A 56,853-nucleotide genomic window follows, 5' to 3' on the forward strand; every position below is an offset into this window, starting at 1 on the left:
GCGGCGAGATTCTCCCGCCGGACGAGGCGGGACCCGAGGATGTCGTGCTCTCCTGGGAGGGTGCCGACGTCGTCGCCGTGCGCCTGCCGCAGCTGGCCGACTCGCTGGATCACATCCTGGTCGCCATGGAGCGCAGGAAGGGCAAGCCGCTGGCCGACCTGGACCGCAAGGCCAAGCAGGAGGTCGTACGGATACTCGAGGCGCGCGGCGCCTTCTCCGTGCGGCATGGAGTGGAGACCGTGGCGAGCGCGCTCGGGGTGAGTCGCTTCACCGTCTACAACTACCTGAACCGGGAGAAGAACCCCTGAGCGGCCCGAATCGGGCGAAATACCCCTGACGGGCCCGCTCGGTTTCGTTACCGCGAATTTTCAACAAAGTGTTGACGTCTCGTCGTCGTAGGGCGTTAGCTAACGGCACGCCCGTTCAGTACGAAGGCCCTTCGCGGCCACGGAGGCTCCCGTGACGTCGAATTCCACGCCCCCGGGCCTGGCCCGGTTCAACGCCCTGGAGGAGCACGCGGCCCACGCCGCTCTCCACGAGGCGTGCGCCTCCACGGCCTGGGCGAACCGGCTGCTGGGCGCCCGCCCCTACGCCACCGCCGACGCTCTCTACGCCACCAGTGACGCCGCCATGGCCGAGCTGAGTGCGCAGGACCTGGCCGAGGCGATGGCCGGCCACCCGCCCATCGGCCGCCCCAAGCCCGGCGACCCGACCTCGTCCCGGGAGCAGCGCGGCATGGCCGGCGCCTCCGAGGAACTCAAGGCGGAGATGCTGGAACTGAACCTCGCCTACCAGGAGAAGTTCGGCCACGTCTTCCTGATCTGCGCCACCGGACGGACCGGGGAGCAGATGCGCGACGCGGTCAAGGAACGGATCGGCAACGCGCCCGAGCAGGAGCGGGAGATCGTCCGCACCGAGCTGGGCAAGATCAACCGAATCCGGCTCGCCCGGCTCGTCGACGAAGACTGATCTTCGAGGAAGACCGAAGAGGACGCCTGACCATGAGCACCAGCACCACCGCCTCCGTGTCCACCCACATCCTGGACACCAGCGTCGGCCGCCCCGCCGAAGCCGTCGCCGTCCAGCTCGCAGCCCGCACCGGCCGCGGCGCGGACTGGCAGACGCTCGGCGGCTCCGCGACCGACGCGGACGGGCGGTGCAAGGACCTGCCGGCGCTGCCGGAGGGCACCACACACGTACGGCTCGACTTCGCCGTGGAGCCGTATTTCGAGAAGAAGCAAGCCGATGCGCAGCAGGACGCCCCCGCGAATCGGGACAGCGGTGCCGTGTTCTTCCCCGAGGTGGCGATCACCTTCGCCGTGAACCCCGGGGAGCATTACCACGTGCCGCTGCTGCTCAACCCGTTCGGCTACTCCGTTTACCGAGGGAGCTAGCAGACATGCCCACGATCCTGGGACAGAACCAGTACGGCAAGGCCGAGAACCGAGTCGTAAAGATCACGCGGGACGGCGCCACCCACCACATCAAGGACCTGAACGTATCCGTGGCGCTCTCCGGCGACATGGACGAGGTCCACTACTCCGGCTCGAACGCCCACGTCCTGCCGACCGACACCACCAAGAACACGGTGTTCGCGTTCGCCAAGGAGTACGGCATCGAGTCGGCCGAGCAGTTCGGCATCCACCTGGCCCGGCACTTCGTGACCAGCCAGGAGCCGATCAAGGTCGCCCGGATCCGGATCGAGGAGTACGCCTGGGAGCGGATCGACGCCTCCGACGCCAACTCCCAGTTCATCGGCGCGGACGAGGTCAAGCACTCCTTCGTCCGCAAGGGCCAGGAGACGCGGGTCACGCAGATCACCTACGACGGTGAGAAGTGGGAGGTCGTCTCCGGCCTCAAGGACCTCGTCGTGATGAACTCGACCAACTCCGAGTTCTGGGGCTACGTCAAGGACAAGTACACGACGCTCCAGGAGGCCTACGACCGCATCCTGGCCACCCAGGTCTCCGGCCGCTGGCGGTTCAACTGGACCGACGACGAGCAGCGCATGCCCAACTGGGAGAAGTCCTACGAGCAGACCAAGAAGCACATGCTCCAGGCCTTCGCCGAGACCTACTCGCTGTCGCTGCAGCAGACCCTGTACCAGATGGGTTCGCGGATCATCAACAACCGCAGCGAGATCGACGAGGTCCGCTTCTCCCTCCCGAACAAGCACCACTTCCTGGTGGACCTGGAGCCGTTCGGGCTGAAGAACGACAACGAGGTGTACTTCGCGGCCGACCGCCCCTACGGCCTGATCGAGGCCACCATCCTGCGGGACGGCTGCGAGCCGAAGATCCCGGTGGACCTCACCAACCTGTAAGCCAGCAACTCCATTTCGGCACCCGCGGCCGGAGGAGCGAGCCAGCGAGGCTCCCCGGCCGCGGTACTCAAATCCCCCAGGGTCCTGCCGTGCCCTCTCCGCTCAGCACACCTCGTCGAAAAGGGACGAATCATGGCAGCAGCCCAGCGCATCGTCATCGAGAACTGTTCGATCGCGACGGTCGACGCGAACGACACCGAGTACGCCACGGGCCACCTCGTCATCGCGGACAACCGCATCGAGTCGCTCGGCGCGGGCAAGGCCCCCGAGGGCCTGGAGAACGTCGTACGCCGCATCGACGCCACCGGGCACCTGGTCACTCCCGGCCTGGTCAACACCCACCACCACTTCTACCAGTGGATCACGCGGGGCCTGGCCACGGACCACAACCTCTTCAACTGGCTCGTCGCCCTCTACCCGACGTGGGCGCGCATCGACGAGCAGATGGTGCGCGCCGCCGCGCAGGGCTCGCTGGCGATGATGGCCCGCGGTGGCGTGACCACCGCCATGGACCACCACTACGTCTACCCGCAGGGCTCCGGCGACCTCTCCGGCGCCATCATCGGCGCCGCCCGCGACATGGGTGTCCGCTTCACCCTCGCCCGCGGCTCCATGGACCGCAGCGAGAAGGACGGCGGACTGCCGCCGGACTTCGCCGTCGAGACCCTCGAAGGCGCGCTGGCCGCGACCGAGGAGACCGTCAAGCAGCACCATGACTCCTCCTTCGACGCGATGACCCAGGTCGCCGTCGCCCCCTGCTCCCCGTTCTCCATCTCCACCGAGCTGCTCAGGCAGGGCGGCGAGCTGGCCCGCCGTCTCGGTGTGCGCATGCACACCCACGGCTCGGAGACCGTGGAGGAGGAGAAGTTCTGCCACGAGCTGTTCGGCATGGGCCCGACCGACTACTTCGAGTCCACCGGCTGGCTCGGCGAGGACGTGTGGATGGCGCACTGCGTCCACATGAACGACTCCGACATCGCCGCCTTCGCCCGGACGAAGACCGGTGTCGCCCACTGCCCGTCCTCCAACGCCCGCCTCGCCGCCGGCATCGCCCGCGTCCCCGACATGCTCGCGGCCGGCGTCCCGGTCGGCCTCGGCGTCGACGGCACCGCGTCCAACGAGTCCGGCGAGCTGCACACCGAACTGCGCAACGCCCTGCTCATCAACCGTCTCGGCGCCCACCGCGAGGCCGCCCTGAACGCCCGGCAGGCCCTGCGGCTCGGCACCTACGGCGGTGCCCAGGTACTCGGCCGCGCCGCCGAGATCGGCTCGCTGGAGCCCGGCAAGCTGGCCGACCTGGTGCTGTGGAAGCTGGACACGCTCGCCCACGCCTCCATCGCCGACCCGGTGACCGCGCTGGTCTTCGGCGCGGCGGCGCCGGTCACGGCGTCGTTCGTGAACGGCCGCCAGATCGTGGAGGACGGCCGGCTGAGTACGGCCGACGAGGACGCGATCGCCCGCTCGACCCGCGAAGAGGCACAGCGCCTGGCGAGGATCGCCGCGCAGGCCTGATCAGTTGAAGATCTCCGGTCGGGAGGGACGGCTCCCGACCGGTGGCCGTGGACCCGAGCGGGGTCCATGGCGGCCGTCTCCGGGGCGCGCGCCCATGCGTGCGCCCCGGAACGGTCACCGTTTCCCCCAAAAACGGGCCCGTCCCCGGTCCCGCACGACCGCGCACCACCTCCCTGAAACCCACGTCAGAGCCGCCGTGTAACCGACCGGAGGAGAGCCGCAGTGTCCGCCAAGTCCGTTCATCCAGTCGACGAGAAACTCCCCGCCCTGAAAATGGCGACCACCGGCCTGCAGCATGTGGCCGCCATGTACGCGGGAGTTGTTGCCCCACCCCTGATCGTCGGCGCGGCCATAGGCCTCTCCGCGACCGATCTGACCTTCCTCACCGGCGCCTGCCTGTTCACCGCGGGCCTCGCCACCTTCCTCCAGACCCTCGGGATATGGAAGATCGGCGCCCGGCTGCCGTTCGTCAACGGCGTCACCTTCGCCGGCGTCGCCCCCATGACCGCGATCGTCGCCTCCACCGAGGACAAGTCGGACGCCCTGCCGATCATCTTCGGCGCCGTGATCGTCGCCGGTCTCCTCGGCTTCCTCGCCGCCCCCTTCTTCAGCAAGGCGGTGCGCTTCTTCCCGCCGGTCGTGACGGGCACGGTCATCACCCTGATCGGCATCTCGCTGCTCCCCGTCGCCTTCGGCTGGGCGCAGGGCCCCAACCCGGCCGCCGGTGACTACGGTTCCGCGACGAACCTGGGCCTGGCGGGCGGGACCCTGCTGATCGTCCTGCTCCTGCGCCGGTTCACCACGGGCTTCGTCAAGCAGATCGCGGTCCTGCTCGGCCTGGTGGCGGGCACGCTGATCGCCATCCCGTTCGGCGTCACCGACTTCGGCCCCGTCGCGGACGCGGCTGTCATCGGCTTCCCCACCCCGTTCCACTTCGGCGCACCGCAGTTCCAGCTCGCCGCGATCATCTCGCTGTGCGTGGTGATGGTGGTGTCGATGACCGAATCGACCGCCGACATGCTGGCGTTGGGTGAGATCGTCGACCGCCCGGCCGACGAGAAGACGATCGCGGCGGGCCTGCGCGCCGACACCCTCGGCTCGGCGATCAGCCCCCTCTTCAACGGCTTCATGTGCAGCGCCTTCGCACAGAACATCGGCCTGGTCGCGATGACGAAGATCCGCAGCCGGTACGTCGTCGCCGCGGGCGGCGGCTTCCTGGTCCTGATGGGCCTGTGCCCGATGGCCGCGTCGCTCATCGCGGTCGTACCGCGCCCGGTGCTCGGCGGCGCGGGCGTGGTCCTGTTCGGCTCGGTGGCGGCCAGCGGCATCCAGACCCTGGTCCGGGCCGGTCTGGACAGGGACAACAACGTCCTGATCGTCGCCGTCTCCCTGGCCGTCGGCATCGTCCCGGTCACGGCGCCGGAGTTCTATCACTCCTTCCCGGAGACGGCGCGGATCGTCCTCGACTCCGGCATCTCGACGGGCTGTGTGGCGGCGGTGGTGCTCAACCTCGTCTTCAACCACCTCGGCAGGAGCCGCGACGCGCAGGACGTCACCCACCCCATGGAGGCAGGGGAGGAGATCAGCGGGGCGACCCGGGCCCCGGCCACGCCATGAGATTGGCGAACAACTCGGCCTGTCGACGGCGTCGTCCAGCGCATGGTGCGTATGGCGGCGCCGCGACAGCAGCTCGCGCGGCATGGTGCCCTTGGCCACCGCCCGCAGCGGCAGCCCGGCCTTGGTCGCGTACAGCGTCTTCATGTCCAGGCAGCCCGAGTGCCCGAAGGGGCTCGCTCCGGTGAAGCGGATCAAGTACCAGTACAGGAACGTCCAGTCGTACGACGCCGGGTAGCCGCACATCACCGGCTGCGCGTCACCGCCGACCTCACGCACCCAGCGTGTGAACTGCGCGAGCGCGAGGGCGGGGTCGAGACCCCCCTTGCGCAGGCGCTCCCGATCGAGCCCGCTCACGGCCAGCGCCTCGGGGACGAACTCCTCGCTGATCGGCCGTAGTTCACGGTAGAAGGTGTCCTTCTCCGGGTCGGCGGCCGTGAATCCGCCGGCGTCCTGCACCCCGGCGACGGCGGCGCCGAAGCTCAGCATGGAGTGGGGACCCGGGATGGGGCCGTCGGCCTCGATGTCGACGGAGATGTAGAGGCTGGGTTTGATGCGTCGTGCGGCCATGGAGTGGGAGCTTCCCAGGCGGCCGGGGCCTTCCGCATCCGAATTCCGCTTAGGCTTCTGCCTCGGTCAACTCATGATTGACCAGGGGTTCAGGGGATGAGGGGGAAGCGGGCCGATGAGCAACGCGACTGAGGTGTTCCAGCCACTCCAGGCGGACGATCCGCCCGTTGTGGCCGGATACCGCCTCGCCGCCCGGCTCGGCGCCGGTGGCATGGGCCGGGTCTTTCTGTCGCACACGCAGGGCGGCCGACCGGTGGCGATCAAGGTGGTACGCCCGGAGCTGGCCGACGATCCCGGCTTCCGACGCCGATTCCGCCGGGAGGTGGAGGCGGCCCGGCGGGTCCGTGGCGCGTACACCGCCGAGCTGATCGACGCCGACGCGGACGGCGTACCGCCCTGGCTGGCCACGCTGTATGTGCCCGGGCCCTCCCTGACGGAAGCCGTCGCCCGGCGTGGCCCGCTGCCGGTGCCCGCGGTGCTGTGGCTGATGGCGGGGGTGGCCGAGGCGCTGCAGGCCATCCATGGTGCGGGAATCGTGCACCGGGACCTGAAGCCGTCGAATGTGCTGCTGGCCGCCGACGGGCCCCGGGTGATCGACTTCGGCATCTCGCTGGCCGCCGACCTCAGCTCCCACACAGCCGCGGGCTCCACCGTCGGCACACCCCACTTCATGGCTCCCGAGCAGGCGTCCGGAGGCGAGGTCACGGCGGCGACGGATGTCTTCGCGCTGGGCCAGACGGCGGCGTTCGCGGTGCTGGGCCGGCCGCTCTACGGGGAGGGTTCCGCGCCCGGCGTGCTGTACCGGATCGTGCACGACGAACCCGACCTGTCCGCGCTGCCCGAGCAACTCCGTCCCCTGTTCGCCCGGTGCCTGGCCGCGCCCCCGGAGGAGCGCGCGACCCCGGCGGAGATCATCGAGTGGTGCCGGCGGCGGCTCGGGGCCGACGCCGAAGCGGGCGCGGGACCGACCGTCTGGCAGGACACCATGGGGCTGGAGGTGACGGTTCCGTCCCCGGTGCCCGATCCCACCCGGGTGCTGCACACACGGCCGTTGGTCGTCACGGAGCCACAGCCACAGCCGCAGCCGGCGGAGCCCGACGGGCGGCGGGCACGCAGACGGCGTGCCGCGCTGATCACGACCGCGGCGGTGACGGCCGGGGCTCTGGTGCTGACGGGTTATGCCTGGCTGGTCTCGGACGCGGCGGACAGGTTCGGCAACTGGGTCGCCGGCGCCACTTCGGCGTCCGGCCCCGAGGACCCCGCACGGTCGTCCGGTTCGGAGCGGGGGGCGTCGTCGTCGGCCTCCGCGCCGACGGCGGAGGGCGGCGCCGAGGCGTCGGGAACCGGTGACCGGACACCGGAGGCGTCGAAGGTCTCCCCGACCGCGTCCGCGTCACCGCAAGTCCTCACCCAAGCCCCCGTGCTGCTGACCGCCGAGACGTCACTGAGCTTCAAGAAGCCGCTCTGGCGCGAGGACCTCAAGGGCGACATCCGCCTCGACTGCAAGGACGTCGGCTGCGCGATCGAGAGCGACACCAGCGTGTTCCTCCAGATGTTCGGCGGCACGGGGACGACCCTCGACGAGTGCCGTCTCCTGCTCGGTGGTGCCGATCGCCACCGCTGGACGCTGGCCTCGGTGGCGGCCGGCAGCGAGATCTGCGTCAAGCACTCCTCCGGGGACATCGCGCTGCTCGTGATCCAGACCAAGTCGACGGCGCTGCCGGAGCTCGCCTCGCTGAGCCTGGACATGACGGTCTGGAAGAACGCGGCCTAGCCCCCGCGGCGACACGCGCCCGCCCCGGCAGAACTCCGGGAGTCCTGCCGGGGCGAGCGGTGTCCCTGTGGGGCCGGATCAGCGGGTGAAGGTCACCCGGTTCTCCTTCAGGGAACCGCAGTTGGAGCCGGTCACCTGCACGTACACGTTCTTGATGTGCCCGCCCCAGTCGACGCAGTGGCCCTTGCCGGTGACGTAGGTCGGTCCTGCGTACGACGTGAAGCTGCCGTTGTCCTCGTGGAACTCCTCGGTGTCGGGGACGTAGATCCACGCGGACATGTGCTGGGCGGCGCCCGGGTTCTTGCGGATGGTCACGACGCAGTTCTCGCCGTTGGAGGCGTTGTACGTCAGATAGACGGTGCCCAGCGAGCCGACGGGCGCCGAGTTCACGGTCTTGTAGGCGCTGCCGCAGACCTTCTGCGGGGTGGTGTTGGGCGCCGCGGAGGCGGGCGCGGCCAGGGCGGCCGTGCTCCCCACCATCAGGGCCGCCACCGCGGCGCCGGACAGGACGGAACGGGTGAATCGCATATTTCCCCCTGGTAACCATTGGAGTTGGTTGCTCCTGCATGATGTGACCCGCGGGGTATGCGAATGGTTGTGCTCAGTTCTGTCGCGAGCGCAGCGCCAGTGCCGCGAGCGTCAACGCGCCCACGGCGATCAACGTCCCTACCTGGAAAGCCAGTTGATAACCCGCTGCCGTGGCGGCCACCAGTTCCGTACCGCGCTCGCGCAGGCCGTCGGTGCGGCTCGCGGCCAGGACCGAGAGCACCGCCAGGCCCAGCGAACCACCCACCACCTGCGTGGTGTTGAAGAGCCCGGACGCCAGCCCCGCGTCCTCGTCCCGGGCCCCCGACATCGCGAGCCCGGTCAGCGCCGGCATCGCCGCGGCGAAGCCGGTGGCGAGCAGAAGCAGTGGCGGGAGCACGTCGGTGAGGTACGAGCCGTCGACCGGCGCGCGGCTCAGCAGCGCCATGCCCGCGACGATGAGGACCAGCCCCGCCAGCAGGACCCGGTACTCCCCGTATCGGCCGACGGTGCGTGCCGACAGGCCCAGCATCAGCACGCCGATCGCGACCGGCGCCGGCAGGAATGCCGTGCCGGTGAGCAACTCGCCGTATCCCAGGACGCGTTGGAGATACAGCGCGCCGATGAACTGGAAGCCGTACATCGTCGCGATCATCGCGATCTGCACGGCGTTCGCGCCGCTCAGCAGCCGGGAGCCGAACAGGCGCAGCCGCAGCAGCGGACGCGCCGCTCGCGCCTGGCGGAGCGTGAACGCCACGAACAGGGCGAGGGCCAGCGCGGCCAGGAGCAGAGTGGCGGTGAGGTCGCGCTCCCCGGCGCCGACGATGACGTACACCGTGAGCATCAGCGCGCCGGTGACCAGCGCCGCGCCCGGGTAGTCGGCGCCCTTGCCGAGGCCGGCGCCGCGGTCCGGCTCCAGCACCCGTAGCGCCGCGAGCCACGCCACGATCCCGATCGGCAGGTTGATCAGGAAGATCCAGTGCCAGTTCAGGGTCTCGGTCAGCGCCCCGCCGAGGAACGTGCCGAGCGCCCCGCCCGCCGCGCCGACCGCGCTGAACACCGCGATGGCGCGGGCCTGTTCACGTGGCTCGGGGAACAGCGCCACCAGCATGCCGAGCACCACGGCCGAGGTCATCGCCCCGCCCACGCCCTGCAGGGCGCGCGCCGCGATCAGCACACCCTGCTCGGTCGCCACCCCGCACAGCACGGAGGCTGCGGTGAACACGGCGAGCCCCGCGGTGAACATCCGCTTGCGGCCGACCAGGTCGCCGAGCCGGCCCGCCAGCAGCAGCAACCCGCCGAAGGGGATCAGATAGGCGTTGACGACCCAGGCGAGGCCCGGCCCCGAGAAGCCGAGGTCGCTCTGGATGGCGGGCATGGCGACCGTGACGATGTTGCCGTCCAGGATCGTCATCAGCGTCCCCGCGCACAGGACGACGAGGGACGCCCAGCGGGAGTACGTTCGGTGTGGTGTCCGCGTCGGGGATTCGACGATGGCCGTCATGACGGTCCTGCCTCCGGATTCTCCAATGGTGCACGACTTGTAACGGGGTACATCGTGAGTGACCATTGGAGAGCGGCATAAGGAGGCAGTTCCATGTCCCGGAGGAACACCGGTGTAACCGTCCAGGCAGTGAACGCGCACGCGTGCCCGGTCCGCGAAGTTCTTGACAGGGTCTCCGGGAAGTGGAGCGTCCAGATCCTCGTCGCCGCCGCGCACGGACCCATTCGCTTCACCGAGTTGGAGCGCAGCATCGAGGGCATCAGCCGCCGGATGCTGACCCTCACCCTGCGCAATCTGGAGCGCGACGGTCTCGTCACCCGCACCGTCCATCCGACGGTGCCGCCGAAGGTGGAGTACGCACTGACGCCGGTGGCACGGGAGTTGCACGAGACCCTGCAGCGCCTGACCGACTGGGCCGAGCGGAACAGGGTCTACATCGCCGAGTCGCGTGCCACCTACGACGCCGAGCACGACAAGGAGCAGGTCTGACTACAGCCCGAACAGGCTCGGGTCCGTGGACAGTTCCTTGAAGTAGTCCTGCGGGTTCGCCACCAGCTTGCGTTCCTTCAGGTCCAGCAGCCCGCCGACGCCCCTGAGTTCGGCCGCCACGGTGCCGTCGGCCTTGCTGATGGTCTGCAGGACGCTGAACGTCCGGCCGTCCGACCACTCGAAGGCGCAGGTGATGTCCACCTCGTCACCCGCGAGGAGCTCGCGTTTGTAGCGGATGGTCGTCTCCAGCGCGACGGGACCCACGCCCTTGCCTATCAGTCCCGTCTGGGTGATGCCCGCGGCCTGGAGCAGCGACCAGCGCGCGTGCTCGGCGTAGTTGATGTACACGCTCTGGTTGACGTGCCCCTGAGTGTCGGTCTCGTAGCCGCGGACGGTGACCCGGACGGAAAACTGCTCGCTCACTGCTTCCCCTTCTCGCCTTCGGTGCCCAGTGCACCGATCTTGGCACGCACGTCATGCCCGTCGTGGGGACGCAAGCAGATAGCGCGCCCTCGTGCGCGGCTCGGTGTGCTCGCCGACCTGCCAGCCCGCCTCATCCAGTGTGGCCGCGCAGGCCCGCAGCCGCGCGCCGTCGCTCTCGTGCACCGCGACGGCCTCCGGCTGCGGGGTCGCCCGCACCCGGTACCCGTCCGAGGAGTCCGGCCCGGCCGGAGGGTGGCCGGCCGCCTCCAGCGCGAGCGCGGCGGCCTGCACCAGATGCGTGCGCTCCCAGCCGCACGGCCGGTCCACAGCCCCGTCCGGGCTGGTCATCCGGCGCAGCTCCAGCAGACCCTGCCAGGCCCCGCGCACCTCGCGCAGCCGCGCCGGGCCCGAGCGCGGGGCGTCCTCCTCACCGCCGGTCCGCGCGGCGAACACACCTCTGGCCGCGGTGTCCTCGGTCGGTGCGGGCGGTGCCGGCTCGGCCTCCCGTATCCGATGCCCCGCCGGCGTCAGAAAGTGATCGTGCGGCGGCCGCGGGTGCCGGAAGGCGAGCCCCCGCTTCACCAGCGCCGTGAGCTGGGTCTCCGTACCCCTCAGCCGCCCGGTGGCGGGATCGGCGGCGTCGATGACACGCCGCTGGGCGGCGGTCGGCGGTCTGGTCACGGCGTGCTCCTCCCCGGGCGCTCGGGCCGACTGCCCCGCCCGCCGGCCGGGCAGTCGGCCCATCTGCTGGGAAGGCTACGACCCGGGTCTGACATTCCACCCGGCGATCACGGGCCGACCGTGCTCCGTACCCAGTCGGGACAGCGTCCCCGTCGCCAGCTGGAACAGCGCCCCGTCCGCCGCCGGTAGCCCGAGCCGCCGCGCCGTGAGCACCCGCAGGAAGTGACCGTGCGCCACGAGCACCACGCACCCCTCGGTGTTGGCGAAGGCGGCGTCCACCTTGGCCAGCATCCGGTCGGCGCGCTCCCCGACCTGCTCCGGACTCTCCCCGGGATGGTCGGGAGGCCCCGGTGCGACCCCGTCCGTGAACAGGAACCACCCCGGCCGCTCGCGCTGGATCTCGACGGTCGTGATGCCCTCGTAGCCGCCGTAGTCCCACTCCCTCAGATCGGCGTCGACCCGCACGTCGTGCAGTCCGATCAGCTCGGCGGTCTCCCGCGCCCGTTGCGACGGGCTGACGAACGCCGCCCCGATCCGATGCGAGCGGATCATCGGCACCAGCCGCCGTGCCTCCTCCCGCCCGTGCTCGGTGAGCGGTACGTCCGTCGAGCCCGTGTGCCGCCCGGACAGCGACCAGGCGGTCTCGCCGTGCCGGACGAGAAAGAGATCACTCATGGATCACAGGCTACGAGCCCACCGCTCCAACTCCGCGAAGTCCCCCTCGCGCAGCCCCTTGCGCGCGTCGACCGGCACGAGCAGGGCGGCAGCGCCATGGTGGGCCGCCACATGCCGTACGTCCAGGTCGGTGATCATGTCGTCGACCCAGACGAAGGGCCGCCCCGCCGCCCACGCGACCACGTGCCGGGTCTTCCAGTACAGCCCGTCCGGATCCGTGCCGAACAGCTCGGGCCACTCGATGACCGGCAGATCACCCGGCAGCCCGATCACCGGCCCGACCATCTCGTTGGCCTGGTGCTGCCAGGTGGTGGCCCACACCAGGTCGTACGGCAGCGCCAGCAGCCGCTCTCCGTGCCCCGGATGCAGGCGTACCTTCAAGCCCCGGCGCAGCCGCCGGGACCCCGGCCGCTGCCGGGCGGACCAGTTGGCGGGGTGCAACCGGCACGTCACGTAGCCGCGATGGCGGAGGTACGGGGCGCGGAACGGGTTGAGAGGGCCGTCCACGTCGAGGAGCAGCAGAGGGCGGGTACTCATGCCCGGGTTCTACCCACCCCGGACGCTCAGGTCTGCCGATACCCGCTCAGGAATCGCCCGATCCGTCCGATCGCCGCCTCCAGGTCGTCCGCGTACGGCAGGGTCAGGATCCGGAAGTGATCGGGTGTCGGCCAGTTGAAGCCCGTGCCCTGCACGACCTGGATCTTCTCCCGCAGGAGCAGGTCCAGGACGAACTTCTCGTCGTCATGGATCTTGTAGACCTTGGGGTCGAGGCGCGGGAACGCGTACAGCGAGCCTTTCGGTTTCACGCACGACACACCGGGGATCTCGTTGAGCTTCTCCCAGGCCACGTTGCGCTGTTCGTACAGCCGCCCGCCCGCCCCGGTCAGTTCGCGAATGGACTGGCGGCCACCGAGCGCGGCCTGGATGGCGTACTGGGCGGGTGCGTTGGCGCACAGCCGCATGGAGGCCAGCATCGTCAGGCCCTCCAGATAGTCCTTCGCATGCTGCCTCGGGCCGGTGACGACGAGCCAGCCGGAGCGGAATCCCGCCACCCGGTACGTCTTGGACAGGCCGCAGAAGGTGAGGACCACCAGGTCGGGGGCGAGGGTCGCGACCGAGTGGTGCACGGCGTCGTCGTAGAGGATCTGGTCGTAGATCTCGTCGGCGAAGACCATCAGGCCGTGGCGCCGGGCGAGGTCGAGGATGCCCTCGAGGATCTCCTTGGGGTACACCGCGCCGGTCGGGTTGTTCGGGTTGATGATGACCACGGCGCGTGTGCGGTCCGTGATCTTCGACGCCATGTCGTCCAGGTCCGGGTACCAGTCGGCCTGCTCGTCGCACAGGTAGTGCACGGCCTTGCCGCCGGCGAGGGTCGTCACCGCCGTCCAGAGGGGGAAGTCCGGGGCGGGGATGAGGATCTCGTCGCCGTCCTCGAGCAGTGCCTGTACGGCCATGGAGACCAGCTCGGACACGCCGTTGCCGAGGAAGACGTCGTCGACGCCGACCTCCAGGCCGAGCGTCTGGTAGCGCTGGGCCACGGCCCGGCGGGCGGAGAGGATGCCGCGCGAGTCGGTGTAGCCGTGCGCCTGGGGGAGCATCCGGATCATGTCCTGGAGGATCTCCTCCGGCGCCTCGAAGCCGAAGAGCGCGGGGTTGCCGGTGTTCAGGCGCAGCACGCTGTGGCCCGCCTCCTCCAGCGCGTTCGCATGCTCGATCACCGGGCCGCGGATCTCGTAACAGACCTCGCTCAGCTTGCTCGACTGCCGGAACTCCATGCGCGCTCGCCCCTCCGGTTTCGTGTGTTGCTTGGTTTTACCAAGTTCGAGCTTGGAAAGTCCAACAACATGTCTAGACTGCGTCGCATGTCACCTCGCCGAAGCTACGACCAGTACTGTTCCGCCGCCCGCGCGCTCGACGTCGTCGGCGACCGCTGGACCCTGCTGATCGTCCGGGAGCTGCTGGCCGGCCCGCGGCGCTACACCGACCTGCACGCCGACCTGCCGGGCGTCAGCACGGACGTGCTCGCCTCGCGGCTGAAGGACATGGAACGGGACGGCATCAGCACGCGGCGCAAGCTGCCCCCGCCGGGAGCGGCGTACGTGTACGAACTCACCTCACGAGGGCGGGAGTTGCTGCCCGTACTCCAGGCGCTGGGGGAGTGGGGGCAGCCCGAACTCGGCGAGCGCCGCCCCACCGACGCCGTGCGCGCGCACTGGTTCGCGCTGCCTCTGCTGCGATCCCTGGAGGGCGAAGGGCTCGTCGAAGTCCGCCTGGAGGAGGGGGACTTCCACCTGCACGCCGGCGCCGAGGACGGGCCGGTCTACGGGGACGGGCCCGCCCCCGGTGAACCCGACGCGCGGCTGGTCCTGGACCCCGGGACGTGCGAGGCCCTCGCGCGAGGGGAGCTGAGCGTGGCTGACGCCGTACGGGACGGCCGTATCGAGGTGAGCGGGGACGGAACCCTGGCCAAGACCCTGCTCGACGTCTGACCGGCACAAGGCCCGCCGTACGGGTCGCGTACGGCGGGCCTTGTCGGTCGGCGTGACGAGCTGTCAGGCGCCCGGCGGCACCCGTGACGGTCGTCCCGGCCCGCGCGTCAGCGCGTACCCGGCGACGCCCGCGAGCGCGGCCAGCGCGCCGCCGATCACCGTCCACACCCAGCGATCGGACCACCAGCCGGAGGCCCAGCCGTCCTCGGGCTCGATGCTGGACAGCACGGCCGAGGCGGACGAACCCTCCTCGTCGGCCTGGGACTTGACGGCGACTCCGGGCACCAGCGGCTCCGCCAGCTTCCCGTCGACCGCGGCCGAACCGCCGATGTCCTTGGAGTCGACCCGGACCTCGGCGCCGACCGGCAGACCGAGGTCGGAGGTGGGCACGTCCACGACCGTCAGACGGATGTAGTACGTGCCCGGCAGCGGGTCATTCGCCCAGGGCTCCGACCAGCCGCGGACGGTGCGCAGGACGCAGGTCAGCTCGACCGTGCCCGCGTTCGCCGCCGCGGTGCGCGTCTGTGCTCCGTACTGGCAGGCCTGACGGCGGCGCAGACCGTCGTACACGTCGATCTGCCAGGTCTCGGCGGCGTGCGTGTCGGGCAACTTCACCGTCGCCCGGACGGTGGGGCGCAGGCCAGCGTCCGCGGGGAACGACCAGTACAGGTAGTCGCCCGTGGAAGCGCTCGCGGTGGCCGTCTGCCCCTGCGCGATCTCGGTCGCCGTACGGAAGGAGGTGCCGGCCAGGGTCGGCGCGCCGCCGTCTTCTGAAGCGCTGGGCGAGGGAGAGGTGTCGGCCACCGCAGGGGTGGCCGCCAGCCCGAGTATGAGCAGGGCAGCGCTCAACACGCTTGTGATCCGCATCAGTTGGTCCTCCAGACCGCGACCCGCCAGCGCGACAGCCAGCCCCAGACGAGACCGGCGAGGAAGCCTGCGAGGATCAGCGCGCCGAGCAGCCACCAGCCGCGCCCGAGGCCGAAGGAGGCCACGTCGCTCGACTGCGACGGCCCGTCCACGACGTCGATCGTCAGCTCCAGCGGCAGCCCGGGCGTGGTCTGCACGCCGGAACCGGCCGAGAAGGAGTGGGTGACCTGGAGGCATACCGTCTCGGCGGTCGCGGTGTCCTCGTCGTCGGCCTCGGCCTTCGGGTAGCGCAGGCCGGTCGACATGACATCCGTACGGCCGTTGCCCGCCGACTCGCCGCGTACGACCTCCCGCCCGCGCTCGGTCACCGCCCGCAGCAGCACTCCGTACGAGGGGTTCACCGCCCGGTCGGCCGACACGCTCACCGACGCGCGCAGCTCCTGGCCGGGCTCGACGTCCACCCGGTACCAGCGCTGCTGCCCGAACTCCTCGCGATCGGTGTACAGGCCGGACTTCAGCGTGGGCGCCTTCGCGCACCGGTCCGCGCCCGTCGTCGCGACCGGCGTCACCACGGGATCGGCCGCGCGGTCCACCAACTGATTGACCTTGTCGGTGAGTTCCTCGGTGTGCTCGACCGAGGTGAACGTCCCGCCGGTCGCCTCGGCGATGCAGCTGAGCTGCTGCCGCATCTTGGTGTTCGGGACCAGGCCGAGCGTGTCGATGGTCAGGCCGATGCCCTTGGCGGCGATCTCCCGGGCCACCTCGCACGGGTCGAGCGGGGCGCAGGTGTCCTCGCCGTCGCTGATCAGCACGATCCGCTTGGAGCCCTCGCCGCCGTCGAGGTCGTCGGCGGCCTTGAGCAGCGCGGGACCGATGGGCGTCCAGCCGGTCGGCGTGAGGGTCGCCACCGCCGTCTTGGCCTCGGTGCGGTCCAGCGGGCCGACCGGGTAGAGCCGCGCGGTGTCCTTGCAGCCCGTCTTGCGGTCGTCGCCCGGGTAGTTGGCGCCGAGCGTGCGGATGCCGAGCTGGACCTCTTCGGGCGTCGCGTCCAGCACCTCGTTGAAGGCCTGCTTCGCCGCGGCCATCCGGGACTGGCCGTCGATGTCCCTGGCCCGCATCGAGCCGCTCACGTCGAGGACGAGATCGACCTTGGGCGCCAACGCGCTGGTCTCATCGGCGACCGCCCCGGCCGGGAACGCCATCCCGGCCGCGAGCGCGGCGAGCAGGGCGCAAACCCCGGTCGCCAGCCGTGTTCTTGTGATCATCGGCGGATCTTATTGATCAGAGGTGTCCCGCTTCAAAACGAGGTCAGAACACCTCGGTGACCAGCGGATTGGGCAGCTCCGCCCACTGGTCCCCCGGCGTCCCGGGCGACAGCCGCATCAGCGTCAGCGCCTTCGTCGGCAGCGGCTCCCGGCGCAGCGCTGTGAGGTCCGCGGTGTCCGGCAGATCGCGTACGACCGCCTCCAGCGCCCCGCGCAACGCCGCGCCCGAGCCCGCCGTACCCGCCAGTGCCCCGGCCACCAGCGAGCCGAACAGCTTGCGGCGCAGGGTCGGCACGTCGTCCGTGACGATCCGGCCGGACAACTCGGGCAGCGGGATGCCGTGCCGGGCCAGCCGGGCCGGGCTGACGCGGATGTCGGCGAGGTCGCGGTAGACCAGCCGCACCGGGGAGCCGCTCGCGGACAGCACCACCAGCAGGTTCTGCCCGTGCGCCTCCAGCGCGACCCCCAGCTCCAGCAGCCGCAGCCCCACGGTGAGGGCGAGACGCGTGAACTCGGCCAGCCACGTGGGCGATCGGGGCAGCTCGGTGGTGGCCAGCGCGGCCACCGGTACGACCCGCTCGCCGGACCTCGCGTACTCCTGCGGCGACTCCCGCAACACCGCGGCCAGGTCCGGGGAGTTGGCTGTGACGGCCCCCAGTGTGCGGGTCACGTGGAGCAGCCCGTCCAGGCGTGCCGCCGGCTCCGCCGCGAAGTCCGACAGCGTGGCCGACATGCCGATGGAGTACACCGAGATGTCCCGCACCGAGGACGTGAGGCGTGCGCTGAGCGCGGTCTTCACATGCGGTCCGCCGGGGAGGGCGAGGGTGCGCAGGGACATCAGCGGGTGCGCGGCGATCCCGTCGCCGTAGGGGTCGTAGGGGCGCTTGAGCACATGCTCGGCCTGCCACGGATGCACCGGGATCAGCAGCTTCTCCCCGTCCCGCATCCGCTCCGGCCACCGGCCCGTCGCCAGGCACTCCGACGCCCGCACCGGCACCAGCCCCAGCGTCACCACCGGCCGGTGCTCGGGCCCGTACGCCAGCTGCTCCGAGACCGAGAAGCCGGGCCGGGAACGGCAGTTGGGGTGGAACGGATGCCCGTCGGCCACCCGCTGCTCCCACTCCCAGTCGGCCACCGGCCACTCCTTCCGGCGACCGCCCTGCCCGGCCCGCGCCAGCGCCAACGAGGCAACGCTGTGGCCGAGTTCGGCGGCGAAGGACGTGCCATGCGGTACGGAGAGATCGGTCAGCAGCCGGGCCGGATCGTCGTACGATGCCCCGTCGAGCCGGACGGCGGTGACGTACGCGGTGGTGGCGTACGGGTCGGCACGCGGGCCGTGCAGCCTGCTCCCGTCCGAAAGGCGCAGGGTGAGGCCCTCCCGGCCGGTCTCGCGGCCGGCGACCCAGGGCAGGGGTTCGTGCGCGAGGGCACGCCACAGCCGGGTCAGCACGGCCGCCCGGGCCCCGGGCAGCTCGGCGGCGTACCGCGACGCGAGTTCGGGGCGTACGTCGGCCAGATCGGCGCCGACCTCGGCCTCGGCGCTGGGGAGAGGGTGCACGGGCGGGCTCCTCGGGTACGAGTAGGACGTCGGACCAGGTGCCGACGACAGACATACTGATCGTCTTCCCACCGGAACGGACCGTAGGGACAGACCTGAACGGGCCGTGGATCGCGTCCTGAACGGACCGTGGAGAACGAGTGGAGCGAGTGCACCCCAACCCCCAGTCCGCCGCCGCCGACGCCCACGCGGTCGCGCCCTTGCTGAACTGCTTGCTCCGGGAGGTGGCCGAGCCCGTACCAGGCCCGGGCGAGCGGCGCGTGTACCGGCTGCACGGCACGGGCCGCCTGCTGCGGGTGCTCGGCGAACGGCGGCCCGCCGAGCCCGAGGTGCGTGCGGACGGGGCCTGGCAGCGCATCGGGCACACCGAGCTCGTCAAGCTCGTCGCCGACGAGCTGCGCCGCCACACCGGCCTGTCCAACGACGAACTGCCCGCCGAGATGATCGACAGCCGGGACACGGTGGCCGCGCTGCTCACCGCACGCGCGCGTGCGACGCCGCCGGCGGACCCCTACCTGCGCTCCGAGCAGTGCCTCCTCACCGGCCACCCCTACCACCCCGCCCCCAAGGCGCGGGGCGGCGGACCGGCCGCGGCCTGGCTGCCGTACGCCCCCGAGGCGCACGCCCGCTTCCCGCTGACGCTGCTCGGCCTGCGCGAGGACGCCGTCGTCGAGGAGGGCGACACCTCGGCCCTGGACGCCTTCGGCGAGGCGCCTCCCGGGTACCGGCTGCTGCCCGCGCATCCGTGGCAGCTGGACCTGGTCGGCCGGGACCTCGAGGGCGCCTTCGCCGACGGGCGGCTGATCCGGCTCGGCACGACCGGCTCCGAGGCGTGGCCGACGGCCGCGATCCGCACGCTGTACGTCCCCGGGGGCGCCCCCGGGTCCGTCTCCGCGGGCGACTTCTTCCTCAAGTTCAGCCTCGACGTCCGCATCACCAACGACATCCGTCGGCTGTGGCGCCACGACCTGCTGAATCTCCGCCGGACCGATACGGCGGCGTCCCGTGCGTTCGCGACGAGCCCCGCGGCCTGGCTCTCCGACCGCGGCTACCGCACCGCCGACTTCGCGTACGAGGAACTGGCGGTCCTGGTGCGCGACGGCTTCCACGGCCACCTGCTGCCCGGTGCCACTCCGTTTCTCGCCGCGGGCCTGGTGGAGGGCGTCGAAGGCGGCCCGCTCGGCGACCCGGCCTGGTGGGAGGCGTACCTGTGCGCGGTCGTACCGCCCGCCCTCGAGGCCTTCGCCGACCACGGCGTCGTCCTGGAGGCCCACCTGCAGAACACGCTCGTCGCCGTCGACGGCGACGGCGTTCCGGTGCAGGCCCTGTTCCGGGACGCCGAGGGCGTGAAGCTGCTGCCGGACGTGTCCCGTGCGGCCGGCTGGGAGCGGCTGGTGTACACGCTCGTCGTGAACCACCTCTGCGAGGTCGCCGCGGCCCTCGCCGAGCGTCACCCGGGCCTCGACCCCTGGCCCGCCGTACGCCGCGAACTGGCCCGCCACGACCTTCCCGAGATCGCCGGCCTGCTCACCGCACCCACGCTCCCCGGCAAGACGAACCTGCTGCTGCGCTGGACGGGCGCGGACGGCGCCGACGCCCGCTATCTGCCCCTCCCGAACCCGCTGGCCGGATGAGCGCTGACTTACCCTGGCGGGTGTGCTGCGCGACGTGACTGCTGTTCGATACGTGACCCCGCTGCGGTCCGGCGGCTCCGTGCCCGGAGTCGTCGAGGCCGACGACCTCGGCACGTACGTCGTGAAGTTCACCGGATCCGCGCAGGGGCGCAAGGCGCTGGTCGCCGAGGTGATCGTCGGCGAGCTGGCCCGCGCCCTGGGGCTGCGCTTCCCCGAGCTGGTCCTGGTCCACTTCGACCCCGCCGTCGCGGACGGCGAGCCGCACCAGGAGGTGCGGGACCTGCACGCCGCCAGCGCGGGGGTCAACCTCGGCATGGACTTTCTGCCGGGTGCCCGGGACTTCACCCCGGAGGTCGCGAAGACGTTCCCCGTCGACCCGCTGGAGGCGGGCCGGATCGTCTGGCTGGACGCCCTGACCACGAACGTCGACCGTACGGTGCACAGCTCGAACCTGATGATCTGGCCCACCTTCGGCACCGTCCCGCCGCGCCTGTGGCTGATCGACCACGGAGCGGCCCTGGTCTTCCACCACCGCTGGGACGGCTCGGACCCGGGGAAGTCCTACGACTTCCGCCACCACGCCCTCGGCCACTACGCCCCCGACGTGCGCGCCGCGGACGCGGAGCTGGCGCCCAAGGTGAGCGAGGAACTGCTGCGCGGGATCGTGGCCGAGGTGCCGGACGCCTGGCTCGCGGACGAGCCCGGCTTCGAGACGCCCGACGCGCTCCGCGAGGCCTACGTCGGCCACCTCCACGCGCGCGTGCGGGCGTCCTCCGCCTGGCTCCCCACCGACTTCCCCACCCGGGAGGAACTCGCCGCCGAGCAGGCCCAACGAGCGGCGAAGTCACAGGAAGGCCGGCCGAAGTGGCTGAAGCAGGTGCCCGACCTGCACGGCAAACCGGCCGCGGAACAGGATTGGTCGGTGCACCTCGGATGAGTGGCCGTGTAGAGATCGAGTACTGCACCCAGTGCAGGTGGCTGCCCCGGGCGGCCTGGCTGGCGCAGGAACTGCTCACCACCTTCGAGGCGGAGCTGGACGAACTGGCGCTGAAGCCGGGCATGGGCGGGATCTTCGTCGTCCGCGTCGACGGCGAAGTCGTCTGGGACCGCCGCGAGCAGGGCTTCCCCGAGCCGACGGCGGTCAAGCAGGCCGTACGCGACCGAGTGGCCCCGGGAAAGTCCCTGGGCCACTCGGACAAGGCGTCACAGGAGTAGGTCAGCCCTTGAGCTGCTCGTACGCGGGCAGCGTCAGGAAGTCCGCGTAGTCCTCGTCGAGGGAGACCTCCAGGAGCAGGTCGTGGGCCTGCTGCCAGTGACCGGCCGCGAAGGCCTCCTCGCCGATCTCGGCGCGGATGTTCGCCAGTTCCTCGGCGGCGACCTTGCGGGCCAGCTCGGGGGTGGCGTGCTCGCCGTTCTCGAACTCGACGCCCGCGTTGATCCACTGCCAGATCTGGGAGCGGGAGATCTCGGCGGTGGCCGCGTCCTCCATGAGGTTGAAGATGGCGACCGCGCCGAGGCCGCGCAGCCACGCCTCGATGTAGCGGATGCCGACCTGGACGGCGTTGACCAGGCCCGGGTACGTCGGCTTGGCGTCCAGGGAGTCGATGGCGATCAGGTCGGCCGCCTGCACGGAGACGTCCTCGCGCAGCCGGTCCTTCTGGTTGGGCTTGTCGCCGAGGACCTTGTCGAAGGACTCCATGGCGATCGGGACCAGGTCGGGGTGGGCGACCCAGGAGCCGTCGAAGCCGTCGCCGGCCTCGCGGTCCTTGTCGGCGCGGACCTTCTCGAAGGCCACCTTGTTGACCTCGGCGTCCCGGCGGGACGGGATGAAGGCCGCCATGCCGCCGATCGCGTGCGCACCGCGCTTGTGGCAGGTGCGGACGAGGAGTTCGGTGTACGCGCGCATGAACGGGGCCGTCATCGTGACCGCGTTGCGGTCCGGGAGGACGAACCTGGACCCGCCGTCACGGAAGTTCTTGACGATGGAGAACAGGTAGTCCCAGCGGCCGGCGTTCAACCCGGAGGCGTGGTCGCGCAGTTCGTAGAGGATCTCCTCCATCTCGTACGCCGCCGTGATCGTCTCGATCAGGACGGTCGCGCGGACGGTGCCCTGCGGGATGCCGACGTAGTCCTGCGCGAAGACGAAGACCTCGTTCCAGAGGCGGGCCTCCAGGTGCGACTCCGTCTTCGGGAGGTAGAAGTACGGGCCCTTGCCGAGGTCGAGCAGACGCTGGGCGTTGTGGAAGAAGTACAGGCCGAAGTCGACGAGGGCGCCGGGGACCGGCTCACCGTCGATCTGGAGGTGACGCTCGCTCAGGTGCCAGCCGCGCGGGCGCATGACGACGGTGGCGAGCTCGTCGCCGGCGCGCAGGGCGTACGACTTGCCGGACTTCGGGTCGGTGAAGTCGATGTTCCGGGTGTACGCGTCGATCAGGTTGACCTGGCCGAGGACGACGTTCTCCCAGGTCGGCGCGGAGGCGTCCTCGAAGTCGGCCAGCCAGACACGGGCACCCGAGTTGAGGGCGTTGATGGTCATCTTGCGGTCGGTGGGGCCGGTGATCTCGACCCGGCGGTCCTGCAGCGCGGGCGGGCACGGGCCCACCTTCCAGGAGTCGTCCGCGCGGATGGCGGCGGTCTCCGGGAGGAAGTCGAGTGTGGAGGTGCGGGCGATCTCGGCGCGGCGCTGCGCACGGCGGGCGAGGAGTTCGTCACGCCGGGGCGTGAACCGGCGGTGCAGCTCGGCCACGAAGGCGAGGGCCGGCTCGGTGAGGACCTCCTCCTGCCGGGGCAGGGGCTCGGCGTCGACGATGGCCAGCGGGGACGGCGCTGGTGCGGACATGAGCTGTCACTTCCTTCAGCGAACTACGGACGAGCTTTGGCACCGGGTGCCAGTCTTCCCGGATACGGCTGGGAGCGCCCGTGGAGCAGCCGGGCGCTTCTGAACAGTGGATACTAGTTTCCTCATGGTGGAAGTTCAATGGTTTGTTGACGTCGAGATTCTCTGAGTCGAGGCAAGGTGGCTCTGGGTGCCACCGCCTTCACTCAAGGTGGGTGAGATCGGCCTCCGTGTCGATGTCGTACGGCCGGGCCACGTCCCCGCACTCGACGAGCCCGATCGCGGCCTCGTGCGCCTTCAGATAGGCGCGTGCCCCTCGATCGCCGGTCGCAGTCGCGGCGATGCCCGCCCAATGGGCGGCGCCGAAGAGCACCGGATGCCCGCGCACACCGTCGTAGGCGGCCGAGACGAGCGATGCCTCGTCCTGGAAGGCGGCGAGCACGCGCGCGACCGCCTGCGGGCCGATGCCGGGCTGGTCGACGAGCGACACCAGCGCCGCCCGCGCGCCCGTGCCGGCGAGCGAGTCGAGCCCGGCGCGCAGGGAGGAGCCCATCCCGTCGGCCCAGTCCGGGTTCTCCACCAGGACGCAGTCACCGAGTTCCGCCTGCTCCCGTACGGCGGCGGCCTGTGCGCCCAGGACCACGTGCACGCGGGCGCACCCGGCCGCGCGCAGCACTCCGACCGCGTACTCGACGAGCGGTCGGCCACGGTGCCGGAGCAGGGCCTTGGGGCGTCCGCCGAGCCGCCGTCCGCCCCCGGCGGCGAGCAGCAGACCCGCGACCAGGGGGGCTTCTTTGTCAGTCATGCGTCCTGCATACCTGACGCCTGCGGGCGCGGCCGGTGCCGTTGGGCTGAATTTCGGTCCGTATGGTGGCGTGCCCGGCAGCGGTGGCGTTTACTGACCCGCGTCCCCGGCGCCCGACCACCGTCAGGGGCGCTCGACGGGGGATGCGTGACTACTGGCGCACAACGGCGTGCGAGGGGGAGCTTTGTTGCGGAGCTTGGGGCAGAGGTCGGTGACGGGCAGCGACGAGGACCTGAGGGTGGCGGGACTGCGGACGGCCGTGTCCCGTCTGCGCCGCGAACTCGCCGCGCACCCCGGCGAGTTCCCCGACCGGGGAATCGCCGAGGACGAACTTGCCGCGCTGGCCGCGATGACGATCGAGGGAGCCCCCGAAGTCCCGCGCCTGCGCCGGTCGTTACTGCTGATCGCGGGCGCGATCGGCTCGGTGAGCGCCTTGTCCCGGGGGCTTTCGGCCGTACGGGACGCGGTGGAGTTGTTCGGGGACCCGCCGCGTCGTTGAGGTCTAGGCGGTCGGTGCCGAGCTGGCCAGGGCCTCCGACAACTCGACGGCCACCTGCTGCAGCATCGGCACGATCTTGTCCGTCGCCGCCTCGGTCACCCGTCCTGCCGGGCCGGAGATCGAGATGGCCGCTGCCGTGGGGGAGTCGGGGACGGTGACGGCGAGGCAGCGGACCCCGACTTCCTGCTCGTTGTCGTCGATCGCGTAGCCGTTGCGCCGCACCTCCTCCAGCGCCGCGAGGAAGCCGTCAGGCGTGGTGATCGTCTTCTCCGTGGCGGCCGGCATGCCGGTGCGGGACAGCAGGGCCCGCACCTCCTCCGGCGGGAAGGAGGCGAGCAGCGCCTTGCCGACACCGGTGGAGTGCGGCAGCACGCGCCGGCCGACCTCGGTGAACATGCGCATCGAGTGCTTGGACGGCACCTGGGCGACGTACACGATCTCGTCGCCGTCGAGCAGCGCCATGTTCGCCGTCTCGCCGGTCTCCTCGACCAGCCGGGCCAGGTACGGGCGGGCCCAGGTGCCCAGCAGCCGGGACGCGGACTCGCCGAGGCGGATCAGCCGCGGGCCGAGGGCGTAGCGGCGGTTGGGCTGCTGGCGTACGTAACCGCACACCACGAGCGTCCGCATGAGGCGGTGGATGGTGGGCAGCGGCAGCCCGCTGCTCGCGGACAACTCGCTCAGGCCGACCTCGCCGCCCGCGTCCGCCATCCGTTCCAGCAGGTCGAAGGCGCGCTCGAGGGACTGGACGCCACCATTGGAGCTGGACCTGGCGGAGTCGGTGGTGCTGGCGCTGGACGTCGGCACGGCGTTCCTTTCGGGACCGGTAGGAGCTCAGAAGCCTACCCGTCGGTCGGTTGACTCCCTGCTTGTACGTAGCTACGTTCTGCTTGGCGGAATTGTAATTCCGCTTTGTGGAAACGTCCAGAGAGTGGCGGGCGGGTGCACTGTGGAGAAGTGTGCCCTTGACGGCGCGGGAACGGGAGCGGAGACTCCTTCAACAGAAAGTTGAATTCCGTTACGCGGAAGTGAACGGCGGCAGAGAGGGGTCCGGGTGTCCGACGCTGAACTGGTGCTGCGCTCGACGCGCGTCATCACCCCGGAGGGGACACGGGCCGCCTCGGTCCTGGTCTCCGCCGGCAAGATCACGGCCGTACTCGGGTACGACGCCGAAGTCCCGTCCGGTGCCCGCCTGGAGGACCTCGGCGACGACGTCCTGCTGCCCGGCCTGGTCGACACGCACGTGCACGTCAACGACCCGGGCCGCACCGAGTGGGAGGGCTTCTGGACCGCCACGCGCGCCGCGGCGGCCGGCGGTATCACCACGCTCGTCGACATGCCGCTCAACTCCCTCCCGCCGACGACGACGGTCGACCACCTCCGCGTCAAGCAGAAGGTCGCCGCCGACAAGGCGCACATCGACGTCGGCTTCTGGGGCGGCGCGCTGCCCGACAACGTCAAGGACCTGCGCCCGCTGCACGAGGCAGGCGTCTTCGGCTTCAAGGCCTTCCTGTCGCCGTCCGGCGTGGACGAGTTCCCGCACCTCGAGCGGGACCCGCTGGCCCGTTCCATGGCGGAGATCGCCTCGTTCGACGGTCTGCTCATCGTGCACGCCGAGGACCCGCACCTGCTCGCCTCCGCCCCGCAGCAGCCGGGACCCAAGTACGCCGACTTCCTGGCCTCCCGTCCCCGGGACGCGGAGGACACGGCCATCACCCAGCTCATCCGTGAGGCGAAGGCCCTGCGCGCACGCGTGCACGTCCTGCACCTGTCCTCCAGCGACGCCCTGCCGCTGATCACGGAGGCGAAGGCGGACGGAGTCCGGATCACCGTCGAGACCTGCCCCCACTACCTGACCCTCACCGCCGAGGAAGTCCCGGACGGCGCCAGCGAGTTCAAGTGCTGCCCGCCGATCCGCGAGTCCGCCAACCAGGACCTGCTGTGGCAGGCGCTGGCCGACGGCACGATCGACTGCATCGTGACCGACCACTCCCCGTCCACGGCCGACCTGAAGACCGACGACTTCGCGACGGCCTGGGGCGGCATCTCCGGACTCCAGCTGAGCCTGGCGGCCGTATGGACCGAGGCGCGCGGGCGCGGGCACGGCCTGGAGGACGTGGTCCGCTGGATGTCCTCGCGGACGGCGGAGCTCGTCGGACTCGACGACCGCAAGGGCGCCATCGAGGCGGGCCGTGACGCCGACTTCGCCGTCCTCGCGCCCGACGAGACGTTCACCGTCGACCCGGCCGCCCTCCAGCACCGCAACCGCGTGACGGCGTACGCGGGCAAGACCCTGTACGGCGTCGTGAAGTCCACCTGGCTGCGCGGCGAACGCATCGTCGCGGACGGCGAGTTCACCGACCCGAAGGGGCGACTGCTCACCCGGACCAGCTGAATTCCACCCATCGACCTCGAAAGGCAGAACTGATCACCGTGACGGCGCAGCATCAATCCGGTTTGGCCAGCTTCACCGGCGACGCGAATCCCTACGGCGGCGGCGACCCCTACGCCGACCACCGCACCGCCGACTTCCCGTTCACCCAGTACGCCAACCTCGCCGACCGAGGGCTGGGCGCCGGTGTCATCGCCGCCAACGACGAGTTCTTCGCCCAGCGCGAGAACCTTCTGCTGCCCGAGCGGGCCGAGTTCGACCCCGAGCACTTCGGGCACAAGGGCAAGATCATGGACGGCTGGGAGACCCGGCGGCGGCGCGGTGCCTCCGCCGAGCACCCGTGGCCGACGGCCGAGGACCACGACTGGGCGCTGGTGCGCCTCGGCGCGCCCGGCGTGATCCGCGGGATCGTCGTCGACACGGCCCACTTCCGCGGCAACTATCCGCAGGCGGTGTCCATCGAGGCCACCTCGGTGCCGGGTTCGCCGTCGCCGCAGGAACTGCTGGCGGACGACGTGAAGTGGACGACGCTGGTGCCGCGCACGCCGGTGGGCGGGCATGCGGCGAACGGTTTCGCCATCGACGTCGAGCAGCGCTTCACCCACCTGCGCGTCAACCAGCACCCCGACGGCGGCATCGCGCGCCTGCGCGTGTACGGCGAGGTGGCGCCGGATCCGCAGTGGCTGGAGGTGCTCGGCACCCTCGACGTCGTCGCCCTGGAGAACGGCGGCCAGGTCGAGGACGCCTCCAACCTCTTCTACTCGCCCGCCACGAACACCATCCAGCCGGGCCGCTCCCGCAAGATGGACGACGGCTGGGAGACGCGCCGCCGCCGCGACCAGGGCAACGACTGGATCCGCTACCGCCTCGTCGCCCAGTCCCAGATCCGCGCGATCGAGATAGACACGGCGTACCTGAAGGGCAACAGCGCCGGCTGGGCCTCGGTCTCGGTGAAGGACGGCGAGGACGGTGCGTGGACGGAGATCCTGCCGCGCACCCGCCTCCAGCCCGACACGAACCACCGTTTCGTCCTGCCGAACCCCGCCGTGGGCACGCACGCGCGCGTGGACATATTCCCGGACGGCGGCATCTCCCGACTGCGGCTGCACGGCTCGCTGACGGAGCAGGGCACGGCAGGCCTGGCCGCCCGGCACCAGGAGCTGGGCGGCTGACGCCGCCGGCGCACCGGAACTCCGACACCGGTGCGCCAGAGCCCGAGCGCGGTCGTGGGTCCGGCCCGGGGAGGCCGGGCCCACCGCAGGAGCGCGGCCGTGTCCGCAAAGTCCCGCCTGGCACGCGACGCCTGGCACGCGCTCTCGCCGCACCAGACGCCGCGGGCCCGCCCTCCGGGCGAACGCCGGGACTTTGCGGACACGATTCAGGCCGCGTGGCCGCCGTCCACCGCGAACTCCGTACCCGTCACGTAGTCCGCCCCCGCCAGGTACGCGACCATCGACGCCACCTCGTCGGCCGTGCCGAAGCGGCCCAGGGCGGTCAGCGCCGCCTGGTCGGATGCGTAGGGGCCGTCGGCCGGGTTCATGTCGGTGTCGATGGGACCCGGGTGGATGACGTTCGCCGTGATGCCGCGCGGGCCCAGCTCGCGTGCCAGGGCCTTCGTCAGGCCGATCAGTGCCGACTTGCTGGTCGCGTAGAGCGTCCCGCCGGGGCCCGGCACCCGCTGGACCATGCAGGAGCCGATCGTGATGATCCGGCCCCCGGCACCCATCCGGGCGGCCGCCGCCTGGGAGGTCAGGAAGACGCCCCGGACGTTCACCGCGAGGACCCGGTCCACGTCCGCGAGCGACAGGCCCTCCAGCGGACCCAGGACGCCGACGCCGGCGTTGTTCACCAGCACGTCCAGGCCGCCGAGCTCCTCCACGGTGCGCTCCACGGCGCCCGCCGCCTCGGCCGCGTCCGCGGAGTCCGCCCGCAGGGCCACGGCCCGCCGTCCCAGCGCCTCGACGGCCCGTACGACCTCCTCTGCGGCCTCCTTGCCATTCACGTAGGTCACGGCGACGTCCGCGCCGTCCCGGGCGAGCCGCAGCGCCGTGGCGGCGCCGATGCCCCGGCCGGCGCCGGTGACCAGGGCGACCTTGCCGTGCAGGGTTTCGTAAGTGGTTGTCAGGGGTGCATGCGTGGTTGTCATGAGTCCATCCCAGCGCCGCACGGGCCGAAGTGCTGGCGGCGAACGGACACCGAGGTGCCGGGGGGCAAGGCTCGGCGGAACACGGTCCGGCGATGAGTTGCGGGTGCCGGCGGGGTCTGAGGTGATGACAGCAGATCTCGCCCCGGCAGACCGGAACCAGATCGCGCCCCGGAAAACCGGAAACCGGAAAAGAGGCACTCCTCATGGGCAAGCTCGTTTCCACCCTCTTCGTCACGCTCGACGGCGTCTACCAGGCGCCCGGCGGCCCGGAGGAGGACACCCGCGGCGGCTTCGAGCACGGCGGCTGGAGCTTTCCGTACGCCGACGACGACTTCGGCGAGTTCATGAACGGCGTCTTCGACCGCCCGGCCGCCTTCCTCCTCGGACGCCGCACGTACGACATCTTCGCCGCGTTCTGGCCGAAGGTGACCGACCCGGCCGACCCGGTCTCGTCCAAGCTGAACGCCCTGCCGAAGTACGTCCCGTCCGCCACGCTGACCGACCCCGGGTGGGCCGGCACCACCGTGCTGACCGGAGACCTCGCCAAGGAGGTCACCGCCGTCAAGGAGCGCGTCGACGGCGAGGTGCAGGTCCACGGCAGCGGCGCCCTCGTCAGGTCGCTGCTGGCCCTCGGCCTCGTCGACACCCTCCACCTGCTGACCTTCCCGGTCGTGCTCGGCACGGGCCACCGCCTGTTCACGGAGGGCGCCGTGCCCACCGCGTTCAAGCACAGCGGCGGCAGTGTCACGAGCACCGGTGTCGCCATCAACTCCTACGACCTGGCCGGTCGGCCCGAGTACGGCACGTTCGGACTCCCCGAGGAGGCCTGATCAGCCGCCTGCGGTGTCCTCACCCGACCTCCTCGTGGAGATCGGGTGAGGACACCGGGGCGCACGTTAACTTCCCGAAAACTCATCGGACTTGCCGGGAAAATCTCCGCCTTGACATTGACATGCCACTGTCTACGCGCGTCATCATGAAGCCATGAGATTCCCCCCACGAATCACTCGCATCGGCGCCGCGGCCGCCGTCCTGTCGGCCCTTCTCGTCGGCGGCACCGTCACTGCCACGCCGGCGGCCGCCGCGGTCGGCAGCATCTGCTACAACAACCTGCCGTCGCAGGCGCACGACACGCTCGACCTGATCGAGCAGGGTGGCCCCTTCCCGTACGACCAGGACGGCACCGTCTTCCAGAACCGGGAAGGCATCCTGCCGAGCCAGTCGACCGGCTACTACCACGAGTACACGGTCATCACGCCCGGGTCCTCCAACCGCGGAGCCCGCCGGATCGTCACCGGTGAGGAGAACCAGGAGGACTACTACACGGCCGACCACTACGAGTCGTTCGCCCTGATCAACTACGGCTGCTGACCCCCCACGGTCACAGCCGGCGCCGAGGAACGGTGCCACCGGCCGGAGGTCCGGTCCGCGTTCATCCGGACTTCCGGCTCTCGGCGGCCGCGAACAGCGCGACCGCCAGCACGAGCAGGGCGACGCTCGCGTAGATCTCGAAGCCGTCGAGGAAGTCGAGCCCGTGTACGAGACCCCAGTCCCAGTCGGTGAACTCGTTCAGCAGGCCCATGACGCCCTGCGCCAGGGCGATGACTCCCAGGAACTCCAGCAACTGCTTCATGCCATGACTCTCGCCCCGCGGACCCCCCACGCCAATCGGCCGCGGGGCGAGCCATGGCCGACGGAAGTCCCCGTTCCGGACGGACCGCCGCAACCAAGGTCGTCGATGCCGCGACTTTGGTCGTCGCTCCCGCCCACGGGGGCGCGCCGGGACCCGGCACTGCGTAGATTTGTCGACCGTGAGTGGTGACAAGCAGGTGCCCGCACCCCAGGCATTCGCGGGGCGGCGCTGGCTGCTGCCCTCCGCCCTGATCAAGGAGTTCGACCCCGACCCCGAGCGTCCCGGGCGGCCCCGGCGCACCGCGCGGGACTGGTTGGTCGACTTCTCCTGCTTCCTGCTTGCCGTGATCATCGGTCTGGTGGCCGCGGACACGATGAAGGACGAGAACCTGCCCGCCGGGTACGCCGTCTTCGACCAGCTGGTCGGCGCGCTCTCCTGCGCCGCGGTGTGGCTGCGCCGCCGCTGGCCGGTCGGGTTCGCAGCCGTGATGGTCCCCGCCGCCCTCCTGTCGAGCACCGCGGGCGGCGCCAGCCTGGTCGCCCTGTTCACGCTCGCCGTGCACCGGCCCTTCCGGTATGTGGCCTGGGTGGCCGGGACCTACGTGGTGCTGAACCCGGTGTACTTCCTGTTCCGCCCCGAGCCCGACCTGTCGTACCCCTGGTCCGTCGCTCTGGCGTCGTTGCTGACCGGCGCGGTGGTCGGCTGGGGCATGCTCGCGCGGTCCAAGCGCCAGCTCCTGCTGAGCCTGCGCGACCGGGCCCGGCGCGCCGAGAACGAGGCGCGGCTGCGGGCCGAGCAGGCGCAGCGGCTGGCCCGCGAGGCCATCGCCCGGGAGATGCACGACGTCCTCGCGCACCGGCTGACGCTGCTCAGCGTGCACGCGGGTGCCCTGGAGTTCCGGCCCGACGCGCCCCGCGAGGAGATCGCGCGGGCGGCGGGCGTCATCCGGGAGAGCGCCCACGAGGCCTTGCAGGACCTGCGGGAGATCATCGGCGTGCTGCGGGCCGCCGAGCCCGACGACTCCGGCCGGCCGCAGCCGACCCTCGCGGCGCTGGAGGCGCTGGCCACCGAGTCCCGCGAGGCCGGCATGAAGGTCACCCTCGACCAGCGGGTCACCGATCCCGCAGCCGTTCCCTCCTCCGTCGGCCGCACCGCCTACCGCATCGCCCAGGAAGGCCTGACCAACGCCCGCAAGCACGCCCCCGGCACGGAGGTGACGGTGACGGTGACCGGCGCACCCGGCGAGGGCCTCTCCGTTTCGGTGCGCAACCCGGCGCCCGAAGGTGAGGTGCCGCACGTACCCGGCTCCGGACAGGGCCTGATCGGACTGACGGAACGAGCCACGCTGACGGGTGGCCGGCTGGAGCACGGGCCCACCGCGGACGGCGGGTTCGAGGTGCGGGCCCGGCTGCCGTGGGGGTGAGGGCCGGCGGTATCCGGGCCTGGTGCTCAACGGCCGCCCCGGTGTGCGCCGTTGTGAGCGGGGCAGCAAGGGGTGCACGCGCGCGTGAGGTGCCCGCGCGCCACGCACGTGTGCCGTGTTCCTGGCGGGAACCGCACGCCGTCCGGCCCCTCCACGCCGTACAACCGTGATTACGTAAGGCACATGACTGCGATCAGACTCCTCCTCGTCGACGACGACCCGTTGGTCAGGGCCGGGCTGTCCTTCATGCTGGGCGGCGCCGACGACATCGAGATCGTCGGTGAGGCGGCCGACGGCTCCGAGGTCGAGGCACTGGTCGACCGCTCCCGGCCGGACGTGGTCCTGATGGACATCCGGATGCCGTCGGTCGACGGACTCACCGCCACGGAGCGGCTGCGCAGCAGGAAGGACGCGCCGCAGGTGGTGCTGCTGACCACCTTCCACGCCGACGATCAGGTGCTGCGCGCCCTGCGCGCGGGCGCCGCCGGTTTCGTGCTCAAGGACACGCCGCCCGCCGAGATCGTCGACGCGGTGCGCCGGGTCGCGGCCGGCGATCCGGTCCTGTCGCCCACCGTCACACGCCAGTTGATGGCCCACGCGGCCGGCACCGCCGCCGACACCCGCCGCTCACGCGCGCGTGAGCGGCTCACCGGCCTCAACGACCGCGAGCGCGAGGTCGCCGTCGCGGTGGGCCGGGGGCTGTCCAACGCCGACATCGCCGCGGAGCTCTTCATGAGCGTCGCCACCGTCAAGACCCATGTCTCCCGCGTCCTGGCCAAACTGGACCTCAACAACCGTGTGCAGATCGCCCTGTTGGCGTACGACGCGGGACTTCTGGAGGAAGTCGAGGACGACGGGCACTAGGGCGGGCTCCCACGCGTTGGCGAAGTGTGGGAGGGGGATTGTCATGACGGAAGTGATCGATCTGGGGGAGTTCGGACCGCGGTTTCGCGAGAACCCGCATCCGGTGTACGCCCGCCTGCGTGAGCGGGGCCCGGTCCACCGGGTCCGGCTGCCCGACTGGCAGTCAGAGGTGTGGCTCGTCGTCGGACACAAGGAGGCGCGCGCGGCGCTCGCCGACGAGCGGCTGTCCAAGGACGGCGCCAAGATCGGCATGAAGTCGCTCGACGAGGAGAAGATCGGGAAGAACCTGCTGGACGCCGATCCGCCCCAGCACACCCGGCTGCGCAGCCTCATCTCGCGCGCGTTCACCATGCGCCGCGTGGAGGAGCTGCGGCCGAGGATCCAGCAGATCACCGACGAACTGCTCGACGCCATGCTGCCCCGGGGCCGCGCCGACCTCGTGGAGTCCCTCGCCTATCCGCTGCCGCTCACCGTCATCTGCGAACTGCTCGGCGTGCCCGAGATGGACCGCGTGGCGTTCCGCGAGATGTCGACCGAGTCGGTCGCGCCCACCAGCCCCGGCAAGGAGGTCGAGGCCTTCGGCCGCCTCGGCGAGTACTTCACCGACCTGATCGAGGACAAGAGGTGCGCCGGACACAGCGGCGACCTGCTGAGCGACCTGATCCGCACCACGGCCGAGGACGGCGACCGGCTCTCCCCGGACGAACTGCGGGGGATGGCCTTCATCCTGCTGATTGCCGGCCACGAGACGACCGTCAACCTGATCACCAGCGGTGTGCACGCGCTGCTCACCCACCCCGATCAACTCGCGGCCCTGCGCGCCGACATGACTCTCCTCGACGGTGCTGTCGAGGAGATGCTGCGCCACGAGGGCCCGGTGGAGACGGCGACGTTCCGGTATGCCACCGAGCCGCTGGAGATCGCCGGCATCCACATCGAGAAGGGCGATCCGGTGATGGTCGGCCTGACCGCGGCCAACCGGGACGCGGGTCGCTATGCCACTCCCGACACCTTCGACATCCGCCGCGACGCCCGCGCCCACGTCGCCTTCGGCCACGGCATCCACTACTGCCTGGGCGCCCCCCTGGCCCGCCTGGAGGCCCGCACGGCGATCCGGACCCTGCTGGAGCGCGCTCCCGGCCTGGCACTCGACGGTCCGCCCGGGGAGTGGCTGCCGGGGATGCTGATGCGGGGGATGCGTAGTCTGCCGGTCCGCTGGTAGTGGGCGGGCCGGCGAAGGGTTTGCGAGCCCGGGGCCGGTCACATGGCCGTCGCCGGGGTCCCGCCCGGAATCTCCCCGAGCGCGACCGGTCTTCGCTCGCGTCTCGACAGCTCGCACGCCTCGGCGATCCGCAGCGCCTGCAGGGCCTCCCGCCCGTCGCAGGGGTTGGCCCGCTCCCCGCGCACCACGTCCACGAACGCGTTCAGCTCCGCCTCGTACGCGGGTCCGAACCGCTCCAGGAACCCCGACCACGGCTTGTCCGCGGCGGGCGGCCCGGTCGGCTCGGTGGACGCGATCGGGGTCCGGTCGTCCAGCCCGACCACGATCTGGTCCAGCTCGCCGGCCAGCTCCATGCGCACGTCGTACCCGGCGCCGTTCAGCCGGGTCGCCGTGGCGGTGGCGAGCGTGCCGTCGTCGAGGGTGAGCACCACCGCGGCCGTGTCGACGTCGCCGGCCTCACGGAACATCACCGGCCCGGCGTCCGAGCCGGCCGCGTACACGTCGGCGATCTCGCGCCCGGTCACCCAGCGCAGTACGTCGAAGTCGTGGATCAGCGTGTCCCGGTACAGCCCGCCGGACAGCGGCAGCCACGCGACCGGCGGCGGCGCCTGGTCACTGGTCAGCGCCCGTACGGTGTGCAGGCGCCCGAGCCGCCCGGACCGTACCGCCTCGCGTGCGCCCGCGTACCCGGCGTCGAAGCGGCGCTGGAAGCCCATGTGCAGAACCGTCCCGGCCGTCTCCACCTCCTCGATCGCGGTCAGGGTGCCCGGCAGATCGAGCGCGATGGGCTTCTCGCAGAAGACCGGAAGGCCCGCCCGTGCTGCCCGACCGATCAGTTCGGCGTGGGCCGAGGTCGCGGTCGTGATCACCACCGCGTCCACGCCCCACCTGAAGATCTCGTCCACGCCCGGCGCCGCCGTCTCGCCGAGCCGACGCGCCAGCTCCTGCGCCCGCGTGCCGTCCGCGTCCGTGAGGATCAGGGAGCCGACGTCGCGGTGACGACTGAGCGTGTTGGCGTGAATGGTGCCGATGCGGCCCGTACCGATGACCCCGATGCGCATGGAAACAAAGTGGGGGTTCGGTGCGTAGGCTGTCAATGCGTATGTCCGGACAATCGAACTACACGACTTCCCGTCAACAACGCGTAGAGCTACGCTCGGCCCGTGCCGAAACCAGAAGTGGACCCGACCGTGGAACTCGAGCTCAGTGTGGACCGGAGCAGTCCGGTGCCTTTGTACTTCCAGCTGTCCCAGCAGCTCGAGGCCGCGATCGAGCACGGAGCGCTCACGCCCGGCAGCCTGCTGGGCAATGAGATCGAACTCGCCGCACGCCTCGGCCTGTCCCGGCCGACCGTCCGCCAGGCCATCCAGTCGCTGGTCGACAAGGGTCTGCTGGTGCGCCGCCGGGGCGTCGGCACACAGGTCGTGCACAGCCAGGTCAAGCGCCCGCTGGAGCTCAGCAGCCTCTATGACGACCTGGAGTCGGCCGGCCAGCGCCCGGCGACCAAGGTGATCGTCAACACCGTCGTCCCGGCGTCCGCCGAGGTCGCGGCGGCGCTCGGAGTGGCCGAGGACAGCGACGTGCACCGGATCGAGCGGCTGCGGCTGGCACACGGCGAGCCGATGGCGTACCTGTGCAACTTCCTGCCGCCCGCCCTGATCGACCTGGACACCGCACAGCTGGAGTCCACCGGCCTGTACCGGCTGATGAGGGCCGCCGGCATCACGCTGCACAGCGCCCGCCAGACCATCGGCGCGCGCGCCGCCACCGGCGCCGAAGCCGAGCGGCTCGCCGAGGAGGAGGGCGCCCCGTTGCTCACCATGCAGCGCGTGACCTTCGACGACACGGGCCGAGCGGTCGAATACGGCACCCACACCTATCGCCCGAGCCGGTACTCCTTCGAGTTCCAGTTGCTCGTCCGGCCGTGAGTGCCGCGGTCGTACGGTCCTGAGCGGGGGTGGCCGAGGGCTGGACTGGTCGCAATGTCCGGACAATTTGCTGTGACGTGTGCCCCCCTTTGTCGCCCCGTTCGGCACCCAGCGTGAGCGTGCGGCAGAATCGGGCCTGATGAGCACCTACCGCGACTTCACCGCCCCCATCGGCTCCCGGCGAGCCCCCGTGCTCCGCACGGCCGGTTCGCGGGAGCGCCGTTCGCACCTGACCGCACCCCGCGTGCCCACTGTCGGGATCGACATCGGCGGCACCAAGGTGATGGCGGGCGTCGTGGACGCCGACGGGAACATCCTGGAGAAGCTCCGCGCGGAGACCCCGGACAAGTCCAAGAGCCCCAAGGTCGTCGAGGACACCATCGTCGAACTGGTCCTTGACCTGTCCGACCGGCACGACGTGCACGCCGTCGGCATCGGCGCGGCCGGCTGGGTCGACGCCGACCGCAACCGCGTCCTGTTCGCACCCCACCTGTCCTGGCGCAACGAGCCCCTCAGGGACCGCCTCGCCGGGCGGCTCGCCGTCCCCGTGCTGGTCGACAACGACGCCAACGCCGCCGCCTGGGCCGAGTGGCGCTTCGGCGCCGGCCGGGGCGAGGACCACCTCGTCATGATCACGCTGGGCACCGGCATCGGCGGCGCGATCCTGGAGGACGGTCAGGTCAAGCGCGGCAAGTACGGCGTCGCCGGCGAGTTCGGCCATATGCAGGTCGTGCCCGGCGGCCACCGCTGCCCGTGCGGCAACCGCGGCTGCTGGGAGCAGTACAGCTCCGGCAACGCACTGGTCAGGGAGGCGCGCGAGCTGGCCGCCGCCGACTCGCCGGTGGCGTACGGGATCATCGAGCACGTCAAGGGCAACATCGGCGACATCACCGGCCCGATGATCACCGAGCTGGCCCGCGAGGGCGACGCCATGTGTACCGAGCTGCTCCAGGACATCGGCCAGTGGCTCGGCGTCGGCATCGCCAACCTCGCGGCCGCCCTGGACCCCTCCTGCTTCGTGATCGGCGGCGGTGTGTCGGCCGCGGACGACCTGCTGATCGGCCCCGCGCGGGACGCCTTCAAGCGCCACCTCACCGGCCGCGGCTACCGCCCCGAGGCCCGGATCACCCGCGCCCAGCTCGGCCCCGAGGCCGGCATGGTCGGCGCGGCCGACCTGGCCCGCCTGGTCGCCCGCCGCTTCCGGCGCGCCAACCGCCGCCGGGTCGAACGGTACGAGCGCTATGCGCGGTTCGCCGAGGCCCGCCGAGCGTCGCAGGGGTCGGCGTGACCATGTCCGTACCCCGCCAGGCCGACTCCCCGGACGAGCAGCAGCCGACCGAGGACCGCCGCCACAAGATCCGGCGCAGGGCACTCACCCTGCTCATCATCGTGCTGCTCATCGGCGTGCCGGCCGGTTACCTCATGATCTCCGCCAACCAGAGCCGCGACAGCGGCAAGGACAAGGAGGAGAAGTACTCGGCGACCGGCCTCACCGAGGGCTGGCCGTCGAAGGTCCAGCGCCGGCTCTACCAGATCCCGGTGCCGGACCCGTCGGGCAAGGTCGCCTACTACGAGACGAACAACTGGCGGACCAGCCGCCTCTACGTCCAGTTCCAGACGCCCGACTGGAACCTGGACTGGTTCCTGAAGACCGTGGGCGTCAGCCGGGGCGACCTCAAGCCGGACGCCATCACCATCAGCGCCCGCGACCAGAAGATCACCGGCTGGGACTTCAAGCGTCCCGGACCCTGGTACGGCCTCGTCCACAAGCAGAAGAACCCGGCACCGACGCAGGACATCGTCGTGAACATGTCCGACCCGGACAATCCGTTCGTGTACGTCGTCTCGCGCACCACCCCTTGATGATCCCGTCGACGACTCCATGAAGTCGCGGCCCGGACCGATCGCCCGAACTGATCGCCCCGGCCGATCGCCCCGGCCGATCGCCGGGGCCGATTGTCAGACCCCGCCCGTAGAGTCGGAGACGGCTGATCCGACTCATGGGCGGGAGGTGACAGGACGTATGAGCGACAGGCTCGCGCACGGCGGCGACATTACGGTGGCCGAGCGGTCGGGCGGAGCCGTCCCCGTCCGCCTCGCGGCCGTCTTCATCCCCGCGGAACTGCCGCGCGAGGGGCGGATCGCCTTCTGGGATCCGGACGGCGGCCCGCTGCCCGCCGAGGACACCGAGCTCACCGTCGTACGACGCCATGGGACCGGAATCCGCCGCAGGACCACCCCCGCCCTGTCCTTGCCGCTCGGCGAGGCGCTGCCGCTGCTCGTGCGGGCCCGGCGCGACCCGGCCGCCCACCCCGCCACGGCCTGCTGGGGCGCGGCCGCGCTGCACGCGCTGCGCCTCACCGCGCGCGGTCGGCTGCTGCCGGGCCTGACGCCCACCGGTCACGACGCCTGGCGGGCCGGACCTCTCGACCCGGACGACATCGCGCACCTGCGGGCGGTCGCCGCAGCCCTGCCGTCCGAGGGCCACGCGGTCCCGCTGCCCGGCCCTGGTCCGCTGCGCCTGCCCGAACCCGAGGCGCTGATGCGCGCCTTCCTCGACGCCGTCGCGGACACCCTGCCCCGCACCCCCGCCGCGCCGCACGCCTCGGGCAAGCCCTTCGCCGCGCGCGAGGCCCAGCGGCTGCCCGCCGCCCACGACTGGGCGGCCGAGGTCGCCGCCGGCATGGACGCGGGCGTGCGGGTCTCGCTGCGGCTGGACCTCTCGGCGTACGACCTCTTCGACGACCGGGACGACGGCGTACGGAGCGCGGGTGCGGCGATCGTCCAGGTGCACAGCCTCGCCGACCCCACCCTGGTGGCCGACGCGGCCGCCCTGTGGTCGGGGGAGGCGGACGCCGCCTTCGGGCCACGTGCGCGCGTGGACGCGGCGCTTGCGGTGCGGCGGGCGGCCCGGGTGTGGGCCCCGCTCGACCGGCTGTCCGAGCAGGACGTGCCCGACGTGCTGGCCCTGTCCGACGAGGAGTTGGGCGACCTGCTCGGCGTGGCGACGACCCGCCTGGCGGCGGCCGGAGTGGCGGTGCACTGGCCCCGGGACCTGGCCCAGGACCTGAGCGCCGCCGCGGTCGTACGACCCGCGCCGGGCTCGGCGACCGACGGCACCGGGTTCTTCGAGAGCGAGGAACTCCTCCAGTTCCGCTGGCAGTTGGCGATCGGCGGCGACCCGCTCAGCGAGGCCGAGATGGACGCTCTCGCAGAGGCGCACCGCCCGGTCGTCCGGCTGCGGGACAGCTGGGTGCTGGTCGACCCGGCCCTCGTCCGCAAGGCCCGCAAGCGCGAACTGGGCCTGCTCGACCCCGTCGACGCGCTGTCCGTCGCCCTCACCGGCAGCGCGGAGGTCGACGGCGAGACGGTCGAGGCGGTACCGGTCGGCGCCCTGGCCGCCCTGCGCGACCGACTGACGTCGGGGGTACACCCGGCCGAACCGCCGCCGGGACTGCGGGCGACGCTGCGGGACTACCAACTCCGGGGCCTGGCCTGGCTGGACCTCATGACGTCCCTCGGACTCGGCGGCTGCCTGGCCGACGACATGGGACTCGGCAAGACCATCACGGTCATCGCCCTGCATCTGAAACGCGCGCGGACGGCCCCGACCCTCGTCGTCTGCCCGGCCTCGCTGCTGGGCAACTGGCAACGGGAGATCACCCGTTTCGCGCCGGGCGTCCCCGTGCGCCGCTTCCACGGCCCGGAGCGCACCCTGGCGGACATGGACGGCGGCTTCGTCCTCACGACGTACGGCACGATGCGGTCGGCGGCGCCGACGCTGGCCCAGCAGACCTGGGGCATGGTCGTCGCCGACGAGGCGCAGCATGTGAAGAACCCCTACTCGGCCACGGCGAGGGCCCTGCGCACCATCCCGACACCCGCGCGCGTGGCGTTGACCGGCACACCGGTCGAGAACAACCTCTCCGAGCTCTGGGCCCTGCTCGACTGGACGACTCCCGGCCTGCTCGGTCCCCTGAAGTCCTTCCGTGCCCGGCACGCCCGCGCGGTGGAGAACGGCGAGGACGAGGAGGCCGTGGACCGGCTGGCCCGCCTGGTCCGGCCCTTCCTGCTGCGCCGCAAGAAGTCCGACCCCGGGATCGTCCCGGAGCTGCCGCCCAAGACCGAGACGGACCACCCGGTCCCGCTCACCCGTGAACAGGCGGCGCTGTACGAGGCGGTGGTGCGTGAGTCGATGTACGTCATCGAGACGGCGGAGGGCATGGCGCGCAAGGGCCTGGTCCTGAAGCTGCTGACGTCCCTGAAGCAGATCTGCGACCACCCGGCCCTCTACCTCAAGGAGGCCGAGGCGGCGACGGGGGACCGCCTGGCCGCACGCTCCGGCAAGCTGACGCTGCTGGACGAACTGTTGGACACCCTGCTGGCCGAGGACGGCTCGGCGTTGGTGTTCACGCAGTACGTCGGGATGGCCCGCCTGATCGCCTCCCACCTCGCCGCCCGGGCCGTCCCGGTGGACCTGCTCCACGGCGGCACGCCGGTCCCGGACCGTGAACGCATGGTCGACCGCTTCCAGAGCGGCGAGACGCCGGTCCTGGTCCTGTCCCTGAAGGCGGCGGGCACCGGCCTGAACCTGACCCGCGCGGGCCACGTCGTCCACTTCGACCGCTGGTGGAACCCGGCCGTCGAGGAACAGGCCACCGACCGCGCCTACCGCATCGGCCAGACCCAGCCCGTCCAGGTCCACCGCCTCATCACCGAGGGCACGGTCGAGGACCGCATCGCCGAGATGCTCGAATCCAAGCGCGCCCTGGCCGACGCCATCCTCGGCACCGGCGAATCGGCCCTCACGGAACTGACGGCCCGCGAGCTGTCCGACCTCGTGTCCTTGCGGAGGGAGTCATGACGGGGGTGGAGAGCGGGGGCAACGAGCAGGGCCGCCAGGACGGGCCGGGTCGGCGGGATGCGTCGCGCCGACTGGACGGGCTGGGTCGGCGGGACGAGTTGAGCCGGCAGGACGGGTTGGGTCGGCAGGATGAGTTGAGCCAGCAGGACGAGTTGAGCCGCCACGGCGAGTCGTGCCAGCACGACGAGTTGAGCCGGCAGGACGGGTTGGGTCGGCAGGACGGGTTGGGTCGGCAGGACGGGTTGGGTCGGCAGGACGAGTCGCGACGGCAGGACGAGTTGTGCCGCCACGGCGAGTCGTGCCAGCACGACGAGTCGCGACGGCAGGACGGGTTGGGTCGGCAGGACGGGTTGGGTCGGCAGGACGAGTTGTGCCGCCACGGCGAGTCGCGCCAGCACGACGAGTCGCGACGGCAGGACGGGTTGGGTCGGCAGGATGAGTCGCGACGGCAGGACGAGTTGCGCCGGCACGACGAGTTGAGCCGCCAGGACGAGTTGACCCGGCAGGCGCAGCCGGGGCGACCGGATGAGCTGCCTCGCGACGAGGAGACCGTGCCCCGGCCCGCGGACCTTGCGCGCCGGGCGTTGCGGGCCGCGCGGGAACGGCGGGGGGAGGGGGGCTCAGGGGCGAACTCGAGCCAGGTGGGGTCCTCTTCCGACGTCCCGGACGCGTCGGACGTCCCGGACGCCTCCGCGGACGCTCCCGAGGCGTCGGACGGTGACGGTCCCGTGGCGCGACCTGCCGCGCCCCTCGCCTCCGGTGAGGACGGGGACCGCTCGCGAACCGCGTCGGAGTCCGCATCGCGCGTGCTCGGCATCGAGACCGGGCCAGGGGGGTCGCGTCCGGCGGATGCCGCCCGGGCAGCGCTGCGCGCCGCGCTGGGGGAGAGGCGGCGGGCCCAGTCGGAGGAAGCCGACCGGGCGGCCCAGGGCCCGCGTCGATCGCGACGATCCGCACCCACCGGCGCCGAGGGCCGACGGAGCCCGGCCGGCGGGACCGAGAATCAACGTGCCCGTGAGGTACGGCGCTGGCTCGCGGGTGCCTTCCAGATGCCGCCCGCGGACTCGCCCGACGAGGACGGCTCGGGCGTGGGCGCGATGCCGGATCCGACGGCACAGCGGCGGAAGATGCCCGCGAACCGCATCTCGGCCTCCCCTTCGACCCCGCCAGGCCCAGCTCACCCGGAGGGGGACTCACCCGAACCGCCCGTGGCCCGCTCCGGCAGCGATCCCTCACCGGCCGACCCCGACCCCGACCCCGACAACGGCACCGCGCCTGGACCCGCCGCCGCCCCCGTTGCGGCCACCCCTCAAGTCCCCCGCTCCATGGCCGCCCCCGGCCGGGACGGTGAACTCCGGCGCACGTTCCCCGCCTTCGCGTCCCGCCCGGCGGACGACGCCCGTTTTGCCGAGACCTGGTGGGGCAACGCCTGGGTGACCGCCCTGGAGGAAGGCGCGCTCGACACCAAGCGGCTGGCCCGCGGCCGCGGTTACGCCCAGGAGGGCCACGTCGATGCCATCACCGTGACGCCGGGGCTCGTACTGGCGTATGTGCGAGGCAGCCGTCCGCGGCCGTACCGCGTGCAGGTGAGGCTGCGGACGCTGGAGGAAGCCGACTGGGCGCGGTTCCTGGACGCCGTGGCCGAACGGCCGGGGCACATCGCGGCGTTGCTGGACAAGGAGATGCCCCAGTCCCTCGCCGACTGCGAGGTGCCGCTGTTGCCGGGGCCCGGTGACCTCGACCCCCATTGCAGTTGCCCCGACCGCGGCCACCCCTGCAAACACGCCGCCGCCCTCTGCTACCAGACCGCACGCCTGCTGGACGCCGACCCCTTCGTACTGCTCCTGCTGCGCGGCCGGGGCGAACGCGCCCTGCTCGACGCCCTGTCCCGCCGCAACGCCGCCCGCGCGGCCCGCGCCGCACAGGAGAAGGAACCGGCCCCACCGGCGGGCGTACGGGCCACCGATGCCCTGGCCCCGAGCCGCCAACTCCCGCCGCTGCCCCCGCCGTTGCCCGTGCCCACGCACCCTGAGCAACCGCCCGTCTATCCGGCGGCCCCGGGCGGCCCGGACCCGTTCGCGCTGGACCAGCTGGCGACCGACGCGGCCGCCCGGGCACACGCCCTCCTCGGTACCGGCCGCGATCCGGTGGCCGAACTGACGCTGTGGCAGGACGCGGTCCGGCTCGCCGCCGCCCGTCCCGGGTCCGGCCTCACCGCCGGTACCCGCGCCCTGTACTCCTCCCTGTCCGCCGCCGCCGACCGCACCCCGGCCGCGCTGGCCCGCGCGGTCGCCGCCTGGCGTCAGGGCGGCCTCGAAGGGCTCTCCGTGCTCGAGGAACCCTGGGATCCGCCGGCCGGCCGTTTCGACCGCGCCCGCCCGCTCCTGCTCGCCGCCGACCTCCCCGCCTTCCGCCCGTGGCGCAACCACCTCACCCACCCCCGCGGCCATGTCCAGCTCCGCCTCGGCCGGGACGGCCTGTGGTACCCGTACGAATCGGAGCCGGGACACGACGACTGGTGGCCCCGTGGCACCCCCGACCTCGACCCGGTCGGCGCCCTGACGGGTCTCGGTGCCTCGGCGGAAGACTGACCCGTTTTGGACCGGCATCCCGTGAAGGCCGTGTGAGAGTTCTTCGCTGATGTGAGGGAGTCAGGTGTGAGGACCTGGGGCCCAGGGGCCCGGCGCTCGGAAAGGGCGGTTAGCGTGGAGCAGTGAGTGAGACGAAGACCCCAGCCCTCCAGTACCGCTTCGACGGCCCGGAAGACGCCCCCGTCCTCATCCTCGGCCCCTCGCTCGGCACCACCTGGCACATGTGGGACCGGCAGGTCCCCGAGCTGACCCAGCAATGGCGGGTGTTCCGGTTCGACCTGCCGGGACACGGCGGCGCGCCCGCGTACCCGGCGGGCTCCGTGGCCGAACTCGCCGACCGGCTGCTCGCCACCCTCGACGGACTCGGCGTGCAGCGTTTCGGTTACGCGGGCTGTGCCCTCGGCGGCGCACTCGGCATCGAACTCGCCCTGCGCCACCCGGAGCGCATCGCCTCGCTCGCGCTGATCGCGGCCTCTCCCCGGTTCGGCACGGCGGACGAGTTCCGCCAGCGGGGCGTGATCGTGCGCACGAACGGCCTCGACCCCATCGCCCGCACCTCGCCCGACCGCTGGTTCACCTCCGGTTTCGCCGCCGCGCAGCCCGCCATCACGGAGTGGGCCGTGCAGATGGTGCGCACCACCGACCCCGGCTGCTACATCGCCGCCTGCGAGGCGCTCGCCTCCTTCGACGTACGGTCGCAGCTCGGCGGCGTCGCGGTGCCCACGCTCGTCCTCGTCGGCTCGGACGACCAGGTCACCGGCCCCGCAGAGGCCCGCACTCTGGTCGCCGGCATACCGGACGCCCGCCTCGCCGTCGTGCCCGGCGCCTCCCACCTCGTGCCGGTCGAGCAGCCCGCCGCCGTGACCGACCTGCTGGTCCGGCACTTCTCCACCGCCTGGCAGCCCGCCTACGACTCCACGACCGGCCAGATGGCCATCGTCGCCGCCCCCGTCAAGCCGGTCCTGGCCGCCCCGCCCGCACAACCCGCGCCCGTCGCCGAGATAGCCCCGGCCGTCGTGGTACCGCAGACGACGGGACGGCCGGACCCGTACGACGCGGGGATCAAGGTCCGTCGTGAGGTGCTCGGTGACGCGCATGTCGACCGGGCGCTGGCTCAGGCGGACGAGTTCTCGGGGGACTTCCAGGAGTTCATCACGCGGTACGCCTGGGGTGAGATCTGGGACAGACCCGGGCTCGACCGGCGCTCCCGCAGCTGTGTCACCCTCACCGCCCTGGTCGCGGGCGGCCACATGGACGAACTCGCCTTCCACACCCGCGCCGCCCTGCGCAACGGCCTCACGCCGGACGAGATCAAGGAAGTGCTGCTGCAGGCGGCCGTCTACTGCGGTGTGCCGGCGGCGAACACCGCCTTCAAGGTCGCCCAGCAGGTCATCAGGGAAGAGACCACTCCGCAGGAGTGAGGACCCGCGGTGGTCGGCCTTCGCGGGTGCGGGCATCCGCAACAGGCGCGCGTCAGGATGGAGCCATGAAGCTCACGAAGAAGTCGCACGCCTGCGTCCGGCTCGAGAAGAACGGGCAGACGCTGGTTCTCGATCCCGGCGGATTCAGCGAGGAGGACGCCGCGCTCGGCGCGGATGCGATCCTCGTCACGCACGAGCACCCCGATCACTTCGACGAGGGGCGGCTGCGGGCGGCCATGGAGGCCAACCCGGCCGCCGGGATCTGGACGCTCGGCTCCGTCGCGGAGCAGATCGCGGCGGCGTTCCCGGGCCGTGTGCACACCGTCGGCCACGGCGACACCTTCACCGCCGCCGGCTTCGACGTCCAGGTCCACGGCGAACTGCACGCCGTCATCCACCCGGACATCCCGCGCATCACCAACGTCGGCTATCTCGTCGACGGCGGCAAGGTCTTCCACCCCGGCGACGCCCTCACCGTTCCCGACCGCCCGGTGGAGACGCTGATGCTGCCGGTCATGGCCCCCTGGAACAAGATCGCGGAGGTCATCGACTACGTCCGCGAGGTCAAGCCGCAGCGCGCCTACGACATCCACGACGCCCTGCTCACCGACCTGGCCAGGCCGATCTACGACCGCCAGATCGGCGGCCTCGGCGGCGCGGAGCACCTGCGTCTGACGCCGGGGGACTCGGCGGACGTGTGAGCGGGGCCACCTCGGGCGGGGTCGGGTTGTCAGTCCCGCCCGGTAGGTTGTCAGGCATGCGCATCGCGACCTGGAACGTGAACTCGATCACCGCCCGCCTGCCGAGGCTCCTGGCCTGGCTGGAGAGCAGCGGCACCGATGTGCTGTGCCTCCAGGAGGCCAAGGTCGCCGAGGACCAGTTCCCGTTCGACCCGCTGCGCGACCTCGGCTACGAGGCGGCGGTCAACGCGACCGGCCGGTGGAACGGCGTGGCGGTGCTCTCCCGCATAGGCCTCAAGGACGTCGTCAAGGGCCTGCCCGGCGACCCCGGCTTCGACGACGTCGTCGAGCCCCGCGCCATCTCCGCGACCTGCGGCCCGATCCGCGTCTGGTCGGTGTACGTGCCGAACGGCCGTGAGGTGGACCACCCCCACTACGCCTACAAGCTCCAGTGGTTCGAGGCCCTCAAGGCGGCCGTCGCCGGCGACGCGGGCGGCAGCCGCCCGTTCGCGGTGATGGGCGACTACAACGTGGCGCCGACGGACGACGACGTCTACGACGTGGCCGCCTTCGAGGGCCTCACCCACGTCACCCCCGCCGAGCGCGCCGCCCTCGCCTCCCTGCGCGAGTCCGGCCTGTCCGACGTGGTCCCGCGCCCCCTCAAGTACGACCACCCGTACACGTACTGGGACTACCGCCAGCTCTGCTTCCCCAAGAACCGGGGCATGCGCATCGACCTGGTGTACGGCAACGAGCCGTTCGCCAAGGCGGTCACCGACTCGTACGTGGACCGCGAGGAGCGCAAGGGCAAGGGCGCCTCGGACCACGCGCCGGTTGTGGTGGATCTCGACGTGTAGGGCGGCGCTCTTCAGCCTGTCCGGCGGTTGCGGACGAGGCCGTTCAGGCCGATATGGGGGTTCCGGGGCAGAGCCCCCGAACGGCCACCGTGACGCCGTATGACCTCACCGCACCAGCGCCCGCAGATCCACCGACCGGGCCAGCGCGGCGAGCCCCGCGTCCCCGGGATGCAGGTAGTCCCCGCTGTCGTACGCGGGCAGCAGCCGGGACGGCCGTGCGGGGTCCCGTGCCACCGCGTCGAAGTCGAGCACACCGTCGAACACGGCGCCGGAGCGGATCCACTGGTTCACCTCGACCCGTTCGGCGTCGACGGCGGCCGTGCACCGCACCTCTCCCTCGCACGGCAGGATCGTCGCGGCCAGCATCCGCAGGCCCCGGGCATGCCCCCGGTCCGCGATCGCGCGCAGCTCGGCGATGACCTGCTCCGCGGTCGTGCCCCAGCGCACGTCGTTGATGCCCTCGAACACCACCGCCGTACGCGCCGACGTCTGGGCCAGCACATCCCGGTCGAACCGGTACAAGGCGCTGACCCCGGCCGTGTCCGTGGAGACCCCGTCACCGGGATACCGGTCGGAGACCACACGGTTGCCGGAGATTCCCTGGTTGAGCACCCCGTAGCGCGGGACCACATTCTGGTTCAGCAGCCGTGTGGCCAGCACATTCGGCCACCGCCGGTTGGCGTCCGTCGTGGACTTCTCGCCGTCGGTGATCGAGTCTCCGAGCAGCACCACGGACCCCGGCCCGCCGCTCACGTCGACACCGGTCAGCAGCGACCAACTGGTCAGGACGGTGGGGTAGGCCGATGCGGAGACGTCCGCCGTGTGGTCGCCCGGTGCGCTCACGTACGACCGCTGCTGCGCCAGCCGGTGCACCGGCGCGGCCGGCACGGTCCCGGGCAGATGGAAGCTCACCAGCAGATTGCTGTCCGCGGGCACCTGGAACCCGAGCGGATCGCTGTACGCCTGTGCCCCGGCCGGGATCTCGACGCCCGCCGCACCCCGGAAGAGCACCCGGACCGGTGTGCCCTTCGCCGCCGCGCCGGACGCCTGCACCGCCACCGTGGCCCTGCCGATCCGCACCGGCGCCGCCGCGAAGGTGTTGTCGAACCGCAGCCGCACCCGCGGCCCGCCCGCCGAGGTGTGCACCACCAGGCGCAGCGTCCGGTCGGTCCACGGTCCCACGGTCGGATAGCCGCCCGTCGCGGCCGCCCAACTCCCCGTCCAGCCGGTGGCCGGGGCCCGTACCGCCAGCGCGAACACATGCAGTCCGGTCGCCTTCGGCAGCCGTACGGACGCCACCTCGCGCCCCGCGAGGATCGGCACGGTGATCACGTACAGCCGCGCCCGCTCGGCGAGTTGGCCGTTCGGCGTGTTGATGTGGGACAGGGCCACCGCCTTGGTGGCGAGCGGGCCGGTGCGCCAGTCGGGGGCGGTCAGGTGGTAGGTCGACCGGGCGCCGCCGGCGTACGACACCGTTCCCGCGCCGCCGACGGCGAAGCCGTCCGTGCCCGCCACGAGGAACGCGAGGGCGTCGCCCCGCCCCTGCACCTTCACGTCCTGTCCGGCCGCCAGGACGTTGTCGGCCTCGCCCGGCTTCCGCTTCGGCCAGGTCAGCCGGGCTCCCTGCACGGTCAGCGCCCGGCCGGGTGTCCAGCCGGCGGCTGCGAGGGCCTGTGCGGACAGCGAGCCGCCCGACCCGTCGAAGTCCGCCTCCGCGGGCCGGGCGTCGTTGCTGACGGCCGTGTTGTCGAAGAGCCGCTCCAGCGGGAGCGGCCCGGCTCTGCGCTCGGGGGCGGCCTGTGCGGAGACCCCCGGCACCAGGACCGCGAAGACAGCGAGGACGACCGCGGAACTCCACACACGTCGGCGCAACTCCGACTCCTCCCGTTCACGACCGCTCAGGACTGCGTATGACTGCGCATGACAAGTTCAGGCGAGACGTTCAGGCGCGACACTCGGACGACAGGCTCGGTTGAGATGTTCGGACGAGACGCAAGACGCACCGAGAAGTTAGAGAGGCGCACGTGACCCGTCAACGCGCCATGCCCGAACTCGGCGTGAACTCGACCGGAATCGGCGGCCAGCGCGCCTGTGGTGCGTTCGGCGGGACGAATGACACGCTGGGCGTATGAAGATCCCTTTTCTGGGCAGCCGGCGCGAGAAGCGCGGCGCCCCCGACCCCGAGGGCATCGCCGAACTCCTTGCCGAATGTGAACTCCTGCGCTCCCACGCGTCCCGGGCCGGGGTCGAACTCGACGACACCAAGGCCTCGTTGGAGGCGGTCGACCAGTTGGTGCCACGCTGGCGGGAGGACGAGGAGATCCTGCCCTGGCTGGGCAACGACGCCGGCCTCTATCTCGGCACCGTCATCGTGCGCACCGTGCCCGGAGCCGCCTGGAAGATCCGGCCGGACGGTCAGCCGGTCGTAAGACTCGCGTCCGGCCGTGAGTTCGATGTCGTAGCCTCGGGACAGGAGTGGGCCGCGAGCGGTGTGCCCGAGCTGTCGCAGCTGTACGCGGAAGTCGCGGAAGCGTAAGGCTCTGGCCTGCAGTTCGACATAAGTTCGGCGTAAATACGGCTTATGCCCGAAAAGTGCGTGTCGTGCATTAAGTCCACTCTTGCCCGGATAGTTTGCGGAAACCGCTACACAGCTGAGAGTGACTGGGGCTGGGCATGGCTGGCGATCCACTGATCGAGCTGCGTGACGTCAACAAGTACTTCGGGGACCTGCATGTCCTGCAGGACATCAGCCTCACCGTCGGCAAGGGGGAGGTGGTCGTGGTCATCGGCCCCTCGGGATCGGGGAAGTCGACGCTGTGCCGGGCCGTCAACCGACTGGAGACCGTTCAATCAGGCACGATCAAGCTCGACGGGCAGCCGCTGCCCGCCGAGGGAAAGGCGCTCGCCCGGCTGCGCGCCGAAGTCGGCATGGTCTTCCAGTCCTTCAACCTCTTCGCCCACAAGACGGTCCTGCAGAACGTCTCACTGGGCCAGGTCAAGGTCCGCGGGCGCAAGAAGGACGAGGCCGACAAGCGCTCCCATGAGCTCCTGGAGCGCGTCGGCGTGGCCGACCAGGCGGACAAGTACCCCGCGCAGCTCTCCGGCGGCCAGCAGCAGCGCGTGGCCATCGCCCGGGCCCTGGCGATGGGGCCCAAGGTGATGCTGTTCGACGAGCCGACCTCCGCGCTCGACCCCGAGATGATCAACGAGGTCCTCGAGGTCATGCGCCAACTCGCCGAGGACGGCATGACGATGATCGTCGTCACCCATGAGATGGGCTTCGCCCGCTCGGCCGCCAACCGCGTCGTGTTCATGGCCGACGGCCGCATCGTCGAGGACCGCAGCCCCGAGGAGTTCTTCACCAACCCCAGCAGCGAGCGCGCCCGGGACTTCCTGTCGAAGATCCTCCATCACTGAGCGGGGAGTACGTACGACCCATGCCGAGACGAACGGCGTTTGTGGACACCGCAACCCCCTCCGCGTCCGACCTCGACTACGATGTTCCGTCCGTCCCCGAAGTCGTGGTGGTGACCTCGTCCGCGACCAGGGACGCTGCTGCCGGGTGGGGTTCCCCCCACGGCCCCTAGCAACAGGGGCAGCAGGGGGCAGCAGTTACAGAGCCATACCCGCCCGGCGCCGGCCGGAGATCACTGCTCGCGCAGTGGAATCGACACGTACGACGGGTCGTTCGCCGGTGAGGAGAAGGTCAGCCGCGCGCCGGACGGGTTGTGCTCGATGTAGAGCGGGTCGACCGTGTCGACGACCAGGGCCAGCCGGTGCCCTGCCGGGACGTCGTAGGCCGTGGAGTACAGCTCCAGGTCGACGCCGAACGGCTTTCCGGGCGTACGTCCGTGGAAGGTGTACGGCGCGTTGCTGACCAGCTTGCCGAGGCCGAGCGGGCCCACGTCGTACAGATAGGCGACGAGGGTGCCGCTCTCCTTGGTAGGTGTGACGGTGGTGTGCAACTTCGCCGTGCCGCGCACGCGTTGGGTCGTGGCGTACTTCTCGGACTGCCACACACCCGCCCAGAGCCGGGGGAGCAGCGGGATCGAGGCCATCGGGGGCAGCTGGGCCACCTGGTCGAGGATGCTGGACAGGAAGACGACTCCGCCGTCCGCGCCCGAGTTGACGTTCGTGCGGATCGTGGTGCTGCCGCCGAGGGCGATCTTCTTGTTCGTCGCGCCGACCGACTTCCAGTCCGGGTAGCCCTCGTAGCCCCCCGCGGAACGGGACTTGAGCTGGACCGGCAGCTCGCGGTTGATGCCGTTGTTCTCGCCCTTGAGGTAGTGGTCGAACCAGCGCTCGGTGTCCGTCCACACGTCGTTGGGCAGGCCGAACAGGCCCGTCAGCTCGGCGGTCGCGTGGTCGCCCGGGCGGAACGCCAGGCGCTTGGGGCCGGTCAGCTTCTCGTAGAAGTCCGCGTACTGGTTGGGCGGGAAGATGGTGTCGCCCCAGGCGTTGGCCATCATGACCGCGGCCCCGCTCTTGTTGAGTTGATCCACGTATGTTGCGGCCGAACGTTTCTTCCCCCAGTTGATGATGTCCTGTTCCCTGGACAGGTCGGAAGCGTAGAAGTCGTCGAAGATCTGCCGGAGTTCGGCGCTCTGGCGGCCGGTGACCAGGCCCGCGCCGTCCAGCAGTCCGGCGGCCTGGACATGCTGGGTGCGGCCGCCGTAGATCGAGCCGATGAGGTCGGCCCAGCCGCTGAGGGCGGCGACCGCCCTGACCCGCTTGTCGTGCGCGGCGGCCAGGAGGCTGATGCCGGCGCCGTACGAGACGCCCGCCATGCCGATGTGCTGGGCGTCGGACGGGGTGTTGGCGAGCGCCCAGTCGATCACCTTGGACGCGTCGGCTATGTCGGGCGGGCCCGCCACTTCTATCTCGCCGCCCGACTGCCAGAAGCCGCGCACGTTGTAACTGACCACGATGTAGCCCGAGTTCGCGAGCTTCTGGGCCTGCGCGAAATACTCGACCTGGGGCAGTCCCCAGCTCGTGGGCATGACGAGCAGCGGGTAGCGGCGCGTGCCGTCGGCGCCGGCCGGCGTGACGACGTTCGCCTTGAGGGTGGTGCCGCCGTCGCCGGTGATGTCGACGAAGCGGACGCTGTTCGGGGCGGCTTGGGCGGCTGGGGCGAGCCCGAGGGCGCTACCGGCGATCAGAGTCGCGGAGACGGCGCCCACGGCGGTCGTACGCAGGGCCTTGCGATGGTGTCCCACGGGTCACTCCTCACTCGTGTCAGTGCAAAGTGACCCGACGGTAACCGCGGCCCCTTACCGCAAGTAACCCGTCGGTAAGTTACGTGCCAGTAACGATTACCGGAATGTGTTGGACCTCAGGAGGATCGATGGCTATTTCGCGCGGGGGCGGGTGTCGGCAACGGCGCCTGCGCCGCCCGCGTGACATCCGCGACCAGCTCCACGACATCCGGGCCGTACGCCTGCGAGTTGACCACCTTCAGCAGCAGGACGAAGGAGCCGGTGCCGTGCTTGCGGGTCAACCGCTCATGGTTGCGGGCGAGATAGCGGGTGGCGGCCTGGTTGGTGATCGCGGTCTGCCCGCAGAAGAGGAACACGGGACGGGGGCCCTGGCTCTCGCCGACGGTCAGCCGGGCGAGGAGCGCGTACTCCTCCTTGCCCACCTCCACCCGGTAGCGCTCGGAGCCGATCTGAAGGGCGCCCCGGTCCGGGCCGGGCTCGGCGTCGACGTTCACCCGCACCCCGGGCAGCAGGGAGGCCAGGTGTGCCGTCATACGCCGGTTCGACGCCGGGCCGCCGACGCAGAACTCGGTGCGCTCCCCGAAGCCCTGGCGTGCCGCGTCGTGCGGGATGATCTGGGCGTGGGCGCTGCAGTCCTTGATCAGCGCCGCGAGTTCGAGCAGCGCGAACACGTCGTAACGCATCACCGTGAGCTCGGGTCCGCCGGCCCCGCGGTTCACCACCAGCAGGGACTCGGCATTGTCGGGCAGCCCGAAAAACGCCTGCTTGCGGCGCAGCTTCCGCTTCCACAGGTACGTACGGGCAAGCCAGCCGAGGGCGGCACTGATGGCCGCCGCGACCACGCCCAGAACGATGTTGCGCACGTCGTCATTCATGGGCGCGCATGGTAGCGGGCCAACGCAAACCGTTGTTCGACACACGGGGGTCACGCGCTCCTGACGGGGGCATGGCGATCGATTAGGCTGCGCCAACAGCCCCTGCCTGGAGGTGCGGATGCGTCGCCCTGTCGCGCGGAAACTGTCGGTCCTGGCGGTCTCGGCCGCCATGGTGTCGGTGGGAGCCGCGGCGCCCCCCGCCGCGCAGAGCGGCCCCGAGAAGGTCCCCGTTGCGGTCGGCCACGGCGGCGCCGTGTCGAGCGTCGACGCGGACGCCTCCGCGGCCGGCATCGAGGTCCTGCGCAAGGGCGGCAACGCCGTCGACGCCGCCGTGGCCACGGCCGCCGCGCTCGGCGTCACCGAGCCCTACTCCGCCGGGGTCGGCGGGGGCGGCTACTTCGTCTACTACGACGCCAAGTCCCGTACGGTGCGGACCATCGACGGCCGCGAGACCGCGCCGCTGAGCGCGGACTCCGACCTGTTCGTGGAGAACGGCAAGGCCGTCCCCTTCGCCGAGGCCGTCAGCAGCGGCCTGAGCGTCGGCACCCCGGGCACGCCCGCCACCTGGCAGCAGGCGCTCGACAAGTGGGGGAGCAAACGGCTCGGCACCGTGCTGAAGCCCGCCGAGCGGCTGGCCCGGGACGGCTTCACCGTCGACGACACCTTCCGTTCGCAGACCGCCGCGAACGAGACCCGGTTCCGGTACTTCCCGGACACCGCCGAGCTGTTCCTGCCGAACGGTGCCCTCCCGGTCGTCGGCTCCACCTTCAAGAACCCCGATCTCGCCCGCACCTACGCGGAGTTGGCGAAGAAGGGCGTCGGCGCGCTCTACCGGGGCGACCTCGCCGAGGACATCGTCGACACGGTCAACCACCCGCCCGTGGACCCGGGCTCCGGCTGGAAGGCCCGCCCCGGCGACCTCACCGCCAAGGACCTGGCCGGCTACCGCACCAAGTCGCAGGCGCCCACCAGGACCTCGTACCGCGGACTCGGCGTCTACTCCATGGCGCCCTCCTCCTCCGGCGGCACGACGGTCGGCGAGGCGCTGAACATCCTGGAGAACACGGACCTGTCGAAGGCGAGCAAGGCCCAGTACCTGCACCGCTACATCGAGGCCAGCCGGATCGCCTTCGCCGATCGCGGACGCTGGGTCGGCGACCCGGCCTTCGAGGACGTACCGACGAAGGACCTGCTGTCGCAGCGGTACGCCGACTCGCGGGAGTGCCTGATCAAGGACGACGCGGTGCTGACCAGCCCGGTCGCGCCGGGCGACCCGCGCAACCCGGCGGCCTGCGAGGCCGGTGGCACGGCGGCCCCGACCACCTACGAGGGCGACAGCACCACCCACCTCACGGTGGCCGACAAGTGGGGCAACGTCGTCTCCTACACGCTCACCATCGAGCAGACCGGCGGCAGCGGCATCACGGTCCCGGGCCGTGGCTTCATCCTCAACAACGAGCTGACGGACTTCTCCTTCACCCCCGCCAACCCGGCCGTGCACGACCCGAACCTGCCGGGTCCGGGCAAGCGGCCGCGCTCCTCGATGTCCCCGACCATCGTCCTCGACCGGCACGACAAGCCCGTCGTGGCGCTCGGTTCGCCCGGTGGCGCGACCATCATCACGACCGTGCTGCAGACCCTGACCGGCTTCGTCGACCGCGGACTGCCGCTGGTCGACGCGATCGCCGCGCCCCGCGCCAGCCAGCGCAACGCGGCCCAGACCGAGCTGGAACCCGGGCTCGACAGCGAGACGAAGGCCCGGCTGGAGGCCATCGGGCACTCCTTCAGGCCCAACCCCGAGATCGGGGCCACCACCGGTGTGCAGCGGCTGCCGAACGGGAAGTGGCTGGCCGCCGCCGAGACGGTACGGCGGGGCGGCGGCTCGGCGATGGTGGTGCGGCCGGCGTCGTAGCGTCCGGGGGCGTCACAACTCGGGGGCGGGCGGCAGCTCTTCCGCACGGAAGGTGAGCTGTCCGTCCGCCACGTCCACCGTCACCCGGCCGCCCTCGCCGATCCGGCCGTCCAGGAGCAGCCGGGAGAGCTGGTTGTCGACCTCCCGCTGGATCGTGCGGCGCAGCGGGCGGGCGCCGTACTCGGGCTGGTAGCCGCGCTCGGAGAGCCAGTCGACGGCCGCGCCGGTGAAGTCGACCGAGACGCCCTGGGCGTGCAGCAGGCGACGGGTCTTGTCCAGCAGCAGGTTGGTGATCCGCTCCAACTGCTCCGGGGTCAGCCGGCGGAAGACGACGACCTCGTCGATGCGGTTGAGGAACTCGGGCCGGAAATGCTCGCGCAGCGGCCGCAGGACCCGCTCGCTGCGCGCCTCCTCGTCCGCTTCCTCGTCCCCCGCGCCGAACCCGATCCCGGTGCCGCCGCGGCCGATCGCCTCCGAACCCAGGTTGCTGGTCATCACGATGACCGTGTTGGTGAAGTCCACCGTGCGGCCCTGGGAGTCGGTCAGCCGGCCGTCGTCCAGGACCTGCAGCAGGATGTTGAAGACGTCCGGGTGGGCCTTCTCGACCTCGTCGAGCAGGAGCAGCGAGTACGGGTGCCGGCGCACCACCTCGGTGAGCTGCCCGGCCTCCTCGTGGCCGACGTATCCGGGCGGGGCGCCGACCAGGCGGCTGACGGTGTGCCGTTCCTGGTACTCGCTCATGTCCAGGCGGACCATCCGCTCCTCGCTGCCGAACAGCGCCTCGGCGAGGGCGCGGGCCAGTTCGGTCTTGCCGACGCCGGTCGGGCCGAGGAAGAGGAAGCTGCCGATCGGCCGGTCCGGGCTGGCGAGACCGGCCCGGGAGCGCAGCACCGCTTCGGAGACCACGCGCACCGCGTCGTTCTGGCCGACCACCCGCTCGTGCAGGTGGTCCTCCAGGCCGAGCAGCCGGTCCTTCTCCTCCTCGGTGAGGCTGCTCACCGGGATGCCGGTCTGCCGGGACACGACCTCCGCGATGGCCTCGGCGGTGACCTCCAGGTGCTGCCCCTCGTCGACCTCCTCGTTGTCGGCTGCCTCCGCGATGCGCTGCTTCAACTCGACGATACGGTCGCGCAGCTGCGTGGCCTGCTCGTACTGTTCGTCCGCGACGGCCTGATCCTTGTCCCGGTACAGCTGCTCGACCTCGCGCTCCATGGTCCGTACGTCCGTGCCCTTGGTCCGCGCCCGCAGCCGGACCCGGGCGCCCGCCTGGTCGATCAGGTCGATCGCCTTGTCCGGCAGACGGCGGTCGGTGAGATAGCGGTCGGACAGTTCCACGGCGGCGACGAGCGCCTCGTCGCTGTAGCGGACCTGGTGGTGGGCCTCGTAGCGGTCGCGCAGGCCGCGCAGGATCTCGATCGCGTCGGCCGTGGTCGGCTCGGGGACGAGGATCGGCTGGAAGCGACGGGAGAGGGCCGCGTCCTTCTCGATCCTGCGGTACTCCTCCAGCGTGGTCGCGCCCACGATGTGCAACTCGCCGCGGGCCAGTGCCGGCTTGAGGATGTTCCCGGCGTCCATGGAGCCGCCCTCGCCGCCGCCTCCGGCGCCCACGACGGTGTGCAACTCGTCGATGAAGACGATCAGTTGGTCGGAGTGCGAGCGGATCTCGCCCACGATGTTGTTGAGCCGCTCCTCGAAGTCGCCCCGGTAGCGGGTGCCGGCGACCACGCCCGTCAGGTCCAGCGCGACCACCCGGCGGCCGCCGAGGATGTCGGGCACGTCACCGTCCGCGATCCGCTGGGCCAGGCCCTCCACGATCGCGGTCTTGCCGACGCCCGCGTCGCCGATCAGCACCGGGTTGTTCTTGCCGCGCCGGGAGAGCACCTCGACGGTCTGCTCGATCTCCTCGTCCCGGCCGATCACCGGGTCGATACGGCCCCGGCGGGCGAGGTCGGTGAGGTCGCGGCCGTACTTGTCGAGGGTGGGCGTACCGGAGTCGACGCGCGGTCGGTGGTCGACGCGGGGCCGGGACTGGGAGGTGTCCGAGCCCTCGGGCGGCATGCCGGGGCCGGAGGGGGCGAAGCGGGCCGCGTTCAGGATGTGGCCTGCGGCGGAGTCGGGGTTCGCGGCGAGGGCGCTGAGCACGTGCTCCGGGCCGATGTAGCCGGTGCCCCGCGCCCGGGCCAGGTCGTGCGCGTCGAGCAGGGCACGCTTGGCGGCCGGGGTGAGGGACAGCGACGTCGGCGGCGGGACCTCGCCCGGCGGGTGCTGGACCGGGCCCGACCGCTCGTCGATCTCCGTCGCCAGCGAGTCGGGGTCCGCGCCGGCCCGGGTGAGCAGGCTCCGGGTCGGCTCGGCGGACAGGGCGGCGCGCAGCAGGTGCTGGGTGTCCAGGTCGCGGCTGCCGTGCTCGGCGGCGTACTGCGCGGCGCCCTGCACCAGCTCCCGGGCCGGCTGACTGAGCAGGCGGCCGATGTCGATCTGCCGGGGGCCGGGGCGCGGGCCGCCGAAGAAGCGGGCGAGGAATTCCCCGAAGGGGTCGTAGTCTTCCGGACCACCATTGAAACCGCTGGTCATGGCGTTCCCATCCGGCGTCCCTGCGCGGGCAGGGTCGCCCTCGCTCATCGACGTGCCGGAGTCGGGTAACCCGGGCGCAAGCCGGTTACACCTGACCGCGTTCGTAGAACACCTTCGCACGAACGGTGGCCGCGGGCACCTTCAGGGAAACGGCGGCGAGGGCGCCGGGAGCGCCGCCTCAGCGCGCCGTCAGGATCCGTGGTCCCGCCTCCGTG

General features: G+C 71.4%; 52 protein-coding genes (2 of these 52 only partly in view). 31 read left to right on the top strand and 21 right to left on the bottom strand.

Annotated features, from left to right (window positions below; all coding sequences use genetic code 11):
• The 7 genes from ACWGDB_RS14030 to ACWGDB_RS14060 form a co-directional block, all read left to right on the top strand.
• A protein-coding gene (locus ACWGDB_RS14030; protein WP_328421640.1) for a helix-turn-helix domain-containing protein crosses the window boundary here: on the top strand, positions 1-308 show its 3' portion. It extends 61 nt beyond the left edge of the window; only the last 308 of its 369 coding nucleotides appear in the window; its start codon lies beyond the left edge, outside the window; its stop codon occupies positions 306-308.
• A 151-nt stretch (positions 309-459) separates the two neighbouring features.
• On the top strand, positions 460-969 hold the full coding sequence (uraD, locus tag ACWGDB_RS14035; protein ID WP_453822659.1) for a 2-oxo-4-hydroxy-4-carboxy-5-ureidoimidazoline decarboxylase: 510 nt from the start codon (positions 460-462) through the stop codon (positions 967-969).
• Between the two features lie 32 nt (positions 970-1,001).
• Positions 1,002-1,394: a hydroxyisourate hydrolase gene (gene uraH, locus ACWGDB_RS14040; RefSeq protein WP_383248635.1), complete on the top strand. Its 393-nt coding sequence runs from the start codon at positions 1,002-1,004 to the stop codon at positions 1,392-1,394.
• A gap of 5 nt (positions 1,395-1,399) precedes the next feature.
• Positions 1,400-2,323 (top strand): factor-independent urate hydroxylase, encoded by a 924-nt coding sequence (gene pucL, locus ACWGDB_RS14045; protein WP_453822660.1) that lies wholly within the window; start codon positions 1,400-1,402, stop codon positions 2,321-2,323.
• 132 nt (positions 2,324-2,455) lie between these two features.
• Positions 2,456-3,835: an 8-oxoguanine deaminase gene (locus ACWGDB_RS14050; protein WP_453822661.1), complete on the top strand. Its 1,380-nt coding sequence runs from the start codon at positions 2,456-2,458 to the stop codon at positions 3,833-3,835.
• Positions 3,836-4,057: 222 nt separating this feature from the next.
• A complete protein-coding gene (locus tag ACWGDB_RS14055) occupies positions 4,058-5,452 on the top strand; it encodes a nucleobase:cation symporter-2 family protein (protein ID WP_453822662.1) in 1,395 nt (464 codons plus the stop codon).
• A 682-nt stretch (positions 5,453-6,134) separates the two neighbouring features.
• Entirely contained in the window at positions 6,135-7,793 is a 1,659-nt protein-coding gene (locus tag ACWGDB_RS14060; protein WP_453822663.1) for a serine/threonine-protein kinase, read from the top strand.
• Positions 7,794-7,871: 78 nt separating this feature from the next.
• Here the strand turns inward: ACWGDB_RS14060 and ACWGDB_RS14065 are convergent, their stop codons facing one another.
• On the bottom strand, positions 7,872-8,321 hold the full coding sequence (locus tag ACWGDB_RS14065; protein ID WP_453822664.1) for a spore-associated protein: 450 nt from the start codon (positions 8,319-8,321) through the stop codon (positions 7,872-7,874).
• Between the two features lie 73 nt (positions 8,322-8,394).
• Complete coding sequence (locus ACWGDB_RS14070; protein WP_453822665.1) at positions 8,395-9,822, bottom strand: MFS transporter; 1,428 nt, start codon at positions 9,820-9,822, stop codon at positions 8,395-8,397.
• Positions 9,823-9,915: 93 nt separating this feature from the next.
• Here ACWGDB_RS14070 and ACWGDB_RS14075 point away from each other — a divergent pair, with 93 nt between their 5' ends.
• On the top strand, positions 9,916-10,311 hold the full coding sequence (locus tag ACWGDB_RS14075) for a winged helix-turn-helix transcriptional regulator (RefSeq protein ID WP_453822666.1): 396 nt from the start codon (positions 9,916-9,918) through the stop codon (positions 10,309-10,311).
• Here the strand turns inward: ACWGDB_RS14075 and ACWGDB_RS14080 are convergent, their stop codons facing one another.
• From ACWGDB_RS14080 to ACWGDB_RS14100, 5 genes are all read right to left on the bottom strand, one after another.
• Entirely contained in the window at positions 10,312-10,734 is a 423-nt protein-coding gene (locus tag ACWGDB_RS14080; protein ID WP_453822667.1) for an acyl-CoA thioesterase, read from the bottom strand.
• A gap of 51 nt (positions 10,735-10,785) precedes the next feature.
• Entirely contained in the window at positions 10,786-11,415 is a 630-nt protein-coding gene (locus ACWGDB_RS14085; protein WP_453822668.1) for a hypothetical protein, read from the bottom strand.
• Positions 11,416-11,490: 75 nt separating this feature from the next.
• A complete protein-coding gene (locus tag ACWGDB_RS14090; RefSeq protein ID WP_453822669.1) occupies positions 11,491-12,090 on the bottom strand; it encodes a histidine phosphatase family protein in 600 nt (199 codons plus the stop codon).
• Between the two features lie 3 nt (positions 12,091-12,093).
• Positions 12,094-12,627 carry an HAD domain-containing protein gene (locus ACWGDB_RS14095; protein WP_453822670.1) on the bottom strand — a complete coding sequence of 178 codons (534 nt, stop codon included), beginning with the start codon at positions 12,625-12,627 and terminating at the stop codon, positions 12,094-12,096.
• A gap of 26 nt (positions 12,628-12,653) precedes the next feature.
• Positions 12,654-13,865, bottom strand: a complete 1,212-nt coding sequence (locus ACWGDB_RS14100) for a pyridoxal phosphate-dependent aminotransferase (RefSeq protein WP_453822671.1) — start codon at positions 13,863-13,865, stop codon at positions 12,654-12,656.
• Positions 13,866-13,952: 87 nt separating this feature from the next.
• Between ACWGDB_RS14100 and ACWGDB_RS14105 the strand changes: the two genes are divergently transcribed.
• Positions 13,953-14,579 (top strand): winged helix-turn-helix transcriptional regulator, encoded by a 627-nt coding sequence (locus tag ACWGDB_RS14105; protein ID WP_453822672.1) that lies wholly within the window; start codon positions 13,953-13,955, stop codon positions 14,577-14,579.
• 63 nt (positions 14,580-14,642) lie between these two features.
• Here the strand turns inward: ACWGDB_RS14105 and ACWGDB_RS14110 are convergent, their stop codons facing one another.
• Genes ACWGDB_RS14110 through ACWGDB_RS14120 form a run of 3 tightly spaced genes read right to left on the bottom strand, consistent with a single transcriptional unit; the run spans position 14,643 to position 18,269 of the window.
• On the bottom strand, positions 14,643-15,446 hold the full coding sequence (locus tag ACWGDB_RS14110) for a hypothetical protein (RefSeq protein ID WP_453822673.1): 804 nt from the start codon (positions 15,444-15,446) through the stop codon (positions 14,643-14,645).
• On the bottom strand, positions 15,446-16,711 hold the full coding sequence (locus tag ACWGDB_RS14115) for a VWA domain-containing protein (RefSeq protein ID WP_453822674.1): 1,266 nt from the start codon (positions 16,709-16,711) through the stop codon (positions 15,446-15,448). Before ACWGDB_RS14115 ends, ACWGDB_RS14110 begins: the two co-directional genes overlap by 1 nt.
• A gap of 43 nt (positions 16,712-16,754) precedes the next feature.
• Positions 16,755-18,269, bottom strand: coding sequence for an IucA/IucC family protein (locus ACWGDB_RS14120; RefSeq protein WP_453822675.1), 1,515 nt, complete (start codon positions 18,267-18,269; stop codon positions 16,755-16,757).
• A 149-nt stretch (positions 18,270-18,418) separates the two neighbouring features.
• Here ACWGDB_RS14120 and ACWGDB_RS14125 point away from each other — a divergent pair, with 149 nt between their 5' ends.
• Genes ACWGDB_RS14125 through ACWGDB_RS14135 form a run of 3 tightly spaced genes read left to right on the top strand, consistent with a single transcriptional unit; the run spans position 18,419 to position 21,118 of the window.
• Entirely contained in the window at positions 18,419-19,903 is a 1,485-nt protein-coding gene (locus tag ACWGDB_RS14125; protein ID WP_453822818.1) for an IucA/IucC family protein, read from the top strand.
• Positions 19,904-19,925: 22 nt separating this feature from the next.
• Positions 19,926-20,840, top strand: coding sequence for a HipA family kinase (locus ACWGDB_RS14130; RefSeq protein ID WP_453822676.1), 915 nt, complete (start codon positions 19,926-19,928; stop codon positions 20,838-20,840).
• Positions 20,837-21,118 carry a SelT/SelW/SelH family protein gene (locus tag ACWGDB_RS14135; RefSeq protein ID WP_453822677.1) on the top strand — a complete coding sequence of 94 codons (282 nt, stop codon included), beginning with the start codon at positions 20,837-20,839 and terminating at the stop codon, positions 21,116-21,118. The genes ACWGDB_RS14130 and ACWGDB_RS14135 overlap by 4 nt, the downstream gene beginning before the upstream one ends.
• A gap of 1 nt (position 21,119) precedes the next feature.
• Here the strand turns inward: ACWGDB_RS14135 and aceB are convergent, their stop codons facing one another.
• Positions 21,120-22,742, bottom strand: a complete 1,623-nt coding sequence (gene aceB / locus ACWGDB_RS14140) for a malate synthase A (protein WP_453822678.1) — start codon at positions 22,740-22,742, stop codon at positions 21,120-21,122.
• Positions 22,743-22,941: 199 nt separating this feature from the next.
• Positions 22,942-23,544 carry a nucleotidyltransferase family protein gene (locus ACWGDB_RS14145; protein WP_453822679.1) on the bottom strand — a complete coding sequence of 201 codons (603 nt, stop codon included), beginning with the start codon at positions 23,542-23,544 and terminating at the stop codon, positions 22,942-22,944.
• 184 nt (positions 23,545-23,728) lie between these two features.
• On the opposite strand from ACWGDB_RS14145, the gene ACWGDB_RS14150 reads away from it, so the two are divergent.
• Positions 23,729-24,043, top strand: a complete 315-nt coding sequence (locus tag ACWGDB_RS14150; RefSeq protein WP_383609580.1) for a DUF5955 family protein — start codon at positions 23,729-23,731, stop codon at positions 24,041-24,043.
• Positions 24,044-24,046: 3 nt separating this feature from the next.
• Here the strand turns inward: ACWGDB_RS14150 and ACWGDB_RS14155 are convergent, their stop codons facing one another.
• Positions 24,047-24,847: an IclR family transcriptional regulator gene (locus ACWGDB_RS14155; RefSeq protein WP_453822680.1), complete on the bottom strand. Its 801-nt coding sequence runs from the start codon at positions 24,845-24,847 to the stop codon at positions 24,047-24,049.
• A 247-nt stretch (positions 24,848-25,094) separates the two neighbouring features.
• On the opposite strand from ACWGDB_RS14155, the gene allB reads away from it, so the two are divergent.
• Complete coding sequence (gene allB / locus ACWGDB_RS14160; RefSeq protein ID WP_453822681.1) at positions 25,095-26,435, top strand: allantoinase AllB; 1,341 nt, start codon at positions 25,095-25,097, stop codon at positions 26,433-26,435.
• Between the two features lie 38 nt (positions 26,436-26,473).
• Positions 26,474-27,604 (top strand): allantoicase, encoded by a 1,131-nt coding sequence (gene alc, locus ACWGDB_RS14165; protein ID WP_453822682.1) that lies wholly within the window; start codon positions 26,474-26,476, stop codon positions 27,602-27,604.
• Between the two features lie 206 nt (positions 27,605-27,810).
• Here the strand turns inward: alc and ACWGDB_RS14170 are convergent, their stop codons facing one another.
• Positions 27,811-28,578, bottom strand: coding sequence for an SDR family oxidoreductase (locus ACWGDB_RS14170; protein WP_453822683.1), 768 nt, complete (start codon positions 28,576-28,578; stop codon positions 27,811-27,813).
• A gap of 203 nt (positions 28,579-28,781) precedes the next feature.
• Here ACWGDB_RS14170 and ACWGDB_RS14175 point away from each other — a divergent pair, with 203 nt between their 5' ends.
• Positions 28,782-29,408, top strand: a complete 627-nt coding sequence (locus ACWGDB_RS14175) for a dihydrofolate reductase family protein (protein ID WP_453822684.1) — start codon at positions 28,782-28,784, stop codon at positions 29,406-29,408.
• Positions 29,409-29,562: 154 nt separating this feature from the next.
• Positions 29,563-29,949 carry a ribonuclease domain-containing protein gene (locus ACWGDB_RS14180; RefSeq protein ID WP_383609597.1) on the top strand — a complete coding sequence of 129 codons (387 nt, stop codon included), beginning with the start codon at positions 29,563-29,565 and terminating at the stop codon, positions 29,947-29,949.
• A 61-nt stretch (positions 29,950-30,010) separates the two neighbouring features.
• Here the strand turns inward: ACWGDB_RS14180 and ACWGDB_RS14185 are convergent, their stop codons facing one another.
• A complete protein-coding gene (locus ACWGDB_RS14185; protein ID WP_383609600.1) occupies positions 30,011-30,211 on the bottom strand; it encodes a hypothetical protein in 201 nt (66 codons plus the stop codon).
• Positions 30,212-30,380: 169 nt separating this feature from the next.
• Here ACWGDB_RS14185 and ACWGDB_RS14190 point away from each other — a divergent pair, with 169 nt between their 5' ends.
• The 3 genes from ACWGDB_RS14190 to ACWGDB_RS14200 all read left to right on the top strand — a co-directional run bounded on the left by ACWGDB_RS14190 (position 30,381) and on the right by ACWGDB_RS14200 (position 33,720).
• Complete coding sequence (locus tag ACWGDB_RS14190) at positions 30,381-31,634, top strand: sensor histidine kinase (RefSeq protein ID WP_383609603.1); 1,254 nt, start codon at positions 30,381-30,383, stop codon at positions 31,632-31,634.
• 183 nt (positions 31,635-31,817) lie between these two features.
• Positions 31,818-32,498, top strand: a complete 681-nt coding sequence (locus ACWGDB_RS14195) for a response regulator transcription factor (RefSeq protein WP_453822685.1) — start codon at positions 31,818-31,820, stop codon at positions 32,496-32,498.
• A 43-nt stretch (positions 32,499-32,541) separates the two neighbouring features.
• Positions 32,542-33,720, top strand: a complete 1,179-nt coding sequence (locus ACWGDB_RS14200; RefSeq protein WP_453822686.1) for a cytochrome P450 family protein — start codon at positions 32,542-32,544, stop codon at positions 33,718-33,720.
• Positions 33,721-33,758: 38 nt separating this feature from the next.
• On the opposite strand, the gene ACWGDB_RS14205 is transcribed toward ACWGDB_RS14200, so the two are convergent.
• Positions 33,759-34,781, bottom strand: a complete 1,023-nt coding sequence (locus ACWGDB_RS14205) for a Gfo/Idh/MocA family protein (RefSeq protein WP_383609611.1) — start codon at positions 34,779-34,781, stop codon at positions 33,759-33,761.
• Positions 34,782-34,910: 129 nt separating this feature from the next.
• Between ACWGDB_RS14205 and ACWGDB_RS14210 the strand changes: the two genes are divergently transcribed.
• The 8 genes from ACWGDB_RS14210 to ACWGDB_RS14245 all read left to right on the top strand — a co-directional run bounded on the left by ACWGDB_RS14210 (position 34,911) and on the right by ACWGDB_RS14245 (position 46,061).
• The gene (locus ACWGDB_RS14210; protein ID WP_362381993.1) at positions 34,911-35,648 is read left to right on the top strand and encodes a GntR family transcriptional regulator; all 738 of its coding nucleotides are present in this window, start codon (positions 34,911-34,913) and stop codon (positions 35,646-35,648) included.
• Positions 35,649-35,787: 139 nt separating this feature from the next.
• Positions 35,788-36,936, top strand: a complete 1,149-nt coding sequence (locus ACWGDB_RS14215) for an ROK family glucokinase (protein ID WP_453822687.1) — start codon at positions 35,788-35,790, stop codon at positions 36,934-36,936.
• Positions 36,933-37,511, top strand: coding sequence for a sugar kinase (locus ACWGDB_RS14220; RefSeq protein WP_453822688.1), 579 nt, complete (start codon positions 36,933-36,935; stop codon positions 37,509-37,511). Before ACWGDB_RS14215 ends, ACWGDB_RS14220 begins: the two co-directional genes overlap by 4 nt.
• A gap of 160 nt (positions 37,512-37,671) precedes the next feature.
• Positions 37,672-40,512, top strand: coding sequence for an SNF2-related protein (locus ACWGDB_RS14225; RefSeq protein WP_453822689.1), 2,841 nt, complete (start codon positions 37,672-37,674; stop codon positions 40,510-40,512).
• Positions 40,513-41,096: 584 nt separating this feature from the next.
• Positions 41,097-43,103: an SWIM zinc finger family protein gene (locus ACWGDB_RS14230; RefSeq protein ID WP_453822819.1), complete on the top strand. Its 2,007-nt coding sequence runs from the start codon at positions 41,097-41,099 to the stop codon at positions 43,101-43,103.
• Positions 43,104-43,225: 122 nt separating this feature from the next.
• A complete protein-coding gene (gene pcaDC / locus ACWGDB_RS14235; RefSeq protein WP_453822690.1) occupies positions 43,226-44,524 on the top strand; it encodes a bifunctional 3-oxoadipate enol-lactonase/4-carboxymuconolactone decarboxylase PcaDC in 1,299 nt (432 codons plus the stop codon).
• Between the two features lie 65 nt (positions 44,525-44,589).
• Positions 44,590-45,225, top strand: a complete 636-nt coding sequence (locus ACWGDB_RS14240; protein WP_453822691.1) for an MBL fold metallo-hydrolase — start codon at positions 44,590-44,592, stop codon at positions 45,223-45,225.
• A 56-nt stretch (positions 45,226-45,281) separates the two neighbouring features.
• The gene (locus ACWGDB_RS14245) at positions 45,282-46,061 is read left to right on the top strand and encodes an exodeoxyribonuclease III (RefSeq protein ID WP_453822692.1); all 780 of its coding nucleotides are present in this window, start codon (positions 45,282-45,284) and stop codon (positions 46,059-46,061) included.
• A 105-nt stretch (positions 46,062-46,166) separates the two neighbouring features.
• On the opposite strand, the gene ACWGDB_RS14250 is transcribed toward ACWGDB_RS14245, so the two are convergent.
• On the bottom strand, positions 46,167-47,933 hold the full coding sequence (locus ACWGDB_RS14250; protein WP_453822693.1) for an SGNH/GDSL hydrolase family protein: 1,767 nt from the start codon (positions 47,931-47,933) through the stop codon (positions 46,167-46,169).
• A gap of 256 nt (positions 47,934-48,189) precedes the next feature.
• Between ACWGDB_RS14250 and ACWGDB_RS14255 the strand changes: the two genes are divergently transcribed.
• Together ACWGDB_RS14255 and ACWGDB_RS14260 are read left to right on the top strand one after the other, a co-directional pair.
• A complete protein-coding gene (locus ACWGDB_RS14255; RefSeq protein WP_453822694.1) occupies positions 48,190-48,597 on the top strand; it encodes a DUF6278 family protein in 408 nt (135 codons plus the stop codon).
• A 137-nt stretch (positions 48,598-48,734) separates the two neighbouring features.
• Complete coding sequence (locus tag ACWGDB_RS14260; RefSeq protein ID WP_453822695.1) at positions 48,735-49,478, top strand: amino acid ABC transporter ATP-binding protein; 744 nt, start codon at positions 48,735-48,737, stop codon at positions 49,476-49,478.
• 230 nt (positions 49,479-49,708) lie between these two features.
• Here the strand turns inward: ACWGDB_RS14260 and ACWGDB_RS14265 are convergent, their stop codons facing one another.
• Together ACWGDB_RS14265 and ACWGDB_RS14270 are read right to left on the bottom strand one after the other, a co-directional pair.
• Positions 49,709-51,277, bottom strand: coding sequence for a CocE/NonD family hydrolase (locus tag ACWGDB_RS14265; protein ID WP_453822696.1), 1,569 nt, complete (start codon positions 51,275-51,277; stop codon positions 49,709-49,711).
• Between the two features lie 116 nt (positions 51,278-51,393).
• A complete protein-coding gene (locus tag ACWGDB_RS14270) occupies positions 51,394-52,152 on the bottom strand; it encodes a hypothetical protein (protein ID WP_453822697.1) in 759 nt (252 codons plus the stop codon).
• Between the two features lie 118 nt (positions 52,153-52,270).
• Between ACWGDB_RS14270 and ggt the strand changes: the two genes are divergently transcribed.
• A complete protein-coding gene (gene ggt / locus ACWGDB_RS14275; protein WP_453822698.1) occupies positions 52,271-54,064 on the top strand; it encodes a gamma-glutamyltransferase in 1,794 nt (597 codons plus the stop codon).
• A 12-nt stretch (positions 54,065-54,076) separates the two neighbouring features.
• Here ggt and ACWGDB_RS14280 read toward each other — a convergent pair whose 3' ends face one another.
• The gene (locus tag ACWGDB_RS14280) at positions 54,077-56,638 is read right to left on the bottom strand and encodes an ATP-dependent Clp protease ATP-binding subunit (RefSeq protein WP_453822700.1); all 2,562 of its coding nucleotides are present in this window, start codon (positions 56,636-56,638) and stop codon (positions 54,077-54,079) included.
• A gap of 178 nt (positions 56,639-56,816) precedes the next feature.
• Positions 56,817-56,853: the 3' end of a type I methionyl aminopeptidase gene (map, locus tag ACWGDB_RS14285; RefSeq protein WP_453822701.1), read on the bottom strand. 731 nt of this gene lie beyond the right edge of the window; only the last 37 of its 768 coding nucleotides appear in the window; its start codon lies off the right edge, out of view; it ends in the stop codon at positions 56,817-56,819.

The sequence above is a fragment of the Streptomyces sp. NPDC055013 genome (assembly GCF_053608645.1).

Excerpts from the sequence above, each read along its gene's own strand:
- uraH (WP_383248635.1), top strand. The coding sequence starts at position 1,002 with ATGAGCACCAGCACCACCGCCTCCGTGTCCACCCACATCCTGGACACC.
- pucL (WP_453822660.1), top strand. The coding sequence starts at position 1,400 with ATGCCCACGATCCTGGGACAGAACCAGTACGGCAAGGCCGAGAACCGA.
- ACWGDB_RS14050 (WP_453822661.1), top strand. The coding sequence starts at position 2,456 with ATGGCAGCAGCCCAGCGCATCGTCATCGAGAACTGTTCGATCGCGACG.
- ACWGDB_RS14060 (WP_453822663.1), top strand. The coding sequence starts at position 6,135 with ATGAGCAACGCGACTGAGGTGTTCCAGCCACTCCAGGCGGACGATCCG.
- ACWGDB_RS14065 (WP_453822664.1), bottom strand. The coding sequence starts at position 8,321 with ATGCGATTCACCCGTTCCGTCCTGTCCGGCGCCGCGGTGGCGGCCCTG.
- ACWGDB_RS14070 (WP_453822665.1), bottom strand. The coding sequence starts at position 9,822 with ATGACGGCCATCGTCGAATCCCCGACGCGGACACCACACCGAACGTAC.
- ACWGDB_RS14075 (WP_453822666.1), top strand. The coding sequence starts at position 9,916 with ATGTCCCGGAGGAACACCGGTGTAACCGTCCAGGCAGTGAACGCGCAC.
- ACWGDB_RS14090 (WP_453822669.1), bottom strand. The coding sequence starts at position 12,090 with ATGAGTGATCTCTTTCTCGTCCGGCACGGCGAGACCGCCTGGTCGCTG.
- ACWGDB_RS14095 (WP_453822670.1), bottom strand. The coding sequence starts at position 12,627 with ATGAGTACCCGCCCTCTGCTGCTCCTCGACGTGGACGGCCCTCTCAAC.
- ACWGDB_RS14100 (WP_453822671.1), bottom strand. The coding sequence starts at position 13,865 with ATGGAGTTCCGGCAGTCGAGCAAGCTGAGCGAGGTCTGTTACGAGATC.
- ACWGDB_RS14105 (WP_453822672.1), top strand. The coding sequence starts at position 13,953 with ATGTCACCTCGCCGAAGCTACGACCAGTACTGTTCCGCCGCCCGCGCG.
- ACWGDB_RS14110 (WP_453822673.1), bottom strand. The coding sequence starts at position 15,446 with ATGCGGATCACAAGCGTGTTGAGCGCTGCCCTGCTCATACTCGGGCTG.
- ACWGDB_RS14115 (WP_453822674.1), bottom strand. The coding sequence starts at position 16,711 with ATGATCACAAGAACACGGCTGGCGACCGGGGTTTGCGCCCTGCTCGCC.
- ACWGDB_RS14135 (WP_453822677.1), top strand. The coding sequence starts at position 20,837 with ATGAGTGGCCGTGTAGAGATCGAGTACTGCACCCAGTGCAGGTGGCTG.
- aceB (WP_453822678.1), bottom strand. The coding sequence starts at position 22,742 with ATGTCCGCACCAGCGCCGTCCCCGCTGGCCATCGTCGACGCCGAGCCC.
- ACWGDB_RS14145 (WP_453822679.1), bottom strand. The coding sequence starts at position 23,544 with ATGACTGACAAAGAAGCCCCCCTGGTCGCGGGTCTGCTGCTCGCCGCC.
- ACWGDB_RS14170 (WP_453822683.1), bottom strand. The coding sequence starts at position 28,578 with ATGACAACCACGCATGCACCCCTGACAACCACTTACGAAACCCTGCAC.
- ACWGDB_RS14175 (WP_453822684.1), top strand. The coding sequence starts at position 28,782 with ATGGGCAAGCTCGTTTCCACCCTCTTCGTCACGCTCGACGGCGTCTAC.
- ACWGDB_RS14180 (WP_383609597.1), top strand. The coding sequence starts at position 29,563 with ATGAGATTCCCCCCACGAATCACTCGCATCGGCGCCGCGGCCGCCGTC.
- ACWGDB_RS14185 (WP_383609600.1), bottom strand. The coding sequence starts at position 30,211 with ATGAAGCAGTTGCTGGAGTTCCTGGGAGTCATCGCCCTGGCGCAGGGC.
- ACWGDB_RS14195 (WP_453822685.1), top strand. The coding sequence starts at position 31,818 with ATGACTGCGATCAGACTCCTCCTCGTCGACGACGACCCGTTGGTCAGG.
- ACWGDB_RS14200 (WP_453822686.1), top strand. The coding sequence starts at position 32,542 with ATGACGGAAGTGATCGATCTGGGGGAGTTCGGACCGCGGTTTCGCGAG.
- ACWGDB_RS14205 (WP_383609611.1), bottom strand. The coding sequence starts at position 34,781 with ATGCGCATCGGGGTCATCGGTACGGGCCGCATCGGCACCATTCACGCC.
- ACWGDB_RS14215 (WP_453822687.1), top strand. The coding sequence starts at position 35,788 with ATGAGCACCTACCGCGACTTCACCGCCCCCATCGGCTCCCGGCGAGCC.
- ACWGDB_RS14225 (WP_453822689.1), top strand. The coding sequence starts at position 37,672 with ATGAGCGACAGGCTCGCGCACGGCGGCGACATTACGGTGGCCGAGCGG.
- ACWGDB_RS14240 (WP_453822691.1), top strand. The coding sequence starts at position 44,590 with ATGAAGCTCACGAAGAAGTCGCACGCCTGCGTCCGGCTCGAGAAGAAC.
- ACWGDB_RS14245 (WP_453822692.1), top strand. The coding sequence starts at position 45,282 with ATGCGCATCGCGACCTGGAACGTGAACTCGATCACCGCCCGCCTGCCG.
- ACWGDB_RS14255 (WP_453822694.1), top strand. The coding sequence starts at position 48,190 with ATGAAGATCCCTTTTCTGGGCAGCCGGCGCGAGAAGCGCGGCGCCCCC.
- ACWGDB_RS14260 (WP_453822695.1), top strand. The coding sequence starts at position 48,735 with ATGGCTGGCGATCCACTGATCGAGCTGCGTGACGTCAACAAGTACTTC.
- ACWGDB_RS14270 (WP_453822697.1), bottom strand. The coding sequence starts at position 52,152 with ATGAATGACGACGTGCGCAACATCGTTCTGGGCGTGGTCGCGGCGGCC.
- ggt (WP_453822698.1), top strand. The coding sequence starts at position 52,271 with ATGCGTCGCCCTGTCGCGCGGAAACTGTCGGTCCTGGCGGTCTCGGCC.
- ACWGDB_RS14280 (WP_453822700.1), bottom strand. The coding sequence starts at position 56,638 with ATGACCAGCGGTTTCAATGGTGGTCCGGAAGACTACGACCCCTTCGGG.